58 protein-coding genes, 6 tRNA genes and 2 rRNA genes (1 of these 66 running past the window's edge) are annotated in these 57,671 nt (G+C 31.7%); 54 read left to right on the forward strand and 12 right to left on the reverse strand.

All coding sequences use genetic code 11. From position 1 onward, the window contains the following. The 17 genes from ACO6VN_RS12365 to ACO6VN_RS12445 form a co-directional block, all read left to right on the forward strand. Nucleotides 1–109 (forward strand): 23S ribosomal RNA (locus ACO6VN_RS12365); the annotation flags it as partial. Nucleotides 110–229: 120 nt separating this feature from the next. Next, nucleotides 230–344: ribosomal RNA gene (gene rrf, locus ACO6VN_RS12370) — 5S ribosomal RNA — on the forward strand. Between the two features lie 16 nt (nt 345–360). Continuing rightward, nucleotides 361–435, forward strand: a tRNA-Asn gene (locus ACO6VN_RS12375). 1 nt (nt 436) lies between these two features. Next, nucleotides 437–508: transfer RNA gene (locus ACO6VN_RS12380), tRNA-Glu, on the forward strand. Between the two features lie 9 nt (nt 509–517). Beyond that, a tRNA-Val gene (locus ACO6VN_RS12385) sits at nt 518–593 on the forward strand. Between the two features lie 21 nt (nt 594–614). After that, nucleotides 615–698 (forward strand) — tRNA-Tyr (locus tag ACO6VN_RS12390). A gap of 4 nt (nt 699–702) precedes the next feature. Then, nucleotides 703–777 (forward strand) — tRNA-Gln (locus tag ACO6VN_RS12395). 3 nt (nt 778–780) lie between these two features. After that, nucleotides 781–853 (forward strand) — tRNA-Lys (locus tag ACO6VN_RS12400). 223 nt (nt 854–1,076) lie between these two features. Next, nucleotides 1,077–1,982 carry an arginase gene (rocF, locus tag ACO6VN_RS12405; protein ID WP_194201432.1) on the forward strand — a complete coding sequence of 302 codons (906 nt, stop codon included), beginning with the start codon at nt 1,077–1,079 and terminating at the stop codon, nt 1,980–1,982. A 134-nt stretch (nt 1,983–2,116) separates the two neighbouring features. After that, nucleotides 2,117–2,923, forward strand: coding sequence for a diadenylate cyclase CdaA (gene cdaA / locus ACO6VN_RS12410; RefSeq protein ID WP_016998506.1), 807 nt, complete (start codon nt 2,117–2,119; stop codon nt 2,921–2,923). Then, nucleotides 2,924–3,859 (forward strand): CdaR family protein, encoded by a 936-nt coding sequence (locus ACO6VN_RS12415; RefSeq protein ID WP_016998505.1) that lies wholly within the window; start codon nt 2,924–2,926, stop codon nt 3,857–3,859. Nucleotides 3,860–3,882: 23 nt separating this feature from the next. Continuing rightward, the gene (gene glmM, locus ACO6VN_RS12420) at nt 3,883–5,235 is read left to right on the forward strand and encodes a phosphoglucosamine mutase (RefSeq protein ID WP_422404755.1); all 1,353 of its coding nucleotides are present in this window, start codon (nt 3,883–3,885) and stop codon (nt 5,233–5,235) included. Nucleotides 5,236–5,720: 485 nt separating this feature from the next. Beyond that, nucleotides 5,721–7,523 (forward strand): glutamine--fructose-6-phosphate transaminase (isomerizing), encoded by a 1,803-nt coding sequence (glmS, locus tag ACO6VN_RS12425; RefSeq protein ID WP_194201433.1) that lies wholly within the window; start codon nt 5,721–5,723, stop codon nt 7,521–7,523. A 198-nt stretch (nt 7,524–7,721) separates the two neighbouring features. Beyond that, the gene (locus tag ACO6VN_RS12430; RefSeq protein WP_194201434.1) at nt 7,722–8,024 is read left to right on the forward strand and encodes a metal-sensing transcriptional repressor; all 303 of its coding nucleotides are present in this window, start codon (nt 7,722–7,724) and stop codon (nt 8,022–8,024) included. A 15-nt stretch (nt 8,025–8,039) separates the two neighbouring features. Continuing rightward, nucleotides 8,040–10,424, forward strand: coding sequence for a heavy metal translocating P-type ATPase (locus ACO6VN_RS12435; protein ID WP_422404756.1), 2,385 nt, complete (start codon nt 8,040–8,042; stop codon nt 10,422–10,424). Nucleotides 10,425–10,444: 20 nt separating this feature from the next. Further along, complete coding sequence (gene copZ, locus ACO6VN_RS12440) at nt 10,445–10,651, forward strand: copper chaperone CopZ (RefSeq protein WP_194201436.1); 207 nt, start codon at nt 10,445–10,447, stop codon at nt 10,649–10,651. A 294-nt stretch (nt 10,652–10,945) separates the two neighbouring features. Further along, nucleotides 10,946–11,725, forward strand: a complete 780-nt coding sequence (locus tag ACO6VN_RS12445) for an SDR family NAD(P)-dependent oxidoreductase (protein WP_135022352.1) — start codon at nt 10,946–10,948, stop codon at nt 11,723–11,725. Nucleotides 11,726–11,734: 9 nt separating this feature from the next. Here ACO6VN_RS12445 and ACO6VN_RS12450 read toward each other — a convergent pair whose 3' ends face one another. Together ACO6VN_RS12450 and ACO6VN_RS12455 are read right to left on the reverse strand one after the other, a co-directional pair. Next, nucleotides 11,735–13,339 (reverse strand): amidohydrolase, encoded by a 1,605-nt coding sequence (locus tag ACO6VN_RS12450; protein ID WP_216683866.1) that lies wholly within the window; start codon nt 13,337–13,339, stop codon nt 11,735–11,737. Further along, on the reverse strand, nt 13,332–14,768 hold the full coding sequence (locus tag ACO6VN_RS12455; RefSeq protein WP_016998497.1) for a sodium:solute symporter family protein: 1,437 nt from the start codon (nt 14,766–14,768) through the stop codon (nt 13,332–13,334). Before ACO6VN_RS12455 ends, ACO6VN_RS12450 begins: the two co-directional genes overlap by 8 nt. 243 nt (nt 14,769–15,011) lie before the next feature. Between ACO6VN_RS12455 and ACO6VN_RS12460 the strand changes: the two genes are divergently transcribed. From ACO6VN_RS12460 to ACO6VN_RS12480, 5 genes are all read left to right on the forward strand, one after another. Further along, nucleotides 15,012–15,626, forward strand: a complete 615-nt coding sequence (locus tag ACO6VN_RS12460) for a DedA family protein (RefSeq protein WP_135022354.1) — start codon at nt 15,012–15,014, stop codon at nt 15,624–15,626. Between the two features lie 18 nt (nt 15,627–15,644). Beyond that, nucleotides 15,645–16,097, forward strand: a complete 453-nt coding sequence (locus tag ACO6VN_RS12465) for a GNAT family N-acetyltransferase (RefSeq protein ID WP_194201438.1) — start codon at nt 15,645–15,647, stop codon at nt 16,095–16,097. A gap of 146 nt (nt 16,098–16,243) precedes the next feature. After that, nucleotides 16,244–17,023: an ABC transporter ATP-binding protein gene (locus tag ACO6VN_RS12470; protein WP_147640843.1), complete on the forward strand. Its 780-nt coding sequence runs from the start codon at nt 16,244–16,246 to the stop codon at nt 17,021–17,023. Nucleotides 17,024–17,087: 64 nt separating this feature from the next. Further along, on the forward strand, nt 17,088–17,942 hold the full coding sequence (locus ACO6VN_RS12475) for an HAD family hydrolase (protein ID WP_194201440.1): 855 nt from the start codon (nt 17,088–17,090) through the stop codon (nt 17,940–17,942). A gap of 199 nt (nt 17,943–18,141) precedes the next feature. Further along, nucleotides 18,142–18,801 (forward strand): haloacid dehalogenase type II, encoded by a 660-nt coding sequence (locus tag ACO6VN_RS12480; protein WP_194201441.1) that lies wholly within the window; start codon nt 18,142–18,144, stop codon nt 18,799–18,801. A 59-nt stretch (nt 18,802–18,860) separates the two neighbouring features. On the opposite strand, the gene ACO6VN_RS12485 is transcribed toward ACO6VN_RS12480, so the two are convergent. Continuing rightward, the gene (locus ACO6VN_RS12485) at nt 18,861–19,808 is read right to left on the reverse strand and encodes a hypothetical protein (protein ID WP_422404757.1); all 948 of its coding nucleotides are present in this window, start codon (nt 19,806–19,808) and stop codon (nt 18,861–18,863) included. Between the two features lie 180 nt (nt 19,809–19,988). Between ACO6VN_RS12485 and ACO6VN_RS12490 the strand changes: the two genes are divergently transcribed. Genes ACO6VN_RS12490 through ACO6VN_RS12500 form a run of 3 tightly spaced genes read left to right on the forward strand, consistent with a single transcriptional unit; the run spans nt 19,989 to nt 21,935 of the window. Beyond that, a complete protein-coding gene (locus ACO6VN_RS12490; protein WP_194201442.1) occupies nt 19,989–20,522 on the forward strand; it encodes a CHAP domain-containing protein in 534 nt (177 codons plus the stop codon). Nucleotides 20,523–20,534: 12 nt separating this feature from the next. Next, nucleotides 20,535–21,176 (forward strand): SDR family oxidoreductase, encoded by a 642-nt coding sequence (locus ACO6VN_RS12495; protein WP_194201443.1) that lies wholly within the window; start codon nt 20,535–20,537, stop codon nt 21,174–21,176. A gap of 24 nt (nt 21,177–21,200) precedes the next feature. Further along, nucleotides 21,201–21,935, forward strand: a complete 735-nt coding sequence (locus ACO6VN_RS12500; RefSeq protein WP_216683868.1) for a metallophosphoesterase family protein — start codon at nt 21,201–21,203, stop codon at nt 21,933–21,935. Nucleotides 21,936–21,992: 57 nt separating this feature from the next. On the opposite strand, the gene ACO6VN_RS12505 is transcribed toward ACO6VN_RS12500, so the two are convergent. Continuing rightward, nucleotides 21,993–22,940: a cation diffusion facilitator family transporter gene (locus tag ACO6VN_RS12505; protein ID WP_064205086.1), complete on the reverse strand. Its 948-nt coding sequence runs from the start codon at nt 22,938–22,940 to the stop codon at nt 21,993–21,995. 21 nt (nt 22,941–22,961) lie between these two features. Next, on the reverse strand, nt 22,962–23,261 hold the full coding sequence (locus tag ACO6VN_RS12510; RefSeq protein WP_082892515.1) for an ArsR/SmtB family transcription factor: 300 nt from the start codon (nt 23,259–23,261) through the stop codon (nt 22,962–22,964). Between the two features lie 136 nt (nt 23,262–23,397). Here ACO6VN_RS12510 and ACO6VN_RS12515 point away from each other — a divergent pair, with 136 nt between their 5' ends. The 5 genes from ACO6VN_RS12515 (at nt 23,398) to ACO6VN_RS12535 (ending at nt 28,096) form a co-directional block, all read left to right on the forward strand. Beyond that, nucleotides 23,398–23,712, forward strand: a complete 315-nt coding sequence (locus tag ACO6VN_RS12515; protein ID WP_194201445.1) for a CHY zinc finger protein — start codon at nt 23,398–23,400, stop codon at nt 23,710–23,712. Between the two features lie 111 nt (nt 23,713–23,823). Beyond that, complete coding sequence (locus ACO6VN_RS12520) at nt 23,824–24,321, forward strand: hypothetical protein (RefSeq protein ID WP_016998483.1); 498 nt, start codon at nt 23,824–23,826, stop codon at nt 24,319–24,321. Between the two features lie 74 nt (nt 24,322–24,395). Continuing rightward, on the forward strand, nt 24,396–25,832 hold the full coding sequence (locus ACO6VN_RS12525; RefSeq protein WP_194201446.1) for an MDR family MFS transporter: 1,437 nt from the start codon (nt 24,396–24,398) through the stop codon (nt 25,830–25,832). A gap of 117 nt (nt 25,833–25,949) precedes the next feature. Then, a complete protein-coding gene (locus ACO6VN_RS12530; protein ID WP_194201447.1) occupies nt 25,950–27,014 on the forward strand; it encodes a hypothetical protein in 1,065 nt (354 codons plus the stop codon). A gap of 47 nt (nt 27,015–27,061) precedes the next feature. Continuing rightward, nucleotides 27,062–28,096: an alpha/beta hydrolase gene (locus ACO6VN_RS12535; RefSeq protein WP_194201448.1), complete on the forward strand. Its 1,035-nt coding sequence runs from the start codon at nt 27,062–27,064 to the stop codon at nt 28,094–28,096. Between the two features lie 61 nt (nt 28,097–28,157). Here ACO6VN_RS12535 and ACO6VN_RS12540 read toward each other — a convergent pair whose 3' ends face one another. Continuing rightward, nucleotides 28,158–28,661 carry a GNAT family N-acetyltransferase gene (locus tag ACO6VN_RS12540; RefSeq protein ID WP_194201449.1) on the reverse strand — a complete coding sequence of 168 codons (504 nt, stop codon included), beginning with the start codon at nt 28,659–28,661 and terminating at the stop codon, nt 28,158–28,160. Between the two features lie 120 nt (nt 28,662–28,781). Between ACO6VN_RS12540 and ACO6VN_RS12545 the strand changes: the two genes are divergently transcribed. From ACO6VN_RS12545 to ACO6VN_RS12575, 7 genes are all read left to right on the forward strand, one after another. Beyond that, complete coding sequence (locus ACO6VN_RS12545; RefSeq protein ID WP_016998478.1) at nt 28,782–29,705, forward strand: NAD-dependent epimerase/dehydratase family protein; 924 nt, start codon at nt 28,782–28,784, stop codon at nt 29,703–29,705. 9 nt (nt 29,706–29,714) lie between these two features. Beyond that, nucleotides 29,715–30,398 (forward strand): response regulator transcription factor, encoded by a 684-nt coding sequence (locus tag ACO6VN_RS12550; protein ID WP_016998477.1) that lies wholly within the window; start codon nt 29,715–29,717, stop codon nt 30,396–30,398. A 1-nt stretch (nt 30,399) separates the two neighbouring features. Continuing rightward, nucleotides 30,400–31,407, forward strand: coding sequence for a sensor histidine kinase (locus ACO6VN_RS12555; RefSeq protein WP_016998476.1), 1,008 nt, complete (start codon nt 30,400–30,402; stop codon nt 31,405–31,407). Nucleotides 31,408–31,511: 104 nt separating this feature from the next. Beyond that, entirely contained in the window at nt 31,512–32,273 is a 762-nt protein-coding gene (locus ACO6VN_RS12560; RefSeq protein WP_016998475.1) for an ABC transporter ATP-binding protein, read from the forward strand. Next, nucleotides 32,263–34,194: an ABC transporter permease gene (locus tag ACO6VN_RS12565; protein WP_135021012.1), complete on the forward strand. Its 1,932-nt coding sequence runs from the start codon at nt 32,263–32,265 to the stop codon at nt 34,192–34,194. The genes ACO6VN_RS12560 and ACO6VN_RS12565 overlap by 11 nt, the downstream gene beginning before the upstream one ends. 198 nt (nt 34,195–34,392) lie before the next feature. Further along, the gene (locus ACO6VN_RS12570; protein WP_016998473.1) at nt 34,393–35,010 is read left to right on the forward strand and encodes a DUF47 domain-containing protein; all 618 of its coding nucleotides are present in this window, start codon (nt 34,393–34,395) and stop codon (nt 35,008–35,010) included. 12 nt (nt 35,011–35,022) lie between these two features. Then, complete coding sequence (locus ACO6VN_RS12575) at nt 35,023–36,021, forward strand: inorganic phosphate transporter (protein WP_064205079.1); 999 nt, start codon at nt 35,023–35,025, stop codon at nt 36,019–36,021. Nucleotides 36,022–36,266: 245 nt separating this feature from the next. On the opposite strand, the gene ACO6VN_RS12580 is transcribed toward ACO6VN_RS12575, so the two are convergent. After that, nucleotides 36,267–37,073 (reverse strand): LysM peptidoglycan-binding domain-containing protein, encoded by an 807-nt coding sequence (locus ACO6VN_RS12580; protein WP_194201455.1) that lies wholly within the window; start codon nt 37,071–37,073, stop codon nt 36,267–36,269. 325 nt (nt 37,074–37,398) lie between these two features. Between ACO6VN_RS12580 and ACO6VN_RS12585 the strand changes: the two genes are divergently transcribed. The 3 genes from ACO6VN_RS12585 (at nt 37,399) to ACO6VN_RS12595 (ending at nt 39,453) form a co-directional block, all read left to right on the forward strand. Further along, a complete protein-coding gene (locus tag ACO6VN_RS12585; RefSeq protein ID WP_135031185.1) occupies nt 37,399–38,046 on the forward strand; it encodes a Bax inhibitor-1/YccA family protein in 648 nt (215 codons plus the stop codon). A 196-nt stretch (nt 38,047–38,242) separates the two neighbouring features. After that, nucleotides 38,243–38,956 carry a YebC/PmpR family DNA-binding transcriptional regulator gene (locus ACO6VN_RS12590; RefSeq protein ID WP_016998920.1) on the forward strand — a complete coding sequence of 238 codons (714 nt, stop codon included), beginning with the start codon at nt 38,243–38,245 and terminating at the stop codon, nt 38,954–38,956. A 14-nt stretch (nt 38,957–38,970) separates the two neighbouring features. Next, nucleotides 38,971–39,453, forward strand: a complete 483-nt coding sequence (locus ACO6VN_RS12595; protein WP_422404758.1) for a cupin domain-containing protein — start codon at nt 38,971–38,973, stop codon at nt 39,451–39,453. A gap of 121 nt (nt 39,454–39,574) precedes the next feature. Here ACO6VN_RS12595 and ACO6VN_RS12600 read toward each other — a convergent pair whose 3' ends face one another. Then, on the reverse strand, nt 39,575–40,684 hold the full coding sequence (locus ACO6VN_RS12600; RefSeq protein ID WP_422404759.1) for a 5-methyltetrahydropteroyltriglutamate--homocysteine S-methyltransferase: 1,110 nt from the start codon (nt 40,682–40,684) through the stop codon (nt 39,575–39,577). Between the two features lie 129 nt (nt 40,685–40,813). On the opposite strand from ACO6VN_RS12600, the gene ACO6VN_RS12605 reads away from it, so the two are divergent. Then, entirely contained in the window at nt 40,814–42,337 is a 1,524-nt protein-coding gene (locus tag ACO6VN_RS12605; protein WP_422404760.1) for a phospholipase D-like domain-containing protein, read from the forward strand. A 55-nt stretch (nt 42,338–42,392) separates the two neighbouring features. On the opposite strand, the gene ACO6VN_RS12610 is transcribed toward ACO6VN_RS12605, so the two are convergent. Next, nucleotides 42,393–42,944, reverse strand: coding sequence for a TetR/AcrR family transcriptional regulator (locus ACO6VN_RS12610; protein WP_194201459.1), 552 nt, complete (start codon nt 42,942–42,944; stop codon nt 42,393–42,395). A gap of 209 nt (nt 42,945–43,153) precedes the next feature. Here ACO6VN_RS12610 and ACO6VN_RS12615 point away from each other — a divergent pair, with 209 nt between their 5' ends. The 3 genes from ACO6VN_RS12615 (at nt 43,154) to ACO6VN_RS12625 (ending at nt 46,443) form a co-directional block, all read left to right on the forward strand. Next, complete coding sequence (locus ACO6VN_RS12615; RefSeq protein WP_016998925.1) at nt 43,154–43,801, forward strand: HlyD family efflux transporter periplasmic adaptor subunit; 648 nt, start codon at nt 43,154–43,156, stop codon at nt 43,799–43,801. A 12-nt stretch (nt 43,802–43,813) separates the two neighbouring features. After that, nucleotides 43,814–45,694 (forward strand): DHA2 family efflux MFS transporter permease subunit, encoded by a 1,881-nt coding sequence (locus ACO6VN_RS12620; protein WP_194201460.1) that lies wholly within the window; start codon nt 43,814–43,816, stop codon nt 45,692–45,694. A 194-nt stretch (nt 45,695–45,888) separates the two neighbouring features. Further along, a complete protein-coding gene (locus tag ACO6VN_RS12625) occupies nt 45,889–46,443 on the forward strand; it encodes a DUF402 domain-containing protein (protein ID WP_194201461.1) in 555 nt (184 codons plus the stop codon). An 84-nt stretch (nt 46,444–46,527) separates the two neighbouring features. Here the strand turns inward: ACO6VN_RS12625 and ACO6VN_RS12630 are convergent, their stop codons facing one another. After that, complete coding sequence (locus ACO6VN_RS12630) at nt 46,528–47,349, reverse strand: undecaprenyl-diphosphate phosphatase (RefSeq protein WP_194201462.1); 822 nt, start codon at nt 47,347–47,349, stop codon at nt 46,528–46,530. Between the two features lie 174 nt (nt 47,350–47,523). On the opposite strand from ACO6VN_RS12630, the gene ACO6VN_RS12635 reads away from it, so the two are divergent. After that, nucleotides 47,524–48,399 (forward strand): LysR family transcriptional regulator, encoded by an 876-nt coding sequence (locus ACO6VN_RS12635; RefSeq protein WP_016998929.1) that lies wholly within the window; start codon nt 47,524–47,526, stop codon nt 48,397–48,399. Between the two features lie 28 nt (nt 48,400–48,427). Here ACO6VN_RS12635 and ACO6VN_RS12640 read toward each other — a convergent pair whose 3' ends face one another. Beyond that, complete coding sequence (locus tag ACO6VN_RS12640; RefSeq protein WP_194201463.1) at nt 48,428–49,066, reverse strand: MOSC domain-containing protein; 639 nt, start codon at nt 49,064–49,066, stop codon at nt 48,428–48,430. 133 nt (nt 49,067–49,199) lie between these two features. On the opposite strand from ACO6VN_RS12640, the gene ACO6VN_RS12645 reads away from it, so the two are divergent. Then, entirely contained in the window at nt 49,200–50,411 is a 1,212-nt protein-coding gene (locus ACO6VN_RS12645) for a sugar efflux transporter (RefSeq protein ID WP_016998931.1), read from the forward strand. Between the two features lie 14 nt (nt 50,412–50,425). Continuing rightward, nucleotides 50,426–50,908: a DUF456 domain-containing protein gene (locus ACO6VN_RS12650; protein ID WP_194201464.1), complete on the forward strand. Its 483-nt coding sequence runs from the start codon at nt 50,426–50,428 to the stop codon at nt 50,906–50,908. Nucleotides 50,909–51,060: 152 nt separating this feature from the next. Here ACO6VN_RS12650 and ACO6VN_RS12655 read toward each other — a convergent pair whose 3' ends face one another. Further along, on the reverse strand, nt 51,061–52,362 hold the full coding sequence (locus ACO6VN_RS12655) for a PTS sugar transporter subunit IIC (RefSeq protein ID WP_194201465.1): 1,302 nt from the start codon (nt 52,360–52,362) through the stop codon (nt 51,061–51,063). Nucleotides 52,363–52,476: 114 nt separating this feature from the next. Here ACO6VN_RS12655 and ACO6VN_RS12660 point away from each other — a divergent pair, with 114 nt between their 5' ends. The 7 genes from ACO6VN_RS12660 to ACO6VN_RS12690 all read left to right on the forward strand — a co-directional run. After that, on the forward strand, nt 52,477–53,571 hold the full coding sequence (locus ACO6VN_RS12660; RefSeq protein WP_194201466.1) for a DUF871 domain-containing protein: 1,095 nt from the start codon (nt 52,477–52,479) through the stop codon (nt 53,569–53,571). Nucleotides 53,572–53,573: 2 nt separating this feature from the next. Beyond that, nucleotides 53,574–53,876 (forward strand): PTS sugar transporter subunit IIB, encoded by a 303-nt coding sequence (locus ACO6VN_RS12665; RefSeq protein ID WP_064211402.1) that lies wholly within the window; start codon nt 53,574–53,576, stop codon nt 53,874–53,876. A gap of 9 nt (nt 53,877–53,885) precedes the next feature. Further along, complete coding sequence (locus ACO6VN_RS12670; protein ID WP_016998770.1) at nt 53,886–54,200, forward strand: PTS lactose/cellobiose transporter subunit IIA; 315 nt, start codon at nt 53,886–53,888, stop codon at nt 54,198–54,200. Between the two features lie 183 nt (nt 54,201–54,383). Next, nucleotides 54,384–55,250, forward strand: coding sequence for an SDR family NAD(P)-dependent oxidoreductase (locus ACO6VN_RS12675; RefSeq protein WP_216683720.1), 867 nt, complete (start codon nt 54,384–54,386; stop codon nt 55,248–55,250). Nucleotides 55,251–55,365: 115 nt separating this feature from the next. Beyond that, nucleotides 55,366–56,208, forward strand: a complete 843-nt coding sequence (gene purU, locus ACO6VN_RS12680) for a formyltetrahydrofolate deformylase (RefSeq protein ID WP_216683721.1) — start codon at nt 55,366–55,368, stop codon at nt 56,206–56,208. Nucleotides 56,209–56,452: 244 nt separating this feature from the next. Then, nucleotides 56,453–57,397, forward strand: coding sequence for a magnesium/cobalt transporter CorA (gene corA, locus ACO6VN_RS12685; RefSeq protein ID WP_194201469.1), 945 nt, complete (start codon nt 56,453–56,455; stop codon nt 57,395–57,397). Nucleotides 57,398–57,438: 41 nt separating this feature from the next. Continuing rightward, nucleotides 57,439–57,671, forward strand: the 5' end (the start) of a protein-coding gene (locus ACO6VN_RS12690; protein WP_194201470.1) for an ROK family protein. 631 nt of this gene lie beyond the right edge of the window; the window shows 233 of its 864 coding nt (coding positions 1–233); the start codon lies at nt 57,439–57,441; its stop codon lies beyond the right edge, outside the window.

Here is a 57,671-nt window from a genome sequence, read left to right on the forward strand (position 1 = left end):
CCAACTTCGGTTATAAGATCCCTCAAAGATGATGAGGTTAATAGGTTCGGGGTGTAAGCGCAGTAATGTGTGTAGCTGACGAATACTAATCGATCGAAGACTTAATCAAATTTTTAAAATCGGTTTTTGAGCCGTAAAATCTGCTTACTATCTAGTTTTGAATGTGCAATACATTCTCATAACAATGAGAAGAGCAATTGTTTATCAATTGTCTCAAGCAAGTACTTTGTCTGGTGACGATAGCAAAGAGGTCACACCTGTTCCCATGCCGAACACAGAAGTTAAGCTCTTTAGCGCCGATGGTAGTTGGACTTACGTTCCGCGAGAGTAGGACGTTGCCGGGCAAATTATTAGTATTATTCCACAGTAGCTCAGTGGTAGAGCTATCGGCTGTTAACCGATCGGTCGTAGGTTCGAATCCTACCTGTGGAGCCATGGCCCCTTGGTCAAGCGGTTAAGACACCGCCCTTTCACGGCGGTAACACGGGTTCGAGTCCCGTAGGGGTCATTTTTATATGGAGAATTAGCTCAGCTGGGAGAGCATCTGCCTTACAAGCAGAGGGTCGGCGGTTCGAACCCGTCATTCTCCACCATTTCTAATAACTAAATAAGCTGGAGGGGTAGCGAAGTGGCTAAACGCGGCGGACTGTAAATCCGCTCCTTCGGGTTCGGCAGTTCGAATCTGCCCCCCTCCACCATTGTTGGGCTATAGCCAAGCGGTAAGGCAACGGACTTTGACTCCGTCACCCGCTGGTTCGAATCCAGCTAGCCCAGCCATTAGAGCCATTAGCTCAGTTGGTAGAGCATCTGACTTTTAATCAGAGGGTCAGAGGTTCGAATCCTCTATGGCTCATATTGAAGACATTAGTGATTTCACTAATGTCTTTTTTGTTTTTAAGCGTTTTTGCATATACATGTATATGTATTAGGATATTGTTACAAAGGCGTTTCTATATACATATATGAATAAATATTTGTAATATATTAATAATATCCATAAACCCTTATATACCTTGATGTAAGTGCTTACATATACTAGAATATAATAGTAATGACAATTAAGGGGGATTTAAAATATGAGTAAACGTATTGAAATTATTGGTGCACCCACTGCCTTTGGTCAACGTAAATTAGGAGTTAACTTTGGACCGGATGCATTAAGATATGCTGGTTTAATAGAGAGAATAGAAGATATTGGACATGAAGTAATTGATAAAGGTAATGTTCAATCACCAGTTCTAGACATGAAGAAATATAAAAGTGAACAAAAAGGTCTTCGTAATTTAGAGGAAGTAATTGCTTTTTCAAATAATTTATACGAATCTGTGAATGAAACCGTTGAAAAAGGTCACTTTCCACTCATACTAGGTGGAGATCATTCTTTATCAATAGGCTCTATAGCTGGTATTAGTAAACACTATGAAAATTTAGGCGTGATTTGGTACGATGCACACGGTGATTTAAATACGTTAGAGTCTTCTCCTAGCGGAAATATACACGGTATGCCATTAAGAGCATTGATAGGTGAAGGTGATGAAGCACTGACAAACATTGGTGGATATAAAAATAAAGTTAAACCTGAAAATGTCGTATTAATAGGTATGAGAGATTTAGATGAAGGCGAGAAAAAGTACATAAAAGAAGCAGGTATTTTAACATATACTATGGCTGATATTGATAGGTTAGGTATGGGACAAGTCATTTCAGAAACGATAGAATATCTAAAAGATAAAACGGATGGTATTCACTTATCGCTAGACGTTGATGCTTTAGATCCTGTTGAAACACCAGGAACAGGAACTATTGTACCTGGTGGAGTTACATATAGAGAAAGTCATCTTGCGATGGAAATGTTGCATGAATCTAAATTGATTGTTTCTGCTGACTTAGTAGAAGTAAACCCACTTATTGATGAATATAATAAAACAGCTAGATTAGCGATTGGATTAATGGGTTCATTTTTTGGTGAAAAACTATTATAATTGACAATTATGAATAAAATCATTATAAATAAAGAAGTCTCTAATTATAGAGACTTCTTTTTTATTTAAATTAACAATATAACTGAAAAATTGATATAATAAATAATAGGTTAACGAAATACGGAGGAGATACTATGCAGTTACCTGACATTTTTGGCGATTTAAGTGCCATAAAAGTTATAACAGGTATACTTGATTTGATTATTGTATGGTATGTATTGTACTTAATTATTACAGTAGTGAAAGGTACAAAAGCGATACAATTATTAAAAGGTATATTTTTCATCATAATTGGTAGAACAGTAAGTGATTTTTTAAATTTAACAACAACAACGCTATTATTTGACTTCGTATTACAATGGGGATTTTTAGCGATTATTGTTATATTCCAACCAGAGTTTAGAAGAGCTCTAGAACAGTTAGGTAGAGGTAGCTTGTTTAAACGCGTAAACGTAACGACCTCTGCTGAACAAGAACGTCTAACTGATAGTATCGATAAAGCTGTTCAATACATGGCTAAGAGACGTATAGGTGCACTCATAGTCTTTGAGAAAGAAACAGGTTTGCAGGATTACATAGAGACGGGCATTCCTATTAACGCTGATATTACTCAAGAGCTACTCACTAATATATTCATTCCTAATACACCATTACATGATGGGGCTATGATTATTAGAGAACAAAAGATTGCTACAGCTGCAAGTTACTTACCATTATCAGATAGTCAAAAAATATCTAAAAGTTTAGGTACAAGACATAGAGCGGCGGTAGGTATCTCTGAAGTTTCAGATGCATTTACAGTAGTTGTATCTGAAGAAACGGGGTCGATTTCTGTTTCATTTGATGGTAAATTAAGAAAAGAAATATCTAGTGATACTTTTAGGGAATTACTAGTTGAGCATTGGTTTGGTTCTGTTCAAAGCAGAAAGGATGTGAAGTAGATGCTAGAATCTAAATGGGGATTACGTTTTGTCGCATTAGTACTAGCTTTAGTCATGTTCTTATCTGTTAATAATGTATTTGGTAGTTTATTTAACGAAACAACGTTAAAAAATTCTGATCATGTTATAGAGGATGTTCCTGTTGAAACAGTTTACAATTCTAAAGAATTATACTTATCAGGTGCACCTAAGACAGTAGATGTTAAAGTTTCAGGACCACAATCTACAATCTTAAAAACAGAAAAATTACTTAATTTTAAGGTGGAACTTAATCTAAAGAATAAATCAGTAGGAGAATATAAAGAAAGCTTTAAAGTAAAAGGATTAAACAAAGATTTGAATTATCAAGTTATTCCGAAAACCACAACTGTTTCTTTACAAGAAAAAGTATCTAAGAAATTCCCAATCGAAGCTGAAATCAATCAAAATAGAATCGCTTCCGGTTATGAATTATTAGGTGAAACAGTTAATCCATCACAAATAACGATTACTGGTGGTCAAGAAGAATTAAATAAAATCGCATATGTAAAGGCAACATTAGATGAAAATAAACAGCTTACTGATGATACAACTGAGAAAGCAGGCATTAGCGTATTAGATAGTAACTTGAACAAATTAGATGTTCAAATTAGACCTGATACTGTTAATGTAAACATTAAAGTTGCGAGATCGAGTAAAACAGTAAGTTTAAATCCTGTCACAAAAGGATCTGCTTCAAAAAACACAAATATTGACGATATAAGTTTAGATAAATCAGAAGTTAAAATATACGGTTCACGTAATGTATTAGATGGTATTAGTTCAATAGATGTGCCAGTAGATGTATCGGATATCGATAATGATACAACGAAAAAGGTAGATTTAAATTTACCTGATGATATAGACGAAGCCGAATTCAACAAAGTCGAAGCAAAAATAAAAACTTCTAAAAACTAATGGAAATAAAAGGAGAATTACAAATGGGCAAATATTTTGGTACTGATGGTGTAAGGGGAGTAGCGAATTCTGAATTAACTCCTGAAATTGCTTTTAAATTAGGTAGATTTGGTGGATATGTTTTAGCCAAAAAGCATAATAGCGAAAACCCGAAAGTATTAGTAGGTAGAGATACACGAGTATCAGGAGAAATGTTAGAATCTGCTTTAATTGCTGGTCTATCATCAATAGGAGCAGAAGTTATGAGATTAGGTGTCATTTCAACACCAGGTGTAGCTTATTTAACTAAAGAAGTAGAAGCAGATTTAGGTGTTATGATTAGTGCTTCTCATAATCCAGTAGCTGATAATGGTATTAAATTCTTCGGACCAGATGGTTTCAAGCTGACTGATGATGAAGAATTAGAAATAGAAAAATTATTAGATTCAACTGAAGATAATTTACCAAGACCTACAGGTAAGGAATTAAATCATATATCTGATTATTTCGAAGGCGCTCAAAAATATATGAGCTATATTAAGTCAACAGTCGATGGAGACTTAGAAGGGCTTAAAATTGTATTAGATGGCGCGCACGGTGCTACATATTCTCTAGCTCCTTATTTATTCGGAGATTTAGAAGCCTCTAGTGAGACAATTGGTTGTAAACCGGATGGCTATAATATTAATTTAAATGTTGGATCTACACATCCTGAAGAACTATCTAATGCAGTTGTAGAGTACGAAGCAGATTTTGGTTTAGCATTTGATGGTGATGGAGACAGAATTATAGCGGTTGATGAAAAAGGTCAAATAGTAGACGGTGACCAAATTATGTTCATTTTAGCGCAAGATATGGCTGAACAAGGTGAATTAAAAGATAATATGGTTGTATCAACAGTAATGAGTAATTTAGGTTTTTATAAAGCTTTAGAAGAAGTAGGTATAAAATCCGACAAAACTAAAGTAGGCGACAGATATGTTGTAGAAGAAATGAGAAGAGGTTCTTATAGTCTTGGAGGCGAGCAATCTGGCCATATCGTATTAATGGACTATAATACAACAGGTGATGGTTTACTAACAGGTGTACATTTAGCAAGCATCGTTAAAAGAACTGGTAAATCATTAAGCGAATTAGCAAGTAAAATGAAAAAATATCCTCAGCGTTTAGTCAATGTAAAAGTTTCTGATAAGTATGGTGTTGAAGAAAATACTAAAGTTGCAGAAATTATTACAAAAGTTGAAGTTGAAATGAATGGAGAAGGCCGTATTTTAGTACGTCCATCTGGAACAGAACCGTTAGTTCGTGTAATGGTAGAAGCTAAAACTGAAGAAGATGCTGAAAGATATGTAAATAATATTGCAGAAATTGTTAAAAGAGAAATGGGAATTGAATAATTAAATGAATATAAAAGCGGTTGAGTCATATGTTTTATGGCTCAACCGTTTTTTATTATAAATTATTATCACAAGTTCATTGAATATAAATTTCTAAAATAAGTTGATATATATAGTGATATAATTGCACAATACTGAGATTCATTGTAGAATAAAGAAAGTTCACTAAAGGAGGATTGTGAGGTTTATCAAAATAAGGAAACTTATAGCGCCTGAACAAAAGGGAATTATGACTAAAGATGCGTGTATATTCAGATACATGTTGAATGAATAATTTCGCTTTTGTTGACGAGGAGGATGGTTATCGAATTATCGGCGGATGCTATCCCGGATGTGGCTCATTCGAAAGTTCAATGGTTAAAGCATATGGGTGACTGTATGTCCAAAGTCATTGAAACAGCCATGAAGTCAATAACGTACTGAAAGCGACTGGATACTTTTTGAAGTTGTCTAACCGCTTATTTAAAATTGGAGGAATTTAATTTATGTGTGGAATCGTCGGATATATTGGTACAGCCAATGCAAAAGAATTATTACTTAGAGGATTAGAAAAATTAGAATATAGAGGCTATGATTCAGCAGGTATTGCTGTTCGTAACGAAGAAGAAATAAAAGTATTTAAAGAAAAAGGTAGAATTGCTGAATTACGTAAAGTTGCAGATAATGATTTTGATGGAAATATTGGGATTGGACATACTCGTTGGGCAACACATGGTGTTCCTAACTACGAAAATGCGCACCCTCACCAATCAACATCAGGTCGTTTTACTTTAGTACACAATGGTGTAATCGAGAACTATGAACAATTAAGAAATGAATTTTTACAAAGTGTAACATTTAAATCAGATACTGATACTGAAGTAATTGTAGAATTAATTGAACATTTTTCAAATGAAGGTTTAACAACTGAAGAAGCTTTTAATAAAGTATTATCATTACTACATGGTTCTTATGCATTAGGCTTATTAGATGAACAAGATGCAGAAACTATTTATGTTGCTAAAAATAAATCACCATTATTAGTTGGTGTTGGAGATGGCTTCAATGTTATTGCTTCAGATGCAATTGCGATGCTAGCTGTCACAGATACTTATAAAGAGTTAGTAGATAATGAAATTGTAATAGTGAAAAAAGATAAAGTAATCATTAAAGATCAAGAAGGCAATGTTATCGATAGAGATAGCTATAAAGCAGAAATTGATGCATCAGATGTTGAAAAAGGTACTTACGATCATTACATGTTAAAAGAAATTCATGAACAACCTGCAGTTATGCGTAACATTATTCAAAATTATCAAGATGATGAAGGTAACTTAAAAATCGATAAAGAAATTATCGATGATGTTGCACAAGCAGATAGAATATACATTGTAGCTTGTGGTACAAGTTATCATGCTGGTTTAGTAGGTAAAGAATATATCGAAAAATGGGCTGAAGTACCTACGGAAGTACATGTAGCTTCAGAATTTGTTTACAATATGCCATTACTATCTAAGAAACCATTATTTATCTTTATTTCACAATCAGGTGAAACAGCAGATAGTCGTGCAGTATTAGTTGAAGCGAAACGTCTTGGTCATAAAGCACTGACGATTACAAATGTTCCTGGCTCTACTTTATCTCGTGAAGCGGATCATACATTAATCTTACATGCAGGTCCTGAAATTGCTGTTGCTTCTACAAAAGCATATACAGCTCAAATCGCAGTATTAGCGATTCTTTCACAAGTTGTAGCAAATGCTCACGGTAAAGAAACAGGCGTTGATATTTTACCAGAACTTGCAAAAGTAACGACAGCTATTACAGCTATCGTCGATGATGCTTCTAAAATGGAACAAATTGCTAAAGATTTCTTAGAAACAACTCGCAACGCATTCTTCATTGGTCGTACGATGGACTACTATGTTGGCTTAGAAGGTGCTTTAAAACTTAAAGAAATTTCGTATATTCAAGCAGAAGGATTTGCTGGAGGAGAGTTGAAACACGGAACAATTGCTTTAATTGAAGAAGGTACGCCAATTATTGCATTAGCTACTCAAGCAAAAGTTAACTTATCTATCCGTGGTAATGTAAAAGAAGTAGTAGCACGTGGAGCTAATCCTTGTATCATTTCTATGGAAGGGTTAGAACATGATGAGGATACTTATGTAATCCCACATGTACATGAATTATTATCACCACTTGTTTCAGTAGTAGTACTACAATTAGTTTCTTATTACGCAGCGCTTCACAGAGGCTGTGACGTAGATAAACCACGTAACTTAGCTAAATCAGTAACAGTTGAATAATATATTTTAGTTTTTAAAGAGTCTGGGACATAATCAATGTCTCCGACTCTTTTTTTATATTGCCAGTAATCATTGCCGGGGTTGGACTAATAGATCTTTTTTATAGAAAATTATGTATCATATTTAATTTTATAAACAAAAAACTTGAAAAATATACGCTAGGGGGGTATAGTATTAATTAAGAAAGGACGTGAGTATATGGGAGAGTTTTTACATGATCATCCTGTAACACCAAGAACTAAAGAAGAAAAAGAGAAAGTATTAAATAGATTAAAACGTATTGAAGGGCAAGTACGAGGTATTCAAAGTATGGTTGAAGAAGAGCGTTATTGTGTGGATATACTCGTTCAAATTAGTGCTATACAGTCTGCACTTAAGAATGTTGGGTTTGCAGTAACAGAACGTCATATTAAACATTGTGTTACAGATGCTATCCAAAAAGGCGAAGGCGAAGAAACAATAGATGAATTAATGAGTGTTCTTAAACAATTTTCTAAATAAGGAGGTGTGGTATAAGTGGCAAATCAGAAACAAACAACTGTTGGCGTCACTGGCATGACATGTGCAGCATGTTCAAGTCGAATTGAGAAAGTATTAAATAGAATGGACAGTGTAGATGCCAAAGTGAACTTAACAACAGAAAAAGCATCTGTTTCATTTGATCCTGAACAATCTTATTTAAAGGATATAACTAATAAAATTGAAAAACTTGGATATGGCGTGTTAACAGAAAAGGCAGAACTTGATGTATTTGGTATGACATGTGCAGCATGTTCAAGTCGTATCGAGAAAGTATTAAATAGACAAGAAGGCATTGAGCAAGCAACAGTTAATTTAACTACAGAACAGGCTAATATAGAATATAATCCTGAAATAGTGGATATTAAAGCAATCATAGATAAAATTAAAAAATTAGGATATGATGCACAAGCAAAAAGTGAAATGAAAAATAAAGAAACACACAAACAAAAAGAAATAAAACAAATGAAATTAAAATTAATTATTTCAGCAGTTTTATCCTTACCACTATTCATGACAATGCTTGTTCATTTATTTCATGTTCAATTACCTAGTATATTTATGAATCCATGGTTTCAATTTATTCTTGCTACACCTGTTCAATTCGTAATAGGATGGCAGTTCTATATTGGAGCATATAAAAATTTAAGAAACGGCGGCGCCAATATGGATGTGCTTGTTGTATTAGGTACTAGTGCGGCATATTTTTATAGTTTATACGAAGCGATTAAAACTATTGGTAATCCAGAATACATGCCACATTTATACTTTGAAACAAGCGCGGTTCTAATCACTCTTATTTTATTCGGTAAATATTTAGAGCAAAGAGCAAAAAGTCAAACAACAAATGCATTATCATCACTTCTTAATTTACAAGCGAAAGAAGCAAGAGTTATTCGAGAAGACAAAGAAATGATGATACCTGTAGAAGAAGTTGCAGTAGGTGATGTTTTAAGAATTAAACCTGGTGAAAAAATACCAGTAGACGGTAAAGTTATAAAAGGAAATACTTCTATTGATGAATCAATGATTACTGGTGAATCTATACCGGTAGAGAAATCAATAGATGAAGCGTTAATTGGTTCAACAATTAATAAAAATGGTTCAATTGAAATGAAAGCAACAAAAGTTGGTTCAGATACTGCTTTAGCATCAATCGTTAAAGTTGTAGAAGAAGCTCAAGGGTCTAAAGCTCCTATACAAAGACTTGCCGATGTTATATCAGGTTATTTCGTACCAATCGTGGTTGGAATAGCAATCTTAACATTTGTGATATGGATAACTTTAGTTAACCCAGGACAATTTGAAGGCGCACTTGTAGCTGCAATTGCAGTGCTCGTTATTGCTTGTCCATGTGCTTTAGGGTTAGCAACACCTACTTCTATCATGGTAGGTACTGGTAAAGCAGCTGAAAGTGGTATTTTATTTAAAGGTGGCGGTCACTTAGAGAGAACACACCAATTAAATGCTATTGTTCTAGATAAGACAGGAACAATAACAAAAGGAAAACCAGAAGTGACTGACTTTACAGGTGACGATGAAACTCTACAATTGCTTGCAAGCGCAGAAAGAGGTTCTGAACATCCACTAGCTGAAGCAATAGTTGCATATGCAACAGAAAAGGATTTAGCTTTAAAAGAAGTATCAAGCTTTGATGCAATACCTGGACACGGTATAAAAGCGATTATAGATAGAAATGAAATATTAGTAGGTAATAGAAAACTAATGACTGATGCTCAAATTTCAGTTAATCAAGTTGAAGAAACACTTACAAACTTTGAACATCAAGGCAAGACTGCAATGTTAATGGCAGTTAATGGTCAATATAAAGGCGTAGTAGCAGTTGCTGATACAATTAAAGAAACTGCACCTGAAGCGATTAAACTGATGCAAGATGAAGGATTAGAAGTAATTATGCTTACAGGTGATAATGAAAGGACTGCCCAAGCTATTGCTAAGCAAGTAGGTATTGATTCAGTTATAGCAGAAGTCTTACCAGAAGAAAAATCAAACGAAATAAAAGCTTTACAAAATAAAGGTAAGAAAGTAGCTATGGTCGGAGATGGTGTAAATGATGCACCTGCATTAGTAGTAGCAGATATCGGAATAGCTATAGGAACTGGAACTGAAGTAGCGATAGAAGCAGCTGACGTAACGATTTTAGGGGGAGAACTATTATTAATCCCTAAAGCAATCAAGATTAGTCACGCAACAATTAAAAATATTAAACAAAACTTATTCTGGGCATTTGGGTATAACACAGCTGGTATACCTATAGCTGCCCTCGGTTTATTAGCACCGTGGATAGCAGGGGCAGCAATGGCTCTAAGTTCAGTTAGTGTTGTCACTAATGCTCTAAGATTAAAAAGAGTTAAACTATAAATTATAAGGAGATGTATATAATGGAACAAACAATTAAAGTAGAAGGTATGACTTGTAATCATTGTAAATCATCAGTAGAAGGTGCTTTAAATCAATTAGATGGTGTAAATAATGCCACTGTAAACTTAGAAGAAAATAATGTACAAGTAGCATATGAAGAAGGCAAAGTAAACTTTGATCAGATGAAAGAAGCAATAGAAGATCAAGGATACGATGTTGAAGCATAACAAGAAAATATAATGAATTTTATATGAGTCCTGGACATAAATAATTGTCCAGGACTTTATTTTGTATTGGCATTAGCTGATTTGACTGAAAATAAGCTTATAAAAAGCTTTTTTCAATACTAGTCATCCTAAGCAGTGTGGGACTACGAATACTTTTTAAGAAAATGAGATTTCTGTCCACTCCCATTTTTATAAGGAAACTAAAGTTATCATGAAAACAAGGGGGAATTTTTGCAGTAAGGTATAGACTAACGTATATTGAGATATAAGTACAACTAAAGAAAGGGGTATTAGATGGATTTTAAATTAGAGAACAAAGTAGCATTAATTACTGGAGGCAGTAAAGGTATCGGTTTAGAATCAGCTTTATGTTTGGCGAAAGAGGGAGCAAAAGTAGCTATTTGTGCTAGAAATAAAGATAGATTAGAAGAAGCAAAAAGTTATATTCAAAAACACACAAAAGCTAATGTCCATATTATTGTTGCTGATGTAACAGATAAGTCAGAATGTATAAAAGCTGTAGAAGAAACAGTGGGTAAGTTTGGGACGATAGATATATTAGTGAACAATGCTGGTACATCTCAAGCTCATGCGTTTGAAGAAGTGGAAAATGAACTTTGGGAAGATGATCTTGATTTAAAATTATTTGGAGCCATAAATTGTTCAAAAGCAGCAATCCCTTATATGAAAGAAAATGAACAAGGTTCAATCATTAATGTCACAGCAGCGTTAGGCAAGACACCTCCTAAATCATCGTTGCCGACTTCTGTATCAAGAGCTGCTGGCATGGCACTTACAAAAGCGATGAGTAAAGATTTAGGTGAATATAATATAAGAGTCAATACAGTATGTATAGGACTTATAAGAAGTGAACAATTAGAAAAAAGATGGAAAAATGAAAATCCTGAGTTATCTTGGGAAGAATACTCAAAAATTGACCGTTCAATTCCTTTAGGAAGAATTGGGAACACAGAAGAAGCGGCCAATGTGATTACTTTCTTATCATCATCAGCTGCTTCATATGTGTCTGGAGCTTCAGTTAATATTGATGGTGGATTCATAGGCACTTTATAATTTAATGGGCTATGAGCGTTTATATACTACCTTTCCTCCAATAATCGTATATTGAATCATATCATCATTTAGATCGATTGATTCGTCTAATGGGTTATGATTCAATATTACAAAATCAGCGTTTTTATTAGGCTCAATTGTACCGTTTTGATTTTCGGTATGGTTGAGCTTTGCGCCGTTTATAGTCATTGCTTTTAATGATTCTAGACGTGTTAATTTCAATTCTTCACCTAAAGTACGTCCGCTTTTTGTTTTACGATTACAAGCAATCATTATATTATCTATTGGAGAGATGGGCGTTACAGGACAGTCTGAATGCAACGTATATAACACGCCTAAATCTTCAGCCCATCTTGCAGGATCTATTAGATTTGCCCGATTAGGACCTAAAAATTTTTCATAATGTTGATCACCAAAATAATATATATGATTAGTAAAAAATGAACCAGAAATTTGATTGTTTTTCATAGCCACAATGTCTTCATATTCGCCAGTTTGAATATGTTCAATTCGTGTTTCATGATTATAATTTGGTAAAGACTGTATTTTAGAATAAGCTTTTATAATGGATTTAATAGCAGCATCGCCATTCGCATGCGTTGTTAATGGAAATCCTTTTTCTGCGAACGATGTATATAAACTTTCTAATGTTTCTTGTTTTATAATAATCTCACTCTTTGTATTTTCATTTTTATAGGGTTGTGTGAGTGCTGCTGTATTTATTTGGATTGATCCATCTTGGAAAAATTTAGCGCTATCCAAAGTACATTTTTGGTTTGAAAGTCTTTGTACTTGTTCATTTAATTCTTGATATGTTTTATCTTTGATTCTTTCATCATTTAATAGCAGCTGGTAATCTATCATGATTCTTAAATTAATGTCATTTTCTAATTGTATATATTCATGATAAGCAGATATATCATCTTTACCATGCGCTAGACCAACTGACGCTTCTGAAGCTGTTGTAATACCTTTTTCAATATAATCTTGAGCAGCATTTTTCAGCGCATCAATCATCTCTTCTTTAGATGGTTTCGGTAAATAAGGTAACAGTTTTTCTACTGCTGGTAATTCATAAAGTAAACCGTTTAAGGTACCATCCGTTTTAGAAAAATAGCCACCTTCAGGATTTTCTGTTTCATCATTAATATTTGCTATTTCTAGAGCTTTACTGTTTGCAACCCCCATATGTGCAGAGCTATGACGTAAGTAAATAGGGTGTTCAGTTGAAACTTCATCGAGTTCTTGCTTCGTAATATGTCGTTCTTCATCAAGCTCTAGTTCGTTGTAACCTTGACCAACTATCCATTCCCCTGAATCCTTTTTAGGTAATTGTTGTTTCAATGCTTTTTTAATGTCTGAAATATTTTTAACTATTTCAGGCCTTACATCTACTAATTCTTTAAATAAGCCATAAAGTAATAAATGACTATGTGTATCAATAAAACCAGGTATAATAAATTGTTCTTTACCATCTAATGTTTCAACATTTTGATTACTGATAGATGTATTAATTTCTTTAATCTTTCCATCTTTAATTAATATATTACTTTTATAAGGTTTAGGATTAACCATGTCTATAATATTAACGTTTTTAATCATTAAGTTACTCATAATAATCCTCCAAATTCGGGTTGTCTAATTTTTCAAAATAAGCAGCTTGAATCGTTTCTAACTTATCGTGTTTAGTTAGTAAACTTGTGCCTACTAATAAAATAAATGAAATTATAAATCCAAATATTGCATGATCAATAGGTAAATTAAATAAAGGATATAATAAGACAAGTATTGCTGTTCCTATCATACTTACCATAACGCCAATTTTCGTTACACCTTTCCAGAACATTACTGCAATAAATGGTATGACAAGTATAGTAGATGTTAATCTTAAAGCCCATTGGTATGTAGTGGCGATATCACTTACAGTATAAGCAAATAAACAAGCCAATATTGTTATGATTGCAACTGAAATTCTCGAAAATACTAACATTTTTCTGCTGCTAGCATTTTTATTAATAAATGTTTGATAAAAATCAATTGTCAGGTTACTGCTACCTTGTAAAATAAATGATGTTGCTCCTGTCATTAAAGCAGCTAATAAACCTAAGAATACAAGTCCTCCTAGTGGGCTAGATAATAATAAATCTGTTACATATGAAAAGACTAAGTCAGGGTGCATATCAAGCGGAACAAATTGTCTTGCTGCTAAGCCAATAATAAAAGGTAAAATAGAAATGAAACCTGAAATTACAAACCCTAAGGCATTTGCTGAAACAGCTACATTTTCGCTTTTTGCAGCAAAGATTCTCTGCCAAATAGATTGCCATACTAAATAAAATGGCCCGACTGATAATGCATAAAGTAAGACTTCCCCATAACCATCTGGTCCTGAAATACTTAAAAGTTTAGAACTACTGTTTTCAAAAAGTGTTGAAAGTCCTCCAACATGAACTACCGTAACAACCGCAAGAATAACGACACCAATAATAATGATGATTGATTGAATAGCATCAGTTAACATAGTTGCTGGTAATCCTCCGATTACAGTGAATATTAAGATGACGACAAATGATATAAATATACCTAATGAAACATTCATATCAAAAGTAATATTAAAGACAGTAGACATACCGACCATTTGTAGAGCCGTTGTCGGTACTGAATATATAAACGCAGATAGTATGGAAGGCACTACTCCTGCTTTACCACCAAATCTTTTAGTAAATAAATCTGCTAAAGTAATGAGCTTTTGCCTTCTAAGTGGCCTGGCAAATCCTAAGATTAATATTAATGAAAATAAAATCGCTACAAAAGCGAATTTCCAATAACCTGATAACCCAACTGTAAAACCGAGTCCTACCCAACCGATGAATACTGCGGCTCCACAAAATGTACTTATAATTGTCCCCGTAATTTGCCAAAACCCAGTGTTCCAACCACCGATTAAGTAATCCTCATAAGTTTTGATTTTTTTGAAATAATAATATGCTATTGCAAGCATAAATATGAAATAAACTATAAAGTAAGTTGCATACCAACCCAAATTCATCACTCTCCTTTAAAATGTTATAATAAGAGTATAAAGTAAATTATTGAATATTTCTAATTAATCTGAAAATTTTAAATAACAATCGTTAATTAAATGTTCATACTAAAGTCCGACACTAACACACTTGTAATGTTATATAATGGAGTTTAAGTTTTATTTTTAATTTTTTGAATTTATGGTTTATGTTTTATGTAATACGGTAATAAATTATTGAAAACAACTTAAAGGAGTCTATTAATGGAGAGTTGGATAACAAGTGTAATGGAACAGTTTGGCTATTTCGGTATAGCCTTATTAATATTAGTTGAGAATGTATTTCCACCTATACCATCTGAAGTCATTTTAACCTTTGGAGGGTTTATGACGACTAAATCCGAATTATCTATATTTGGTGTGGTCGTAGCATCGACGATTGGTTCTGTAGGTGGAGCGGTCATATTATATTGGATTGGTCGTATTCTCAACGTTGAACGTCTTGAACGAATCATTGAAAAATGGGGAAAGTATCTAAGATTAACAAAAGAAGATGTTAGAAAAGCTGATGCTTGGTTTGATAAATATGGACCTTGGACAGTATTTTTCTGTAGGTTTATTCCACTTATTAGAAGTTTAATATCTATCCCAGCCGGTATGAGTGGTATGAATCAATGGCTGTTTTTAGTATTAACGACGTTAGGTACATTAATATGGAACTTAGTACTTGTTCTAGTCGGAGCAAAAGTAGGGAATAATTGGCACCAAATTGTAAATTATATGGATGTTTATTCAAATATTATGTACGCAGTTATTGCAGTAAGTGCGGTAATTTTTATAATTTGGTTTATAAAAAGGAAAAAAACTTCTACTAAATAAAAACTGTAGGTGAATGTGATGATCCAAACATGCAAATTGTTAACTGATAAGCATTATGAGTTGCTTTCATTAGCAGATGATAATCAAAAAGCAATAAATGATTATACTTCACGTGGAGAAGTATTTGCATTTGTTAAAGAAGGACAACCAGTAGGTATTATAGTTGGATTATTAACGAGGCCAAATACATTAGAACTTGTAAACTTAGCTGTGGATAAACATTATCAACATCAAGGTATAGGTAAACAGTTAATAAATTATATTATTGAAGTAGCTAAAAACTTAGATTGTCACACTGTTACTGTTGGTACTGGTAATTCAGGGATTGGGCAATTAAAGCTATATCAACAAGCAGGCTTTAGAATGAAGTCCATTGATATTGATTACTTTATAAAATATTATGATGAGCCCATTTATGAGAATGGCATACAGTGCAAAGATATGGTTCGGTTAGAATTAGAATTAGAATAGAAAATTATAATCAAGGAGTCTGAGACAGTTAGTTATGTTTTAGACTCCTTCTTTTATGAGAGTTTTGTTAAAATCCTGGTCTTTAACATCAAAGTAATTTCATGTACAATGAGTGAATATTATGAAAACTTTGAGGGGATGACAAAATGTTACTTGATTTAAAAAATATCAACTGGATACGTGAAGGTAATTACATATTAAAAGATATTTCTTGGGAAATAAACGATGGGGATCATTGGGTGTTGTATGGTTTAAATGGAGCAGGTAAATCTACTATATTAGATATTATAAATGCTTATACAGCGCCATCGTCTGGCGAATTTGAAATATTAGATATGAAACAAGGCAAACCAGGTTACTCAGCGGATAATATTCGAAAGCAAATCGGTTATGTCTCACAATCGTTATTTAAAAAAATGCGTCAAGAAGATAATGCTTTTACAACTGTTATTAGCGGAGCGTATGCTTCAATTGGTGTATACGAGGATCCTACAGATGAGATTAGAAATAAAGCTGAAGAAATTTGTGCGATGCTAGGTATTACACCATATATAAATAGAAGATTTAGTACATTATCTCAAGGTGAACAAACACGTGTGTTAATTGGTAGAGCTTTAATGTCAGAACCTAGGTTACTTATTTTAGACGAACCGACTAACGGCTTAGATTTTGTTGCAAGAGAGGATTTATTAGAAAGAATTGGAAATATCGGTCAAGATAAAAATGGTCCGACAATGATTTATGTAACGCATCATTTAGAAGAGGTATTGCCAGTGTTCAAACATATATTGTTGCTGAAAGAAGGACAAGTATTTGCTTCAGGGGGGATTGAATCAGTTGTTAATTCAGAAACTATGAGTGATTTATTCAATATAGAAGTAGATGTAACTTTTAAAAGTGGACGTCCAATTTTATCTAAAGTCTAAAAAATTGATTAAATAAATCTTCCGTGAAATAATAATAATGGAAATAAACTTTGGAGGATTATACATGACAACGCAAGTAGTTTTTTTAGACATGGACGGTACGATTTTAAATGAAGATAATAGAGTAACAAATTACACAACTCATATTATTAAAGAGGTACGTAATAAAGGTGTGAAAGTCTTTCTAGCAACCGGTCGCGCATATGACGAGATACACTATCTTGTGCCAGATGATTTTGAAGTAGATGGTATTTTATCTTCAAATGGAGCAGTTGGTTATATTGATGGTGAAGAAATATTTAAATATCAGTTAGAAATGGATACAGTACATAAATTAATTGATTTAGCTGAAGAACACCAAATATATTATGAGTTATTCCCTTATCATAAAGATAGAATAGCTTTAAATCGTGATAAAGCATTATTAGTTTTAGAACTTGAGCAGTCAGATGATGCAGATGTAGAAATTAATGAATGGAAATCGAGATTAGAAGCAATGAAAGATAAAATCACTTGGGTAGATGAAATACCAAATGATGCCTATTCTAAAATCTACTTCTTCAAAAAGTATCACACTGATATCGATAGATGGGAAAAAGTAGTTGAACCTTTAAAAGAAACTTTAAATATATCAATATCAAATTCAACACCTTGTAATTTAGAAACAATGCCTAAAGGCGTTAATAAAGCGACAGCTATTCAAAAAGTTTTAACGCATTTCGAAATAGAAGAAGATGCTATAACTTACGCTATTGGTGATAGTGACAATGACAGACAAATGTTAGAACATGTAGATAATCCTATCGTAATGAAAAATGCACCAGATCATATTAAGCTACTAGGTAAAGAAGTAACACAATTATCTAACCTCGAAAATGGTGCAGCAGAATTTTTAAAACTTAAATTTTTATCTGAATAAAACATAAGAATCTCATACAAAAGTAATTCTCCTAATCTGTTAGTTTAAAAATAACGGGTTAGGAGAATTACTTTGGTTAGAAGTCATATTTTAGCCGTGTAATTTACGTAGATGTAAGTAGTGCACAATTTATTTGGAGCGATTGAAATAATAATGTTCGGATATATTAATAATAGTACTCGTTTGAAGGAGTGATACTATGATTAAAGCGATAGTATTTGATATATATGGAACGTTATTTGATATCGATAGTGTTAAAAATAAGTGTGAGAAGTTATTTCCGGGCAACGGAGAAAAAATCGCAAAAGCTTGGCGACAAAAGTTAATTGAATATATTCACGTAAGACAATTAGTAAATCAATATAAACCTTTTAGTCTCGTAGTAAAAGACTCACTTGAGTATGTATTAGATAGAAATGAATATGATTACGATTCAGAAGATGTATCTGAATGTGTAAACGAATATAATAATCTAGAAGCTTTTCCTGAAACTGAACAAGTTTTAAATCAGTTAGAGAATATAGATAAGATTGTATTTAGCAATGGAAATGAAGAGATGGTATTAACTGTTTTAGAACATGCACATATAGAAGATAAATTTAAACATATTGTAGCTTTAGAAGAAATAGGACTTTATAAGCCAGATTCAAACAGTTATAAATATTTATATGAAAAATTAGATTTAAACAAAGAAGATATTTTATTTGTTTCTTCTAATAAATGGGATATTATTGGTGCCCAGAATTTTGGATATAAGACAGCATGGATTAATAGATATTTAACGGAGTTTGAACATATCGATGTTGAACCTGACTATGAATACCAGACTTTATACGGTTTAATTTCTTTAATAAAATAATGAAAAAAACTGAGAATCATCCAAATTAAAGGTTTGATTCTCAGTTTTTTATTAATCATTTATTCATCAGGTTGATCATTTTGTGGGTATAGTGCATTTTTATTTTTATGATAGAAGTTCATTGCACTTCCGTACATGATATAACTCATAGCTATTAAATAAACAAATGCGAAAATATAAGCGAAAATGCCAAGTAATATTTTTAGTACGTCAGGAAGTAATGATATTATAAGCGCGGTAATAACTGCGATTATAGCGAGTATGATATAAGCAACAATGAAATATAATACATTACTAAATAGTAATTTCCACGCACTTTTAGGACCTTTACTTGTGCTGTTCCAACCTATAGATAATTTATTTAGTGTTGGCAGTGATTGTTGGTCAATATGTACAAGAACCGTATTAACTAAGAAAATGACAACATAATAAATTGGTATGTAAAGCGCAAAGATGATTAACATCATAAGTAACATAATAATTAAGAATGATACTGACATAGCACCAAAGTTATTTTCGTTTATAAACGCAGCTGAAGTGCCAAATATCGCGATAAATATCAATTCTACAATAAACACAACGATATATAATACAATTGCTAATGCCACAGAAATGACAAACATAATTGCAGTTAGTTTAAGTGTCTTTACGTATTTACCTTTCTTGAAGAATAATAACAAATCAGAAAATCTTGGCGCACGTCCTAAGTCTGTATCTTTATAATATTTTAAGAACCCATAAGTCATAGGTATTAAGACAAAAACATATAATAATAAACTAACGATAAAACCTATTACCATAGATATTAAAAAAGCTACGATACCTCCGCCTGAAGGCTCGCCAGAGAAATCTTGAGAAGATATCATGCTAATGGCGCCTATTAAAAATATAACACCTGGCACTAACATGATGATACCAAGAACAATTGACGTTAATATTGAAAGTAGAACTGTCTTTAAATGAAGCCCTCGACCATTTCGCCAATAATCTAAATGAAATTCAAACATATTGATCACTCCGTATTCTATTTTATATCAATAGCGTAACATAAAAAGTTTTATAAATGTCATAATATTGTCAAAAATATGGGGGAGATAAAGTTAATATAATTATCATAATAAGCAGTTTGTTTGATATCATATTAAATTACTCATATATTGAGGGTAGATTAAATTTAGGAGTGAGCTATGAAGAAGTTATTTCGTTTCACGATGTTTATTGTTACTTGGGTTATAATCATTACGATGCTTATCTTATTCAAGCAACAAGGTGGCTTCAACTTTGTAACCCAATATGTTGATAATATTCAAAAAGAAATGCGACAAAAAGAAATAGCATCACGAACAGAACAAATTAAACAAAAAGATAAAACTGATGACCGTTCACTAGGTAATTTCTATCAAGAAGGTCAATGTACTTTTTATGTATTTGAAGAGCGTTTAAAAATAGATAAAAGGATTCCAACTTCGTGGGGAGATGCTAAACACTGGGCGGAAAGGGCTAAAAAAGATGGCTTTAAAGTGAATGGTAAGCCAGCAAAAGATTCTATACTGCAAACAGATTATGGTGATTTAGGTCATGTAGCAATCGTAAAAGAAGTACACTCAAATGGTAATATAGTTGTATCAGATATGAACTATGAGAAACCATATGAAGTAACAAAAAGAGTTATTACATCGGATAGATTGCATAATTATCAATTTATCCATGAAAAAATATAAGGAGTGTTTTATATGAATATATTCGTTATAGGTGCAAATGGACAAATCGGTAGATTACTTGTAAAAGATTTAGTAGAAGAAGGTAATCAAGTAACAGCAGGAATAAGAAAAACGAGCCAAGCTAGCTATTTTGAAGAAATAGGTGCTAAAACAGCTTCTCTTGATTTAGAGTATGACGATATTGATGATATTGCTGAAAAAATTAAAGATGCAGATAAAGTTGTCTTCACTGCTGGTTCTGGTGGACACACTGGTGCTGATCAAACAATTATTATTGATTTAGATGGTGCTGTGAAATCAATAGAAGCAAGTAAACGAGCTAGTATTGAACACTTCGTTCTCGTTTCATCATTTGATACAAGACGTTCAGCATTCGAAGGTGATTTAAAACCTTATACAATCGCAAAACATTATGCAGATGATCATTTAAGAAGATCTGAACTACCTTATACAATTGTACATCCTGGCTTATTAACTAATAATGAGGGCACTGGAAAAGTTGAAATAGCAGGAGAAGTTGAACGTGGAGAAGTCCCTCGCCAAGACGTTGCTTCAGTTATACAAGCTGTTTTAAATAACGATGGTACAATTGGAAAAGAATTCCAAGTTGTTACTGGAAATATAGATATAACAGGAGCAGTGAATCAACAATAATAGTGTGATTTAAGGAGATGTATTATGGTTAAATTTGCTATTTTAACAGATATACATGGTAATTATGATGCTTTAGAAGCGGTAATAAAGGATATAGATAGTCGTTCTGATATAGAACACATTTATAATTTAGGTGATAATATCGGAGTTGGTCATAAGACGAATGAAGTATTGGACTTTGTTACAAATCGCAAGGATATGACCAATATTGCTGGAAATCATGATGAAGCAATTATGGCAGTAGCTCATAATGAAACGTATCCTGAAAGTCTTAAAAATAAATTTTACGAACACCATCAATGGATAGTAGAACATCTTGATTCTAAATATTATACTTTTTTAGATCAATTAGACCGAGAAATCACAAAAGAAATAGATGGGCTGAATTTTTACTTTACCCATTATCGTATATTAGAAGAAGATATGGATAAGCATATAAGTGAAGATCCGTTTCAACCAATCGTTGAACCATCTTTAGAACATGTTCATGGCTTATTTAATGGTATAGATGCAGACTTTGTTACATTTGGACACAATCATGTGTTACACCATTTTGATGATATTGAGACGATTTATTTTAACCCTGGTTCAGTAGGTCTTAACAACGGTGCTTATGCCGTGTATGGTATCGTTGAAGTTAAAGATGGTGCAATAAATGTTGAACGTATTAAAGTACCATATGATAACCAAGCATTTTTAGATGGCTTCGAAGAAAAGAACGTTCCAGGAAAAGAATTGATATTTGAATCATTTATTTAAATAAAAAGCCTTCCTTTTAAAGTAGATACTTAAAGGGAAGGCTTTATAATATTTAATTTAATGCACATGTTCAGTTGTTTCCATACAACATAATAATGAATCGTCATGTTGATGATTTGGTGTTTCTAACTGTATTGTCGCATGATGAATAGATTTATGACTTAATTTGTGATTGATTTCTTCTATTATATTGTCACATTCTGAGACAGTTTTTTGACTATCTACAACAGCATGACAACTTAGAGCTGTTAAGTCACTTGTTATTGACCAGATGTGTAAATCATGTATATCTATAATGTCAGGATGTGATTTAATAGTTTCGGTTATTTCGTTAACATCGATGTTTGGCGGCGTACCTTCCATTAAAACGTTGAGTGCTGATTTTGTAACCCCATAGCCACTCTTAATAATAAGAAGTGCCACAATAACACTTGCGATTGGATCGGCTAATCTCCAACCAAATATAATCATAATTAAAGCTGCTGCAATTGCACCGACAGACCCTAATAAATCACCGAGTACATGTATAAAAGCGCCTCTCATATTTAAATTATCTTTCGTGTCAGAACCTTTAAACATTAACCAAGCTATGAATAAGTTCACGATTAAACCTATTGTACTGATTATAAGCATCCCAGTTGATGCCACTTCAGGAGGATTGAAAAACCTTTCAAAAGCTTCGTAAAAAATATATAAACTAATGGCGATTAAAAGTACACCATTAATTAAAGCAGCTAGTATTTCAAACCTGCGATACCCGTAAGTTTTCTTATGATTTGCAACGCGTTCGCCAAATTTAAACGCCATAAGTGCTATAAATAGTGAAATAGCATCACTTAACATATGACCAGCATCTGATAATAGAGCTAAACTATTTGTAATATAACCACCAATTACCTCTACTATCATAAATAAACCAATAATAATAAACGAAATGAGCAATATTTTTTTGTTATTAGTATGCACATGGTTATGTGCATGATCGTGGTGATGATCGTGTGACATAAATTTTACCCCCAAATATATTTAATGTTTAGCATGCTCTATAGCTTGCTTTAGCAGTAAAATCACATGGTCATCATCTATAGAATAATAAATACTTTTTCCTTCGCGATCGAATTTAACCAGTCTTAAATTTTTTAAAAATCTAAGTTGGTGAGAAACAGAAGATTGACTTAAAGAAAGTGTTTCTGCTATACAGCCTACAGAATGACGACCAGTACATAGTAAATGCAATATTTTTACGCGAGTTGGATCGCTTAATGCTTTGAATGTTTGAGAAACTAATAATAATGTTTCTTCATCTAATAAATTAGATTGTGTCATAGTGTACTCCTTTTCATATGAATATGTGTTCATATATAAATATATAACATAAAACATTAAAAGTCAAAGCGTATAAAATTGACAAAGTATACTTTATTATGAGAAGTTTTAAATATTATAAATTGAGGAGGTACACATGGTTAACATACACGGTTTAACTGTTGACGATGAGTCGAGGTGTACACATTACCATACGCCACTTGATATCATAGCAATAAAATTTAAATGCTGTAATAAGTTTTATTCATGTTATAAATGTCATAATGAAAATGAAAATCATGAAATAATAAGATGGGAAAAAGATGAATTTGATGAACATGCAATTTTGTGTGGTGTCTGTAATCAAACATTGTCCATTAATGATTATATGTTAAGTGAGGTATGTCCGCACTGTTCTGCAAGATTTAATCATAGATGCAAATATCACCATCATATTTATTTTAAAATTTAAAATATACCAGTTTTTGAAAGTATTTATAATAAAAACGTGTTATAATATTTTTAACCATAAAATTGAGAGTTAACTTCGATAGATGTTGCATAGAGAGAAGGAGGACATTGAATGAAAGATTTGATTAAAGGTCATATATTAAGTGGCGAATTTGATACTGCATATAGATTGATGTCCGAAGTGGATTTCTTAGAATTTGAAGAACACTTTATTTCAGCAGCTCATGAAGATGAAAGTACAATGTTTTATACTTTTATACTCGATTGCATAAAAAGAGAAGAAACGAATGAATTACACGATTTAGCATTTCTTCTACATGTATATCCATATAGTGATCATGAAGGTGCTTTCCATACAGCTTATTATCATGCAGAGCGTTCTATGATTCTTACAGAACATAAGGAAGTGAAGAGTTTGTTACAGATGCTTTTATTACATGCTATTCCTGAACCTTTGCTGACTGATAAACAAGCTTTTGACTTAAGTAAACAAATTTTAAAATTAGATCCAGAAAATAAAGTAGCAAGAAACATAATGAAAGAAACTGCTAAGCGTATGGATCAAGTTGTAGTTGATTTTTCTCAACTGTCTAAATTCAATAACGCTTAAACCTAGTCAATTGACTAGGTTTATTTTTTATGGCATCATAGGAAAGTTAAAAAAATAAAAATTAGGAGAAAGACATGGATAATAAATTTAAGAGAAGAATCATAATGATAGTGTTCCTAGTGGGAACATTTTTTATGATTTTAAATGAAACACTTTTGAATATAGCATTAAAAGAGCTAATGTCTGTATTTAATGTAGATGCACCAACTGTGCAATGGATGGCAACTGGTTTCATGTTGGTAATGGGTGTGTTAACGCCGTTATCAGCAATCGTTAACCAGTGGTTCCCCACAAGAAAACTATTTTTAGGGTTAGTTGTTATATTCTCAATTGGAACATTAATTGCGGGATTGGCATTGAATTTTCCAATGTTATTAGTCGGAAGAATGGTTCAAGCTGCAGGTACGGGACTTATGATACCTACTGTTATGAACGCCATGCTGATGCTTTATAAAGAAAGTGAACGCGGGAAGATTATGGGTCAATTTGGTTTAGTTATAATGTTTGCTCCAGCATTAGGCCCAACGTTATCGGGAGTTATCGTTGATTACCTAGGTTGGAGATGGTTATTTTTAATTGTTCTTCCATTTATGTTATTTACATTTATATTTGCTTATAAATATTTACAAAATGTAGGAGAGGTTACAAAACCAAAAGTCGATATTGCATCAATTGTAATGTCTACAGTAGGTATTGCTGGTATCATATACAGCGTTTCATCAGTTAGTTCAATTGAAGGTGGTTTTACGAATCCAGCCATCTACATTACGTTGATCGTGGGCGCAATTTCAATCGTTTTATTTGTTTTAAGACAATTTAAACTTGAAGAGCCAGTATTGGATTTAAGAGTATTTAAATATCATAATTATACTAAAGGCGTTATCATATTCGTTGCTGTTATTATGACGATGTTTGCTTCGGAAATTGTAATGCCTATGTATCTACAAGGTCCGATGGGCTTTAGTGCAAAAGTAGCTGGTCTCATTCTATTACCTGGTGCATTGTTAAATGGTTTCCTTTCACCGTTTATGGGAGCTATTTTTGATAAAGTTGGGCCAAGAAAACTAGTTGTACCAGGATTACTTTTATTATTAGGTGTGTCTATTTTTTACGCAAACATTCATCCAGGTATATCGGTATGGGTATTTGTACTTGTTTATATTATATTGATGGTCAGTATATCAGCTGTACTTATGCCTGCTAATACTAATGCTTTAAATGCGTTACCTAAAGAAATGTATCCACACGGAACAGCTGTATCTAATATGCTTCAACCAATAGGTGGAGCATTAGGTATTGCAGTATTTGTGAGTATTATGAACGGTGGGCAAACTGCAGCTTTAGAAGGCATTAAAAACCCTACAACAGAAGATGTAAACCAAGCGATGACTATTGGATTACATCAGTCTTATTGGTTCGCTATTGTATTATTAGCATTAGTTGTAATTGTTGGTTTCACAGTTACAAGAGCTAACTATAGCAAAAGTTTAGAAAGTAAAAGTGAACAATAAATGTAAAAATATAAAACCTCTTACATAAGTAAGAGGTTTTCTTAATCTTAATGAATATTTTAAAAAACAGTGGGTATAAGATTATATGTTGATTCAATTAAATGAGGAGGAACATTTGTGTCAAATGTAAAAGAAGCAACTAAAATTGGTTTTGCCTATGTCGGAGTCGTGGTAGGTGCAGGATTTTCTACTGGTCAAGAAGTCATGAAATTCTTCACTCATTATGGCTTATATGGATACATAGGCGTTATTATTTCAGGGATTATGTTGGCCTTCTTTGGTAGACAAGTCGCGAAAATTGGTACGGCGTTAGATGCTGATGACCATAGCTCAACTATTAATTACTTATTCGGAAAATTCGGTGTCGTGATTGATTATGTATTAATCTTTTTCTTATTTGGTATATCTGTCACGATGATTGCTGGCGCAGGCTCTGCATTTGAAGAAAGTTTCAGCGTCCCAACATGGTTAGGGGCATTAATAATGTGTATTGTTATATATATAACATTATTATTAGATTTTGATAAAATAGTTAAAGCTTTGGGTGTCGTAACACCATTCTTAATCATTGTCATTCTAATTATTGCAGGCTATTTCTTTGTGAATGGCCATGTAAGCATTAGTGATATAAATTCAACTGTAAAACAACCAAGTTTATTATGGGGGATTTTACAAGGATTTATTTACGGTGGTTTAGCATTTTCAGTAGGATTTAGTACTTTAGTCGCTATAGGTGGCGATGCTGATAAACGACAAATTTCAGGTTTAGGTGGAATTATCGGCGGTGTTATTTATTTAGTATTATTAGGTTTAATCAATTCAGGTTTACTATCAGAATACCCAAACATTATTGGAGTAGAAATACCAACTTTAGCCTTAGCTAGAACCATTTCTCCAATAGTTGGTTTAGCATTATCGATTATCATGTTAATGGTAATGTATAACACAATATTAGGGTTAATGTATTCATTTACTGCTAGATTTACAGTGCCTTTTTCTAAACAATATATTGTATTACTTACTATCGCAATGGTAGCAGCTTATGGACTTAGTTTTGTTGGGTTCTCATCACTTATCGATAAATTATATCCAGCTATGGGTGTTATAGGTTTAGTTATCTGTGCGGCTATATTATTTAAGTATATTTTACGAAAAAAAGACAACAAAAAACATATCGCATAAAATTATTGTATATGTTAAACTATCTTCTTACATGAGGAAGTGAACATATGAAAAGAAAGAAACGACGATTGTTTATTTTAATAGTGGCGATCATCGTTGTTATAAGCGGTTTCTATATCTATAACAAATATCAAGAACATAAACAACGTGAAATGCAGTTGCAAGCTCAAAAGGCAAACCAGTTGCTACTTAATAACAAAAAAGTTCAACTTTCACGCGATGTGGCATATGGGCACGAAGCTCCAAATAGCCAAATGGATATAATAACACCATCCAATATTAAAAAAGGTGAAAAATTACCTGTTATTTTTTGGACGCATGGGGGCGGATTTATAGCTGGCGATAAAAGGCATAAAAATCCTTACTTAGCGCAAATTGCAGAGCAGGGATATATTATTGTGAATGTTAATTACGCGTTAGCACCAGCTTCTAGATACCCAACGCCTATACAACAATTAGATCAAGCTACAAAATATACACTCAAAAATAGAAACAAATTTAACATTGATCATAGCCAAATCGTATATGGTGGAGACTCAGCCGGTGCACAGATTGCGAGTCAATATGTTGCACTACAAACAAATCCAAAATTACGACAACAAATGGAAATGAAACCAACAGTTAAACGTAAATACCTTAAAGGCGTTATATTATTCGGTGGTTTATATAATATGCAAACTGTTAGAAGTACGGAATTTCCTAGAATTGATTTATTTATGACAAGTTACACAGGCTCTGAAGAATGGGAAAGAAACTTTTCTCAAATTAATCAATTATCTACAGTTGAACAGATTACAGATAATTATCCTCCTACATTTTTAACAGTAGGGGATGCAGATCCATTTGACCCACAAAATAGAGAATTTAACGATGTACTAAAAAAATATAATGTTCAAACAACAACAACATTCTTTGATGGTACACACGGATTACGTCACCAATATCAATTTCATATGAACTTAAAAGAAGCTAAGAAAAATTATAATAATGTAATGATGTTCTTAGGTGCGAACACTAATAAGTCACCATATGAAAATAATACAAAGCGTGAATCTGAAACTGTTGTAAAAAAAGATAAATAAAAACTAACAGGCTAAGACAAATAATTGTCTTAGCCTGTTAGTTTTATATAGGTGGATGAATTTATAAAAGCTTAGCCATTACAAATTCATCATAATATTTTTCATTAAAATACAAAGTATCTTTTTTTCTACCTTCGTTTTTAAAACCAAACTTCTCATATAAGCGGTAGGCGGGTTCATTTTCTGTAACAACTGTTAGCTCTAATCGATGGAGTTGTCTTTCCATCGCCCAAGACTCAGATTTTTGTAGTAATTTATAGCCGATTCCTTTATTTCTAAATGTTGGTAATAGACCCATTGCTAATTTTGCAGAATGTTGGTTTCTATGTGTACGACCGCCTTGAATAGTAACATAACCGATTAAGACATCATTTAGTTCAGCAACGATTATAGTAGAATTACTTGTAGTAATCATCTCTTCTAAAAATAATGTTTGGTTTTGTATAGAAATTTGATGTTCACCAGGATTGAACAAAAGATATTCTGACTGGTTAATAACGCTATCTAATAATTGGTTGAAATTTTCAACGTCATTTATTCTAATTTCTCGAATGATTTCCTCCATAAAATATCTCCTATTTCTATTTATTATTTATAATCAGTGTTATATTTAGGGTAATTAAAGTTTAAAGTTATAATCAGTATAACATATGTGTAAAGACCGTTAATAAAGGAGTGTTTCAACATGAAACCGAATGTATTAATCTCTGGTGGTTCAGGATATATAGGTAAACATTTAATTCATACTTTAAAAGATATAGGCAATTTATATGCTATTACAAAATATGAAGAAGATATGACTGAAGAAGATGTGTTATGGAGAAAATGCGATATTTTTGTTTTGAAAGATATGATAGAAGCATTAAAAGATATAGATATTGCAATATATTATTTAGATCCAAATAAAAAATCTGCAAAATTAACTCAAAGTAATGCAAGAAATTTAAACATTATAGCTAGCGATAATATGGCAAGAGCATGTAAAGCAAATAATGTTAAACAAATCATATATATTACAGGCTCTCCTTTTGATCAAGAAACAATTCAAACTTTAAAATCATACGGTACAGAAGTTATCGAAACAGAACAATCTATTAAACGACCTGCTGTTTCTATTGAATTGCAAAGGTCGAAATATGATGATGTTAGAAGTGTACATCGTATGCCATTACCGTATTCATGGAATTTAGAACAAGGTATGGAATACTATTTTGAATGGTTAGAAGAAACAAGTGGCACGCTTGTAAGGATTAAACATTACAAAGATACTTATTATATTTATTTTAAGCATAGTAATAAACCATTATTACAATTACAAAGAGAACGTCATGATATTGGTGATGATATAATACAATTTAAAGTAGTAGGCGGCACACTAGCTGTAAATATGTACGAAGATAATGGCATTTTAGAATTTAGACGTTTTAAAGAAACGAATGAATTTATGGTTCATTTATTTAATTATATACCTAGAATTCCTTGGGGGATTTATTATTTATCTCAAGCACCTATTCATAATGTTACATTAAAAGGATTTGAGATTGATTGTAGAATTAAAGATTTTCAATTACGTTCAGAGGCAGGAGAATCAAAAAAATATACTAAGTAGAGGGATAGAATGGAATTATTAATTATAGAAGATGATGAAACACTATTTAAAGCGATGCAAACTCAACTTGAGAAATGGGGTTGGTCTGTTCATGGTATTAATGATTTCAGTTTAGTATTTGAAGAGTATCAAAAAATAGAACCAGAAATGGTTATTATTGATATTCAATTACCTAAATATGATGGATTTTACTGGTGTCGGATGATTAGGCAACAATCTAATGTGCCGATAATATTTTTATCTTCTAGAGACCATCCTATGGACCAAGTCATGAGTATGGAACTAGGTGCAGATGATTTTATACAAAAGCCATTCCACACAGAAGTACTCGTTGCGAAATTACAGGCAATATATAGAAGGGTCTATCAGTATAATAAAGAAGAACCTCGTGTGAAATTATGGAATAAAGCTCGTGTAGATTATGGTAAGCATGTTATAGAAAAAAATGATATTGAAATATCACTTACTAAAAATGAAATGTTTATATTAGAAATTTTACTTAATCATAAAAATGAAATCGTAACAAGAGATACAATTATTACCGCATTGTGGGATGATGAGCAATTTGTTAGTGATAATACTTTAACAGTAAATGTTAATAGACTAAGAAAAAAATTAACGGACATTGGTTTAAATGATTTAATTGAAACAAAAGTAGGCAAGGGTTATATTGCCCACGAGCCGGAGGGATAGGATGCTTAGACAGTTTTTAAAAGAAAGATGGCCGTGGATAATATTTTTTATAGCTATGCAAATTGTGATTCTCATCACTTCTTGGCTTGATGTAGCGATATCTGTAAAAAGTGCTCAATATTTAATATGCGTTAATCTTATTTTATTTGTTATCTTTTTGTTATTAATCTATTCAAGAGAAACAAGGTTTTATCATGCTTTAAAGTCGAATATGTCTCTAAAAGAAATGGAACATAAAGACTTACAACATTCTGCTTATGAAAAAATTATATTTAACTATATTGAAGATTATGAAGAAACGAGTCGTTCAACTATTCATAAACAGAATAAAGAACTTAAGCAAACTAAAAATGATTTATTAGAATGGATTCATGAAGTGAAGACACCTATCACTGCTATGAAATTATTGTTAGATCAAATAGAAGACACAAAGTTAAAGCAAGATTTATTGTATGAGTGGAGTCGTATCGATTACTTACTCGATCAACAATTATACATTAGAAGATTAACTTCTAAATCTAATGACTTTTACTTTGGACACTTTAATCTGAAAAATATGGTCATAAAAGAAATTCAGCATGGTAGAAATATAAGCATTGCCAAAGGTGTCGGTTACGATATAAAAATAGATAATACAGAAGTCTATACTGACGAAAAATGGTGCCGTACCATCTTGAGACAAATTATAAGTAATGCTTTAAAATACACTGAAAATAGTGATATATTGATTAAATCTGGAGAACAACACGGTCAAACTTATTTAGTAATAGAAGATAAAGGTAGAGGTATAAAAGCAAGAGATTTACCAAGAATTTTTGAAAGAGGTTTTACTTCTACAACGAATCAAAGGGAATCAACTGCGACGGGCATGGGATTATATCTTGTGAAAGAAATAGCTGAAGGACTAAGTATAAAAGTGAATGTCAAATCAACATACGGCGAAGGTACAAAAGTCCTTCTCATTTTCCCTAATCCGAATATGTTTACAACAATTGAACTTGCAAAGTGACAATAATGTCACTTTGTAAGTTCAAATTGTATCATGAATCGAAGGATTTAGAAGCGGTAAACGATTAATATTAAACCATAAACAAATTTAAAGGAGTTTTGAAAATGAGCATATTAAAAACCGAACAACTAGTAAAAGTTTATGGTTCTAAAAATAATCAACAAGAAGTTTTAAAACAAATAGATATGTCAGTAGAAAAAGGCGAATTTATTAGCATAATGGGACCTTCTGGTTCTGGTAAAACAACGTTACTTAACGTATTAAGTTCTATCGATTACGCAACTAGTGGACAAATTGAAATCAATGGTAATCAACTACAAAATATGAATAACAGACAGATGTCGAACTTTAGAAAAAAAGAATTAGGTTTTATTTTCCAAGAGTACAATTTATTAAATACGTTAACTGTTCAAGAAAATATTATGTTGCCATTAACAATTCAAAAAATCTCTAAAAAAGAAGCATATAAAAGATACGAAGAAGTTAGTAAAGTATTAGGTATTTTAGATATCCAAAACAAATATCCTAATGAAATCTCAGGTGGTCAAAAGCAAAGAACTTCTGCAGCAAGAGCTTTTATAGCACAACCATCTATAATATTTGCTGATGAACCGACAGGTGCATTAGATTCTAAATCAGCTTCAGATTTACTTAATAAGTTGGATCAACTTAATCAAACAACTGGTGCAACAATCGTAATGGTTACACATGATTCGGTAGCTGCAAGTTATTCTAATCGTGTTATTTTCTTAAAAGATGGTAAAGTTTATTCTGAACTTTATAAAGGAGACGATGATAGAGAAACATTCTATAAAGAAATCATCAAAACACAAAGTGTGTTAGGTGGTGTCGTAAATGAGCTTTAATCAAATCGTCATTAAAAACTTACGACGTAGTATCCAGCATTATAGTATGTATGTTTTTTCAATTACGATGAGCGTCATGTTATTCTTTGGATTTGTAACTTTAAAGTATTCAGATGATTTAAAAGGCCTACAATCTGGCGTTAAGCCAGACGCAGGTATTAAAATTGGAATAACATTATTAACTGTTATTATTGTGATTTTCTTATTATATGCAAACCAATTATTTATAAAAAGAAGATCAAGAGAAATGGGATTATATCAATTAATAGGTATGACTAAACGTGAAGTATTTAAAATATTCGCTTTAGAAAATCTAGTGTTATTTGCACTTACAGTTATTTCAGGTACTATTTTAGGATTTTTCTCATCAAAAATTTTACTTATGATACTTTATAAAATAATTGGAGTAAATCAAGAAGCACATTTAGATTTTAGTATACAAGCACTTTTACAAACTGTAATATTAATGATTGTTATTTACATTATTATATCTATACAAAACTATATTTTCATTAAACGAAAAACAATTTTAACTTTAATGAATGAACATCATGCAACGGATACTAAAATTAAAAAAATAAAATTATACGAGCTTATATTCGGTGCAATAGGTATCATTATGATTATTAGTGGTTATTATTTATCAAGTGTATTATTTGATAATTCTAAGGGTATGATCGATTTATATACAAGAATGTTAACTATACTTTTCTTAACAATAGTAGGTGCTTACTTACTATTTAGATGTTCTATATCTTTAATATTCAATACGATACGTAAGTATAAAAGAGGAATGTTAACTGTTACAGATGTTGTATCAACTTCATCTATTATGCATAAAATGAAAACAAATGCTTTATCTCTTACAATTATCGCAATTGTTTCAGCTTTAGCAGTAGGGCTCTTATCTTTAAGTTACATTTCATATTATAATGCAGCAGAAACTGCTCGTGATACATCACCAGATGACTATATCTTCATTAAAGAAGACAAAGCGAAACAATTTAAAGAAGAACTTAAAAACGAAGGTATTCCATATAAAGTTCATGATTTCCATGTGACGTTCTATAAGTTAGATGATTCAAAAGTATTTAAAGCTAGAAATGATATGGAAGGTCAACAATCTAATTCTCCGACTGTTGTTGCAAAAGCTTCAGATTTTAAAGATATAAATTTAAAAAATGATGAAGTTGCAATAGTTGGTTATAGTGATATGTTAGATAAAGTTGTAACAGTAGATGATAAAGAGCCAATTGTTTATAAGGTAAATAATGAAACGAAAAAATTAAAAGTTAAATCAATTAATAATGATAAATATTTAGCAAGTATAGTTTCATTTAATAGTCCTGTTAATGTTGTTTCAGATGATACATTCAATGAAATGAAAAAGAATGAAGCTAAAAATGATAGTTATAATGATCAATATGGTATTAATTTAAAAAATAAACAAGATATTAAAAAAGCTGAAAGTATATTCGCTAAGGTAGCAAAAGATGAAAATGGCGGTGCTTTATCTTACAATGAAATATATGAAAATTCTAAAAGCACATTAGGTTTAATGTTATTCGTGCTAGGATTCTTAGGAATAGCTTTCTTACTATCAACGGGTTGTATCATATATATTAAACAAATTGATGAAACTGAAGATGAAACTTCAAATTACAAGATTTTAAGAAAGCTTGGTTATACTTCAAGAGATATGTCACGTGGTATAGCATTGAAAATTAGTTTTAACTTTGCATTACCACTTATTATCGGTTTGTGTCATGGTTATTTTGCTGCTAAATCAGGTTGGTTCTTTATGGGAGAATCATTCTACACACCAGTATTAATTGTTATGTCACTATACTCTTTAATATATGTTCTCTTTGGAGTACTTGCTTATATACATTCTAAACGTGTTATACAACGCGCGTTATAAAGGTTTTCAAGACTAATGCTTGCCATTAGTCTTTTTTTATGTTATAAAAAATCAATGTAAACATTGTATTTTCAGAAAGTTTACAAAGAACTTAAAAATTTAAAAATACATTAATAAATAGTGGTTTAATTCAATTTGAAAGAGTACAATGGAAGAGTAATTACGTAAATTATGATGTATATTTTGGGAGGATTATTAATGTTTAATAAGAAAAAGGATAAGTTTGGTATACAGCTAGAAGCTATAGCTGAGAATTTAAGCCGCGCATCTGTTGAATTTGGAGAAATGGATTTTGACTCTGACTTCGATTTGAAAGCTTATTCAGATAAGATAAAAGCCTATGAATCAAATGGTGATGATTTAATGCACCAAATGATTACAGATTTAAATCAAACTTTCATCACACCAATTGAAAGAGAAGATATTCTTGAACTTTGTGATGCATTGGATGATGTTTTAGATGAAATGGAAGAAACATCAGCAATGTTTGAAATGTACTCTATCAGTTATTCTGATGACTACATGGCAGAATTCGTTAAGAACATTCAAGCAGCAGTAAAAGAAATTGCAATTGCTGTGTCACTTGTAGCAGAGAAGAAATTCTCACATATTCGCGTTCACTCAATCAACATTAAAGAATATGAAACTAACTGTGATGGTATTTTAAGACAATCTATTAAATACATTTTCAACAGTGAAACAGACCCTGTAACATTAATAAAAATAAAAGATATTTACGAATCATTAGAAGATGTAGCAGATAAATGTCAATTAGTAGCAAACAAACTTGAACAAATCATTATGAAAAATAGCTAAGGAGTTTAAAAAATGGATAGTTTACTCATTCTTACCGTAGCTATTGTTGTATGTGCGTTACTTTTTGACTTTATTAATGGTTTCCATGATACAGCCAATGCTATCGCAACAGCAGTATCTACAAAGGCACTTAAACCAAGACATGCCATATTATTAGCAGCAGTAATGAATTTTATCGGAGCTTTAATGGCGACAGGTGTTGCCCAAACAATTGCAAAAGATATCGTTGACCCATTCAAATTAGAAAATGGTTCGATTGTTATTTTAGCAGCATTGCTTTCAGCAATAGCATGGAATCTGATAACTTGGTACTTTGGTATTCCAAGTTCGTCTTCACATGCTCTAATTGGATCTATCGCTGGAGCTGCAATCGGTTCGGCAGGGTTCGGCGTATTACATTACCAAGGATTTTCTAAAATTATATTAGCATTAATTGCTTCTCCAATTCTTGCTTTTATTGTCGGGTTTACGATGTATTCCATTTTTAAAGTTGTATTTAAAAATAATAACTTAACAAGAACAAATAGAAACTTTAGATTTATTCAAATTGGTACAGCAGCTTTACAAGCTTTCTCACACGGTACAAACGATGCTCAAAAAGCAATGGGTATTATTACTATGGCGCTTATTTCAGCTAATCTACAATCTACAACTGATATAGAATTGTGGGTTAAAGTAAGTTGTGCTACCGCAATGGGACTTGGAACAGCAGTAGGTGGTTGGAAAATCATTAAAACTGTTGGTGGTAACATTATGAAAATTCGTCCGGCAAATGGTGTTGCAGCAGACTTATCATCAGCATTTGTCATTTTTGGTGCGACGTTTATTCATTTACCAGTATCAACAACACATGTTGTATCTTCATCAATTTTAGGTGTAGGTTCTTCTCAACGCGTTAAAGGTGTTAAATGGACTACAGCTCAGAGAATGATTATTACATGGATTATTACATTACCAGTATCAATAATACTATCGTTTATTATTTATCATATTTGCGTACTATTTGTATAAAAATAGGAAAGCACACTTTCAATTGTAACTTGAAAGTGTGCTTTTTAATTTAAATTAAAAAAGGGATGGGACAGAAATCTCATTTTAATAAATAGATTTCGTAGTCCCACCCCGGCAAGGATGACTAGGGTTGGAAAAAGCTTGATATAAGCGCATTTTCAATCCAGTCAGCTACTGCCATTATAATAAAAGAGGCTGAGACATGTATTTATGCCTCAGCCTTTTTCAATGACTCGTTCAATATATTAATGAATATAAGAATAGTTGTAAACTTCAGATGCAGGGATTGTTCTGTAGTCTGTTACACCCGGTGGTGTATTGTAATTTGTTTCAGACACAAGTAGACTACCATCTGCATTAATAGATTCTACATATGAAACATGACCGTATTGACCAGCACTTGATTGCATAATTGAACCAACAGCTGGTGTATTATCTACACGGAAACCGTCTGCTTGTGCAGCGCCAGCCCAATATTTTGCGTCTCCCCAGTATGTGCTAATTGCACTACCAGCTTGACCTCTGCGGTCAAAGACATAATATGTGCATTGTCCCCAGTCGTATAAGTTTTGGTCATTAAATGTTTGATTACCGCCTGTTTGAGAAGGTGGTGTATTGTCAGAAGGTGCAGTTGTATCACTACCACTACCACCTGCAATTTTTAAAGTTTGACCAGGATAGATAATATAACCTTGTAAATTATTTGATTTCATAAGTTGGTCAACTGAAACACCATGTTTTTGGGCGATTACTTCTAAAGAATCACCATTTTTAACTGTGTATGTAGAACCTGAAGTTGCTGTTTCTTGTGAACCACTTCCTCCAGCTGAACTACTTCCGTTTACAGTAATGACTTGTCCAGGAAAAATCATATTCCCTGAAATGTTGTTACTTGATTTCAGTTGATCTATTGACACACCATATTGATCTGCAATAGCCCACAATGACTCACCATTTTTGACAGTGTGTTGAGTAGAAGCTTCAGCATCGTTATGAGCGGCGATTGCTGCAACACCTGAAACTGCTGTTACCGCGAATGCAAATTTTTTCAAAGGCTTATCCTCCTTGTTATCTCGATATTATGTTATAAAGCATAAAGCTAATAGCTAATATATAAATCCCTCGATAGATAAATAGTAACAAAAATAAAAACCTGTGTACTGTATGTAATCATCTTGTAATAAAAACACAATAATATTAAATATTGTTTTGAAAAATATTTATATGCATAGTAACTGTGATGGTGGGGTATATATGTAATATGGTAATATATGGTTGTTGATTGAATATTACAAATTTGAATCAATCAACTCGTTTGATATGTTAAGGTCTAACATGTAAAATATGAATAATACTTTATAAAAGGAATGATAAAAATTGAGTTATGAACATAACTACGGTACATATCAAGAAATAGAATCACGAGGTTCATCAATTCGAAAAACTTGGTTGTATTTTTTATACTATTGGGTAATTTTTGGAATTGGTACATATTTAGGTCAGTTTGTGCCACCAGCATTATATCTACCTATAACAATAGGTTTATTCGCTATGATAATGATTTCTTTATTTACAAAATCATCTAGAAAATTTGGCGGATTAATATCAAATCTATTCGCATTTTTAATTGGTATATTATCTTATACATCGTTTATGTATTACCTAGGAACATTAGGTACTCAAGCATTTTATGGTAATATCGCGTTAGCTATAGGAGCCTTTGCTGCTTTTGGTGTGTTAGGTTACTTCATGATTGATAATGCAGCGGGATTGGGAAAATATTTATTTGTTACATTAGTAGCTTTAGTTATTGCTAGTTTTATTGGTATATTTTTAAATAATCCTATATTCCATACAATTATTTCAGTTATTGGAATTGGTTTATTCCTATTATATACAGTGTACGATTTCAATCGAATGAAAAGAGGTCAATTTTCACCGAGAGAAATGGGATTTAACTTATTTATAAACTTACTTAACATCATCATGCATATACTTAGATTAGCGAGTATTTTGAGAGATTAAATAATTAGACTGAGACAAAATTACATGTCTCAGTCTATTTTATTATAATGGTAGTATATGGCAAAATTAAAAGTTTACTTTTATCAAGATTTTTCAATCTCACTTTTTTTACATAAAACGGTAAACTTTGCGAGATGAGCGCAATATTGTATAATAAGAATGTTAAAATAACTCACTTTGAAAGAGAGATGGAATTATGGGACGTAAATGGAATAATATTAAGGAAAAAAAAGCCCAAAAAGATAAAAATACGAGTAGAATATACGCGAAATTCGGCCGTGAAATATACATGGCAGCTAGATCAGGTGAGCCAGACCCAGAGGCTAATCAAAATTTAAAATTCGTATTGGAAAAAGCTAAAACGTATTCTGTTCCTAAACATATAGTAGATAGAGCTATTGAAAAAGCAAAAGGCGGTTCAGAAGAAAATTATGATGAATTAAGATACGAAGGCTTTGGTCCAAGTGGTTCAATGCTTATTGTAGATGCATTAACAAACAACGTTAACCGTACAGTAAGTGACGTTAGAGCTGCATTCGGTAAAAATGGTGGAAATATGGGTGTTTCTGGATCAGTAGCATACATGTTTAATAACACAGCAGTATTTGCATTTAAAGGTAAATCTACTGATGAAGTTTTTGAATTATTATTGGAAGAAGATTTAGACGTTAGAGATGTTATTGAAGAAGAAGATTTAACAATTGTTTATGCTGAACCTGATCAATTTGCTCAAGTCCAAACTGTACTAAAAAATAATGGTGTAGAGGACTTCGAAGTTGCTGAATTATCTTGGTTAGCACAATCTGAAGTAACATTATCTGAAGAAGATTTAGAAACGTTTGAAAAATTAGTCGATGCTATTGAAGACTTAGAAGATGTTCAACAAGTTTATCATAACGTTGAATTATAAATGGAGAGATAAAAATGAATCAAGAACAATGGATTGATATGCTAAATTTAGAGCCTCATCCTGAAGGTGGCTATTATAAAGAAATTATTAAATCTAGTCATACTTTGGATGACCAAAATGCGATGTATACGAGTATATATTTTTTATTAGAAAAAGATAACATATCTCATTTTCATCGTATTCAATCAGATGAAGTGTGGTACTATCATGCAGGACAAACATTAACTGTGCACATGATTCATTCCAATGGCGTTTATGAACAAGTAAAAGTAGGGCCTAATATTCAAGATGGTGATGTGTTACAAGCACTTGTACCTAAAAATACAATATTTGCATCAACTGTTGAAGGCGATAATGATTTTGCATTAGTAGGCTGTATGTGTTCACCAGGTTTTCAATTTGAAAAATTCGAATTGTTTACTCAAGAAGAATTGTTAGAAGATTACCCCCAATACGAAGAAGCAATTAAAAAGTATGCATTTGAATCCATTGAATAAAATAGCAAAAAAGCGAAATATAAATCTCATACTCAAAATAAATGCTCCTAATCCTTTAATTAAAATAAAGGGTTAGGAGCATTATTTAAATGAAATAGTTAAACATTTTTAATTGTTGTTATTATAGTTCGCCATATACTTCTTTTGCTGTTTCAACAATATAAGCTAACTTTTTCCATTGTGCTTCTTCTGTTAAGATATTACCTTCTTCAGTTGAAGCAAAGCCACATTGTGGGCTTAAACATAGTTGGTCTTTCGATACATATTCAGTCGCTTCATCAAGACGATTTAGTATATTCTCTTTATCTTCTAATTCACCAGTTTTAGAAGTGAATAATCCTAGAACGATATAAGCATCGTCTCTATCAAAATATCTTAAAGGTTCAAAGTCTCCTGAACGATTATCATCGTATTCTAGGAAGAAACCTTGTAATTTTTCTGTGAATAGCTCTTTTGCAATTGGCTCATATCCACCACTAATTGCCCATGAAGATTGATAATTCCCTCTACAAATATGAGTAGTAATTAATAGGTCATTTGGTAGATCTCTCAATGAATCATTCACTACTTTAGCGGCTAATTTAATCGCTTCTGCTTTTTCATCTTCTGTACGCTCTCTATTCTTGATAAGTTGTTTTGTTGCTGCTAATCCAGCCCAATAAACATCATCAATTTGTAAGTAACGACAACCTAGTTCATAAAATTTTAAAATAGTTTGACGATAAGCTTCTGATACATCTTTAGCAAAATCATGAATATCAGGATAAATATCGTGGTTTAAAATATTTGGGTGAAATAATTGATTTGGACTTGGAATAGACACTTTACTTACAGCTCTACCATCAACTTGCTTATGTAAATATTCAAAATGTTCAAAGTGTGGATGATTAGGATTAAATTCAACTTTTTGAACAACTCTTACGTCGTGCTTTTTAGTTTCTACACCGTTAAAAGTCAGTCCAATTTCAGGCTCATAATCTTCAATACCTGTTAAATTTTCTAAGAAGTCAAAGTGCCAATAAGCACGTCTGAATTCTCCATCAGTGATACTTTTTAAACCGACTTCTAATTGTTTTTCGACTATTTTATTTATTTCTTCATCTTCGACTTTTTTTAATTCATCTTTAGATAGATTACCTTCAAAATATTTCTCTCTAGCTTCTTTTAAAGGTTCTGTGCGTAATAAACTGCCAACATGGTCGGCACGGAAAGGTCTTAATGCTTCTGTCAATTTACTTCACTCCTATGTATTTTCTCTAAAAATTCTGAAAAATTCAATATTAATAAAAATACCAAAGTAATCCATCGCTGTCAATTATATTTTGATATAATAAAAATAAAAGGAGAGGGGGTTATAAATTTGGCAAATAAAAAGAAAAAAAATGTGAAGAGTAAAAATAATTTAAAGCAAAGAAAAAAATCTACAAAAAATAAAAAGAAAAGAAGTAAATTTAAGAAACATTATATTTTATGGAGTTTATATATAATAATATTCACGATTATAGCAGTCAGTATTTATAACGTATTTAAGCCCTTACCTCATGGAGTATCAAAATTAAGTTCAGAGACTAAAACAGATGATGTAGAACTATTAACTGATTTATCATATAAGTCCGGAAATGAAATGCATTACGATCACGAAATATTTGATAAAGTCAATGAAACCATTCAAGAAGCAAATGATTTTATTATAATGGATATGTTTTTATTCAATGGTTATCAAACTGGATACAAAAAGTATCCACCAATATCAAAACGGATTACAGATTCTTTAATTCAGAAAAAACAAGAGAATCCAAATGTTAGAATCATAATATTAACAGACCCTATCAATACATTTTATGGCTCATACACGCCTGATAATATAAAAGCTTTAAAGAATCATAATATAGATGTACGTTACACAAATTTAAGTAAGTTAAGAGATTCTAATCCCATTTATTCAGGTGCATATCGCACATTATTTCAATGGTTTGGTAATAGTGAGAAAGGTAAGTTGCCTAACCCTCTCAGTGGAGAAGCACCAAATGTTACTGTTAGAAGTTATTTAAAGTTATTAAATATGAAAGCCAATCACAGAAAAACACTTGTTACTGAAAATCATGGGATGATACTTTCTAGCAACCCCCACGATTCAAGTGGTTATCATCAAAATATCGGTGTAAGAGTGTCTGGACCGATTCAAAAGGCACTCATAAAATCTGAGATTGCTGCTATAAATATGAGCGGTGCTCAATATGACGAATCAGATTTTAAAATCAATCATAATAGTTGGAAAGATAATGCACGTTATACTGTACAATTGGCTACAGAAGGTAAAATTAAAGAAAAGGTCATTAGTAACATTAAGAAAGTACAATCCAAAGACCGTATTTCAATAGGTATGTTCTATTTATCTGACCATGATGTTGTTAAAGAACTGATAAAAGCATCTAAAAGAAATGTAGATATTAAAATTATTTTAGATATTAATAAGGAAGCTTTTGGTAAAGAAAAACCAGGCGTGCCTAATAAACCGGTAGCTAGTGAATTAATTAATCGAACAAATAATAATATTAAAGTGAAATGGGCTTTAAGCAATGGGGAACAATTTCATTCTAAATATTTATTGTTTGAACAACATGAAAATAAAGATGCAACGATGATATTAGGTTCATCCAATTTAACTAGAAGAAATATTAATGATTACAATTTGGAAACTGATATTATAATTCAAGGTAAACAGGATGATCCTGCGTTTCAAAAATTATCTACAACATTTAATGATGCATGGATTAATAATGAACATTCATACACTGCACAGTATGATGAATATAAAGATGAATCCCTGTGGAAGAAACTATTATATAGAATACAAGAAGAGACTGGTTTATCTAGCTTCTAATATAAATGCTCCTATTTCCTTAATTAAAATTCAAACGAAATAGGAGCATTAATTTTTATCTGTTTATTCTTAAGATGTTTCTATACATAATATCTGCCATTTTTTCAGGTGAGTCTTTGCATCCGTCACGTAACCAACTATATATAGATGCGATTTGTCCACCAATTGTATATTCAAGAAAGAAGTTGGCATCTTGTAATGTACCGATTTTAGAAATGAGTTTTTCAATTCTGTCTTTTATAAGCTTGATAAAGTTAATGATAAAATCTCGTTCAGGATGTAAAACTAAGACACTGTAGAAAAATTTTTGGTATTTCAAAATATAATAAAAAACATTTGTAAAATACCGTTTTACATATTTCCTTCTATTGGCTGGTTCTTCAATAATAGATAGTTCAATATTATCCATTAAATTTTCGTAATTACTCATGTGATATTTTTGGATTTCATCATATGTATCATATTTATCTTTGAAATGGGCATAAAAAGTTGAACGGTTAATACCACTTTCTGCGCACAACATTTTTATTGTAATTTCGTCAAAGTGATAATCTTCCAATAAATAAACCATATTACTAATAATTAATTGTCTCGCATGTTTTTTCATAATTCACCTCGTTAACTTACATGTCCTATATTTTAACAAATAAAGTATAGAATATATATTAATATACTTTAAAAACTTTAATTTAATATGTTGATTTATCTGATTTTTTAGTTAATTTAACCCGACAAATTTTTAATTTTTGTTGGTTTAATTAGTAAAAGAGTAGCCGTATAATAAGTAAATCATTGAAATATGGAGGATATAAAGTAATGAAAAAAATCGTGCTTGTAAATGTTATCACGATAGTGGTTTTAGTGGCTATTGGCCTAGTAGGATTCCATTATTATAGTGAAGCAACAGATTATGTAAAAACAGAAAATGCAAAAGTGGATGGAGAGCAAATTAAAATTGCTAGTCCAGTATCAGGTAATTTAACTAGTTTTGACGCTAAAGAAGGTAAAACTTATGACAAAGGCGATAAAATTGGTGAAGTAGAAGGTAAAGGTGAAGATGGTCAATCTCAAAAAATGAAGATTGAAGCACCATCAAAAAGTACAATCGTAAAAACTTCTGAAACAGAGAACAATTTAGTACAAGCTGGCTCACCGATTGCTTATGCATATAATTTTGATGATTTATATGTAACTGCAAACATTGATGATACAGATGTAGAGGATGTAGAAGAAGGACAAGCAGTTGACATTGATATCGATGGTCAAAAAGCTAGTGTTAAAGGTAAAGTGTCTCAAGTTGGATTAGCAACTGCATCAAGTTTCTCGTTGATGCCTTCATCAAATAGTAATGGAAACTATACAAAGGTGACACAAGTTGTTCCAGTGAAAATCACATTTGATTCTAAGCCATCAACAAATGTTGTTCCAGGAATGAATGTTGAAGTTCGAATCCACAAGAATTAAGGAGGGTGTATTATGACATCAACCTTTACGGTGGCTTATATAATAATTGCAATCTTACTTTGGATTGGAATTAATGCATTTGTATTAAAACGTAAAAAAAGAAAACAAGTTTCTAATGAATCTTTTGAAAAAGAGCATAAAGAAGAATACAGTCAACTTAAATCTAAAGATGATGATAGCTTAACAGTTAACCGTCATCAAAAAGAATCTAAAGAAGAGCAAGTTGAACAAATGAACCAAGATGAAAATGATCAACCATCATTTAAAGAAAACGTATCTGACGATAATAATTCAGAAGATGAAGACTCTGTATTATCTGAACGTGGTATGGAAATACATGAAGACGAACCAATCAACGAACAAATTAAAAAGAATCATGTTAATTTTGTTTATGGTAAAGGTATTACAAGAAATAAAATATTAATTGCAATGATGTTCGGTATGTTCATAGCAATTTTAAACCAAACATTATTAAATGTAGCATTGCCTGTTATTAATAATGAATTTAGTATTTCAGCTTCAACTGGTCAATGGCTAATGACAGGATTTATGCTTGTAAATGGTATATTAATCCCAATCAGCGCCTTTTTAATCAGTAAGTATTCTTATAGAAAATTATTCATTATAGCAATGATTCTGTTTACAATCGGATCATTCATTTGCGCGTTGTCAGTAAACTTTCCAATGATGATGACAGGACGTGTCATACAAGCTGTTGGAGCAGGTGTGCTAATGCCATTAGGTTCTAATGTGTTTATGACAATCTTCCCACCAGAAAAGCGTGGTGCAGCAATGGGTACATTAGGTATTGCATTTATCTTAGCACCAGCTATAGGACCAACGTTATCAGGTTGGGTTGTACAAAATTACCATTGGAATATCATGTTCTACGGAATGTTTGCTATTGGTTTAATTTCTATCATAATCAGTTATTTCTGGTTTAGAATTTATCAGCAAACGTCTAACCCTAAACCAGACGTTCAAGGTATTATATTTAGTACGTTAGGTTTTGGACTATTATTATACGGTTTCAGTGAAGCGGGTAATAATGGATGGACATCTACAACAGTTTCATTATCATTAATTATTGGCGTTATCTTTACAACAATGTTTGTTATTCGTGAAATAAGAATGAAAAATCCAATGCTTGATATGTCAGCATTAAAATATTCTGGGTTCACATTAACGACAGTTATTAACGTTATCGTAACAATGAGTTTATTTGGTGGTATGATATTATTACCAATTTACTTACAAAATCTTCGTGGGTTCTCTCCATTAGATTCTGGTTTATTATTGTTACCAGGTTCATTAATAATGGGCTTTATGGGACCAATTGCTGGTAAAATGCTAGATTCATTTGGTATTAAGCCATTAGCTTTAATTGGTTTAACAATTATGACTTTTGCAACATGGGAGTTAACACAGTTAAATATGGATACACCATATTCAACAATATTAATTATTTATATCGTACGTTCATTTGGTATGAGTTTTATCATGATGCCTATTATGACGGCTGGGATGAATTCATTACCTCAACGATTGATACCGCATGGTAATGCAATCAGTAATACAGTGAGACAATTGGCAGGGTCAATCGGTACTGCAATACTTGTAACAGTTATGACACAAAATACGACTACGCATTTAGCTAACATGTCAGATAATTTAGATTCAACTGATCCAATTATTCAAGAACAAGTTAAAGCACTTTCAGATTCTGTTGGTGGAAAAGAAAGTGGCATGTCAGCACTTGTTGAGTTTCTAAATAAACTTGCAACTGTACAAGGTATAAATGACGCTTTCTGGATTGCAACTCTGTTTAGTGTTATTGCATTAATCTTAAGTTTATTCTTAAAAGGTAAGTCACATTATATTTCACATGAATAATGTAAAATTTTAGAATTAAAAAAACATATGTTTTAAAGTTTAAATTTTATATATAAATAATCATTTCAAAGCCACAAGAATTTCAAACTTCTTGTGGTTTCTTTGTGGGAAATAATAAAAATAATAAAAGATTACTCGAATGCTTTATATCAGCTCCCGTTTTTTATATAATGAATAAAAGGAGTTGGTAACTTGTGAAAGTTAAGTATATTGACAAACGTCATTGGCGACGTCTCCTTAATCGCGAATATAAAGAAGTTGCGCTGGATACTAATCACTTTAAAGGTCTTGTAGGACTTGTAACGATGCTTGAAGTAAAAGAACCGTTAATAGTAAATGTTGTAGGTAAAGAAATTACAGTAGCTGACAAGGGCTATAAATGGATGCAAATATTACCGGAGAAAAAGCCATATAGTATTACTGTGATGTATAATAAACAAAATCAACCAGTGCAGTATTATTTTGATGTGAATTTGAGGAATATTACCCAGCTTGGAAATGCACGAACTTTAGATTTATGCTTAGATGTGTTGGTGATACCAAAGACAGGGGAATATGAACTAGTTGATGAAGATGATTTAGAAAGAATGCTTAAAGAAAACAAAATTTCTAAAGCGCAATTTCATAAGGCATATGTTACTGCTCATGAGATTATGTTCAAGTTAGAAACAGATTTTAAAGGAATAGAAAAAAAGATAAGATATTGTTTTCATGAAATAATGAATGCAAATAAGAATAATAATAAATAAATAAATAAATATTCCTAAACTATGATTTACATAAAAAACGAGCATACACAGTATTAACTGTGTATGCTCGTTTTTTAAAAGTTTTTATAAGAATATCAGTGCAAGTATAATTGCTAATGGGCCTACAACGAAACAGTATTTACTAAATATACCTAATTGTCCGCGTTCCATTATGCCTTTTAGCCATTTTAAAGAGAAATAGCTGGCCACAAGTGAAGCTACAAATGCGAACATATAAGAAATCATTAATGAAGAATCTGGTGGTGTTTGAATGATATCTTTAATACCAAGTAATGCAGTACCTAAACTTACTGGTATATAAAGTAAGAATGAGAACTTAAATGCTGTTTTTTGATTCATACCAACACCTAAAGCACCAACTATCGTTGCACCACTACGACTAAGTCCTGGAATTAATGCAATAGCTTGAAATAGCCCTACTATAATCGCATCTTTTAACGTTAAATCTTTATCTAACTTTTGACCGTGTTTATTTTTAATAAACCATAGTGCAATACCAGTTACAATTAACATGAAACCGACTAGCATAACACTTTTTGTGTCGCCAATTATATCGTTAAAGATTAACCCAAGAACACCAGCAGGTATCGTGGCAACTACAAGATACATAGCAAATCTAAAGTTTCGAATTATTTCTTCAGTGCGATCTCCTTTAATAAATTTTAAAGTATCAACAATGAGTTCGATAATATCTTTTCTAAACAAAATCAGTACAGCAACTAATGAAGCCGTATTTACAAAAATTTCAAATGTTAAACCTTCTGTATGTAAGCCTAAAAATTCTTGAGCCATTACAAGGTGACCACTAGATGATACAGGTATGGGTTCAGTTACACCTTGCAATAAACCTAGAAAAATATACTTTATTATCTCAATAAGTAACATAGTAAGATCCTTCCTATTTAATTTACATGCTTAACTATAACTAATTTTAAAAAAGTATTCAATTTAGATAGTAAGATTTTTTATAATTCGGTCTTAAGTAGTAGTTGCTTAAAGACATGCTTGTAATAATTAAAGCATGTTATAATGAAATAAATGTGAGGAGGGTGTCTTTTTATGAAAGTAGATGATTACAAACTATTAGTGACTTTAGAAGATGTAAAGACATTGAGGAAAGCTGCTGACATTCTCTATATTTCGCAGCCTGCCGTCAGTCAACGTCTCAAATCTATCGAAAACTTTTTTGGTATAGATATTTTTATAAGGACTAAGAAGCAATTAATAACAACTAATGAAGGTTCGCTCGTTATTGATCACGCAAGAAAAATGCTTAAAGAAGAGCGTTTATTACTGGATAGAATAAGTTCGAAAGTCGGGGAAGTTAATGGGAGTATCTCAATTGGCGTATCCTCGTTAATTGGACAAACAATTTTGCCTCAAGTTCTAGGGCAATATACTAAACTTTACCCTAACGTCGATATACAATTACAAATTGGCTCAAGTGAACATATTAAATCATATCAGAATGAATTTCATGTAACAGTAATTAGAGGTAATGAAGTAATGAATGTACAGAACGACTTATTATTAAATGAACAACATTACTTTATTTATCCTAAAAATAGAAAGCATGATTTGCATTTATTACCGATGATTGAATTTCAAGCTGAACCAATATATTTAAAGCAAATAGAAGAATGGTATTCAGATTATTTCAAACAAGAATACCATGCTCTTATAAAAGTAGATCAAATCGCAACTTGTAAAGCATTGTTATTAAATGGAGTAGGCGTTACAGTTTTACCTGAGCTAGTTATAGGTGATATAGATACAGACCTTTTTGAAATTAAAAAATTAAATATCATGAAAAAGCCTTTAAAACGGTCAACATATATTTGTTATGAACATAGTGTATTGCAATTACCACAAGTAAAATCATTTATTGAAGTGATTAAAAATTACATAAACCAAATTGATGTTAAAAAGAAGTAACCGATAGAGATTTGTACGATGTTATCAACTATTTTAATAATTTACTAAATATATTTCTTGTTTCTTCATTTATACCATCATGATTTAATACTGATTGTATGCGTTGTTTGTTTTTATTATCTTTAAAACGTGTTTCATTCAATTCAAGTATAGAAAGGGAAGGCTTTTTTTGTTCAATCAATACTAAATCGTCTCCTTGTGATACATAGCCTTCTTTGATTACGCGAAAATAACATCCTGTTTTACAACTGTCTGCCATTCTTTTAACTAAGTCTTTTATACCATACCTTTGCGCGATTGTAGCGCAAGGTTGTCTTGGACAAGATACTTGTATAGTGGCTTCACCTAACTGATATGTATCACCGATATTTAAATCCGCTTCAGTTAAACCAGAGACTGTTAAGTTTTCTCCAAAAATTGCATATTCAGGCAACAGGTGAATGATATCGTTCCAATATTGATAGTTATCTTTACTATAGAAACATATAGCTTTTTCAGGACCGCCGTGCCCTTTATATTGTTGTTCATCTTCAACAAACCCTGTTTTTGATAAAAACATACTATTTGAAATAGGGGTTTTATAAATGGCGGTCTTTTTTGTTTTTTGATTATCGAACGTAACGTTAGAAACTTTACCAGTAGAAATATAATCAATTTTAAATACCATGGCTTTTCTCCTTCTTAAATCATGTAAATTTATTTTATAACTTTAGAAAAATTATATCAATTTTAGCATTGACGTAACAGGGGTTTAGCTATAAAGTACAAGCATATAATAAAATAAAGAAAGATGTGAATTCATGTTTTTGAAACTGTTTCAAATCAAAAATTATAAGCTCTTTACAGTGAATATGGGATTACTCGGTATGGCAATCGCAATCACTACCCCGTTCTTAGTGTTATATGCGACACAACACTTAGGAATGACTAGTGGCCAATATGGTCTATTAATGGCTCTTGCTGCTGGAGCATCCTTCACTGTGAATTCTATAGTAGCTAGGTTTTCAGATAATGGTAAAATCAACCGTAAATATCTTATCGCAACAGCCCTTATAATGGGTGCTTTATGTTTCTCCATTTATTTCTATGTACATACTATTTGGATCTTCATTGTATTATACGGAATGTTCCAAGGCCTGGCAGCACCTGCAATGCCTCAAATGTATGCTTCTGCTCGTGAATCTATTAATGAATCAGAATATAAAGATAGAAGTATCTTTGCCAATACTGTTTTAAGATCAACTTTCTCATTAGGTTTCTTATTTGGTCCATTGATAGGTACTGTATTACTTTCACTATTGGGTTATGACGGTCTATTTGGTGGTACGGTTACTATATTCTTAACTGTACTCGTATTACTATTATTATTTTATAAGGAACCAAAGAAAATCTTAAATAATATAGTAGGGAATTTTCCAGAGAAAAAAGCTCCGAACTTAATTAAAGAACCGACTTTACTTATACCATTTTTAGCTTTCATTCTATTGCATATTGGGCAATGGATGTATACTTTAAACATGCCTTTATATGTAACTGAATATTTGAAAGATGACGAGTCTCATGTTGGTTATTTAGCAAGTTTATGTGCAGGCTTAGAAGTACCGCTTATGATTATTCTAGGAGCTATCGCAAGTAAATTCAGAACGAAAACTTTACTCATGGTAGGTTCAATATTTGGCTTTGGTTATTATTTCAGTATCGGGGTGTTTGATAGTTTTACTGCAATGTTAATTGGACAATTAGCTTTAGCATTTTTCTTAGCTATTTTGTTAGGGCTTGGTATCAGTTATTTCCAAGATATTTTACCAGACTTTCCAGGTTACGCTTCGACTTTATTTGCGAACGCTATGGTTATTGGACAACTAGGTGGAAATTTACTTGGTGGTGTCATGAGTGATATAGTAGGATTAGGAAATGTGTTCTTTGTTTCAAGTTTTTCGATAGCACTTGCGTTTGTTCTTTTAATTTTCACTATAGAACATAAGGAACAAAACAATACACAAATTAGTTAGGAGTTCTAAATTACATGACAACAATTAGTTGGTTACTTATCATTATAATGTTTGTAATTGCATTTATCGGTTTAATCAAACCAATTATCCCATCCGTTTTATTTCTTTGGATAGGGTACTTTATATATCATTTTGCAATAGATTCATCAAAATTATCATGGGTATTTTGGACGGTTATGATACTCTTTACAGTATTTATGATTTTGTCGGACATCATCATGAACAGTTACTTTGTGAAAAAATTTGGTGGTTCTAAATTAGGAGAGACAATGGCAGCAGTTGGTGTTATTATTGGTTGCTTTGTATTTCCACCTTTCGGTATTATCATCGTACCGTTTATCTTAGTATTCGTTTCAGAAATTATACAAAAGAGTGATATTAGTGCTGCACTTAATGCAAGTATAGGTTCACTATTAGGATTTTTAACAAGTACAATAGCAAAAGCACTTATCATGGTCGTTATGGTCATTTGGTTCTTTATTGATATTATTTTTTAATATTTAAGAGCTTGAAACATAAATTCTAACTCAAAATAAATAAGCATATCACTTAACGGATTGTTTCAGTTTGAAAGTGATATGCTTATTTTTTATAAAAATTTATAGTTTTCTTCGTACATCTTTCATCCCTATTTATATCTTCTACATTATTATTTGTTTTCTTCTTCCATATCTTTTTCAATTTCTTCTTTAGATTCGCCACTTTCCTCTAAAATCATTTTACGATCATACATTTTAAAGAATGGGAAATAAATACCGACAGAAATTGCAATATTGATTAATACGAGTATGATAGCCCGCCAATCACCACCAGTGGCTAAGTATGCACCAATTGGAGCAGGTAAAGTCCATGGAGGCATTACACTGGTCGCATTGACTAATCCTAGGGCAGTTGCGATATAAGTGATAATCGTTAAAACGATAGGTATTAAAATAAATGGGATGACCATAATTGGGTTTAATACAATTGGTAAACCAAATATAACTGGTTCATTGATGTTAAATAAAGAAGGGATGGCAACTGCTTTACCCATTTTTTTAAGGAATTGTGATTTTGCAAATATTAATATACAAATTACAAGACCTAAGGTTGCTCCCGCGCCACCAATCCATACAAACCATTGGAAAAATGTTTCGGGTGCAATATGAGGTAGTGCTTCTCCTGCTGCATGTGCTTCACCGTTTTTAGCTAAATAAACTTCCCATAATGGTCGTTCTATCGTACCGACAATAGACATTCCATGAATACCAAATGACCAGAAGAATGTTGTTAAAAATACTGGCACTAAAACACCTGGTAGTGTGTCGCCTGCAAACACAAGCGGTCCGACAATTTTATCTACGAGTGAATGTAAGTCTAGTTGGAATAGTACTGTAATGATACTCATAAACCCTAGAACAAAAACGACAGGTATAAGAGATTCGAATGAGCGACTGACGGAAGGTGGAACTTGTGGTGGCATTTTAATCGTGATGTTTTTAATTTTACAGAAACGATATATTTCTACAGAAAGAATAGCAACAATCATTGCGACAAATAAACCGTGCCCACCTAAATTTGTCATAGGTAAAACAAAACCTAATTTATCGTCCATATTAGGTGCGATAGTTAATAGAAAAGCTGCGGTAGAAAGTTGTGCGGCAGATAATGGATCAAGGTCGTAGGATTTTGCAAGATTATATCCTATACCAAAAACAATATACAAACTCATTATAAACATAGTCATTCTATAAGGTATTAAAATTTCTTCGGCATGTGCTGTTGCCCACTTAGTAATTGCCCAAGATTCTGGCAATGGTGGTGTTGCAAATATTAAGAAAAATGAACCAAATATAATGAATGGTAACGCTGAAATAACCCCATCACGAATAGCAAGTAGATGTCTTTGGTTTGAAAGCTTAGTCATTGGTCCCGAAAGCTTATTTTCTATCCAAGTTGCAAAATTATTCAATGTTAATCCCCCTTTGTTTGTAAGCGCTTTAATTTTGTTATAGTATAAACTAAATAGTAAAATTATTCAAAATTATAAAAAAGAAATTAATTGAAAGAATTGTGAGGTTATATCATGAGAAAATTGGGGGTATCTCTATATCCGGGGAAATCTAAGGAAGCTGATGACTTAAAGTATATAGAGAAAGCACATGAGTACGGTTTTTCTAGAATATTTACGAACTTATTACAAATTACTGAAGAAAACAAATCTGAAATACTTCCATCTATCAAAAAAATTATTCAATTCGCAAAGTCTTTAAATTTTGAAATATTTGTTGATGTAGCACCTAGAACATTTAAAGCATTAAATATTGAAACTAACGATTTATCATTCTTTTATGAAATGGGTGTAGATGGTATCAGACTCGACGAAGGGGTAGGAGCAAAAGAAACGAGTGATATGACTTATAATCCATATGGAATCAAAATAGAGCTGAATATGAGCGTAATGAATCATTATATAGACAATGTATTAGACTTTGAACCTAATCGAAATCGGCTCGTAGGTTGTCATAACTTTTATCCCCATCGTTATGCAGGTATATCTGAAGCCTTTTTTATAGAAGGCAGTAAGAAATTTAAACATTACGGCTTGAGAACAGCTGCATTTGTATCTAGTAAAGAAGCGGATTTTGGACCTTGGCCTATTACAGAAGGGCTTCCTACATTAGAACAACATCGCGGTTTGCCGATTACTTCTCAAGCAAAATATTTATGGGCAACTGGCTTAATAGATGATGTTATTATCAGTAATTGTTATCCATCTGAAAAAGAATTAAAGGAATTGAGTGATTTAATCCATGAACCGATAACTTTTGATATTAAATTAGTGGGAAGCTATACAGATTTAGAAAAGAAAATTATTTTTGAAGAACCACATTTTTATAGAGGTGATGTAAGCGACTATATGATTCGATCTACTCAAAGTCGAGTGAAATATAAACAAGAATCATTTCCACCTCATCATACAGTTGCTATAAAAAGAGGCGATGTATTAATCGATAATGATGAATATGGTCAATATAAAGGGGAGTTACAAATTGCTTTAAAACCGATGCTCAACACAGGAAAAGTGAATGTTGTAGGAAAAATAGAAAATCATGACTTGCAACTATTAGATTACTTAAAACCTTGGGCATTCTTTAAATTTAAATTATGGGAGAGATAAAAATGAAAAAAATATTATTAGTTTGTTCAGCGGGAATGTCTACTAGTATGTTGGTTAAAAAAATGCAAGAAACTGCCGATAAAGAAAATAAAGATTATGAAATTGAAGCATTAGCTTTATCTGAAGCTGAATCGAAAATAGATGAAGTTGATGTCATTTTATTAGGACCTCAAGTGAGATTTCAAAAAGCTCAAGTAGAAAAAATAGCTGACGGAAAAGTTCCAATCGACGTTATAGGCATGCAACAATATGGCATGATGGATGGAGAAGGGGTACTTAAACAAGCAGAAAGTCTAATGGAATAAGGTGATTAAATGGAAAAGTACGAACAGATAGCTTTTCAGATTATAACGAATGTAGGCATGGCTAAAAGTACCTATATGCAAGCAATTCAAGAAGCAAAATCAAATAATTTTAATGATTCTTATGATTTAGTTGAAGAAGGCAACAAATATTTAACTGAAGGACATAAAGTTCATAAAGACCTCATCCAATCCGAATCTGCAGGAGAAGAGATTAAACTTAATCTGTTATTGGTACACGCAGAAGATCAACTTATTTCAACTGAAATTATAAAAGAGATGGCGAAAGAATTAATTTATGTTCATGAAAATTATATAAAAAAGTAATTTTAGAAACGAATCAGGCTGGGACATAAATAAATGACTCAGCCTGATTCGTTATGTTGGCAGTAGACATGACAAAGCGATAAAAAATCTTATGAATAGAAAGAGCGATTTTTCATTCTCATTTATGTTAATTATACATTTTTTCGGGTAAATATAACTTAATAAATAAAAGGAGTAATTATAATGTCGAATAAAATTCTAGCTATTACCGGGCCTACGTCTGGTATAGGCAAAAGCACTGTAATTGAATTAGCGTCAGAATATGATATTTTAATATTACTTTGTAGAAACGTTGATAAAGGAGAATCAGTTAAGCAGCTCATACAGGCACGACACCCTTATAAGCGTGTTGATATCATCAAATGTGATTTATCTGATCTAGCGAGTGTAATGCAAGCAGCAACTAATATTTTAAATCGTTATACACATGTAGATTGCCTGATTAATAATGCGGGTGTCGTTTCTTTAACAAGGCAAAAAACTGTAGATGGTTATGAGCTCATGTTTGGAACAAATTATTTAGGTCATTTTTTATTAACACATACTTTATTCGAAAAAATAATGGAAAGTGAAGATAAACAAATTATTATTGTATCATCAGGTGCATACAAATATACAGCTATGGGGAATCATAATTTTGCTTATCCACTAAAATTTAACCCAGTTAAATCATATAGTAAATCTAAGTTAGCAGTACTTTACTTTATGCAGGAATTGGATGAACGTTTTAGTAAACATGGATTAAATGTATCGGCTGTACATCCGGGAGCTGTGTCTACTAATTTAGGCAAAACCAAATATAATAAAAAAATTGGTGACTTCATCTACAAAGTATTTGATTCATTTTTTATTTCGCCAGAAGAAGGGGCGCTCTCAACTATTAAAGTGACAAAAAATCGCACTTTATTTAATGGTAAGTATGTTTACGAAGGTAAAGTTGTTCCAGTTGAAAAATATGGATTAAATTATTTCCAAAGAAAAAAATTAATAAGAGATACATTGGAAGAATTGCAATTGGATCAATTTATGTATTTAAATAATAATTATTAACTGAATTCGCTTACATTGGAATAAGTAGGCAAGTTTGATTGTGTTATCTCATATAAAATTTTATAATAGCTATTATCGTAAGAATTTTTACACAATTTATAAAAGGATGAGAAACATGAATAATCATTATATTTTACTTGCAGATTGTAAAGATGAAATAGGGATCACATCTTTAATCTCTACAACTATTAAAAATACAAACTCTAATATATTTCATTTGGATCACTATACAGATGTTCAAGAAAATGAAAATCATTTATATTTAAGAATAGTCTTCGATCAAAATGATGAAGTTAAAGGACTATTAGAAAAAGAACTAAATAGCAGAAATATACATTTCAAAATTTATGACGCTAACACGAAAGTGAAAACTGCGCTACTCGTTTCTAAAGAAGATCACGCTTTAAGTGAGATTATGTTACGAGCAAACAGACAAGAATTTCCTATCGAAATTAGTTGCGTTATAAGCAACCATGAAAATAATAGAAAATTTGTAGAAGACATGGGTATTCCATTTCATCATGTAGAAGTTACAAAAGATACAAAGCGACAAAGTGAAGAGGAAATAACAGAAATTTGTGAAGGATATGGCGTTGATTTATTAGTATTAGCTAAATATATGCAAATATTATCTCCTGAATTTGTTGATAGACACCACTTGAAAATAATCAATATACACCATTCATTTTTACCTTCATTTATCGGAGCTAATCCATATAAACAAGCGTATACAAGAGGGGTTAAACTAATAGGTGCTACAAGCCATTATGTAACAGAAGACTTAGATGCTGGTCCGATTATCGAGCAAGATGTTGTAAGAGTGAACCATCGCTATACAGCACAAGATATGAAAAATACAGGTCGTCATGTAGAATCAGAAGTACTAGCCAGAGCGGTACGATGGCATTGTGAACATAAAGTGATTGTTAATGGAAACAAGACTATCGTATTTTCTTAATTAAGTATAAAAGGAGCAAGACTAATTGTTCTGAAGTTATAATAGTATCAAATATAAACTGTAACGATTTTGCAAAGTGCTGATGTTGAAGCTTGCACTTTCAAAATCGTATACATACATAAATTCTCCTAATCTGTTAATTAAAACTCCAACGAATTAGGAGAATTATTTTAAACAATCAATTTATGTTCTAAACTTTAAAATAATATATAATGAATTTAAATCAATTCTAAGCGGTGAAAATATGATTAAAACTTATTACATAAATTTAAATAATGAGATAAAAGAAACTACTTATCCTAGTGAAGTTCAAGAAAAGTATAAATGGATATGGGTTGATATGAACGAGTCAACTGAAGAAGAAACAAATGTACTCGCACAATATTTTGATTTTCACCCTTTATCTATTGAAGATGCTACTTTGGTACAACAGAGACCAAAATTCAAACAGTATGATGGTTATCAATTTTTAGTATTTCATGCTTTAGATTTAAAAACGCTAGAATCAGAAGAAATCGATATATTCATAGGCGATGATTATATTGTTACTTTCCATAAAGAACGATTTGAGGAAATTGATACAATTAAAAGAAAACTTTTTAATCATACGGTACAATATGAAGAACCAAAAGATATATTATTAAATATTTTAGATGATATAACAGATAATTTCTTTCCGTTTATATATGATATTGAAGATAAAGTCTTTAACTTTGAAGATCGGCATAATGTAGATAGTTCTACAAAGACTTTGATTGATGATACTTTTAATTTAAGACAAGAATTGTTATTAATTAAGAGAACTGTTCAACCAATGAAAGATTTAGTTTATCGGATGCGTGAAGGAAAAGTATTAAATTTGAATGAACAACAATTGTTATATATCATGCATATTAATGATCATCTTATTAAACAGATGGAAATGGTTGATGCTTCACGGGAAATGACAAGTGATATAAGGGATAATTATATTTCATTGAATTCATTTAAAATGAATAACATTATGAAAATTTTAACGATTTATTCTGTCGTATTCATGCCATTAACACTTATAGCCGGTATTTATGGAATGAACTTTGAAAATATGCCTGAATTAAATTGGCACAACGGTTATTACATTGTATTATTCATTATGGTAGCAATAGCAGCAATCATGCTAGTTGTATTTAAAAAGAAAAAATGGTTTTAAAATTACAAAAATATTAGATAATGAGAAAGCGAGTGTCAATCATGCAATATTATGGAGCAATTGAAGCGGGAGGAACAAAATTTGTATGTGCAATAGGTGATGAAGCATTAAATGTTATTGAACGTGTTTCTATACCAACTACATATCCTGAAGAAACAATGACTGAAGTTATTAATTTTTTCAAAAATTATGAATTGAAAAGTATTGGAATAGGTTCATTTGGACCTATCGATATAAATAAAGAGTCAAAAACATATGGATATATTACATCTAC

The organism is Mammaliicoccus sp. JADD-157 (assembly GCF_049310805.1).
Lineage (GTDB): Bacteria > Bacillota > Bacilli > Staphylococcales > Staphylococcaceae > Mammaliicoccus > Mammaliicoccus lentus.

Excerpts from the sequence above, each read along its gene's own strand:
- rocF (WP_194201432.1), top strand. The coding sequence starts at position 1,077 with ATGAGTAAACGTATTGAAATTATTGGTGCACCCACTGCCTTTGGTCAA.
- cdaA (WP_016998506.1), top strand. The coding sequence starts at position 2,117 with ATGCAGTTACCTGACATTTTTGGCGATTTAAGTGCCATAAAAGTTATA.
- ACO6VN_RS12415 (WP_016998505.1), top strand. The coding sequence starts at position 2,924 with ATGCTAGAATCTAAATGGGGATTACGTTTTGTCGCATTAGTACTAGCT.
- glmM (WP_422404755.1), top strand. The coding sequence starts at position 3,883 with ATGGGCAAATATTTTGGTACTGATGGTGTAAGGGGAGTAGCGAATTCT.
- glmS (WP_194201433.1), top strand. The coding sequence starts at position 5,721 with ATGTGTGGAATCGTCGGATATATTGGTACAGCCAATGCAAAAGAATTA.
- ACO6VN_RS12430 (WP_194201434.1), top strand. The coding sequence starts at position 7,722 with ATGGGAGAGTTTTTACATGATCATCCTGTAACACCAAGAACTAAAGAA.
- copZ (WP_194201436.1), top strand. The coding sequence starts at position 10,445 with ATGGAACAAACAATTAAAGTAGAAGGTATGACTTGTAATCATTGTAAA.
- ACO6VN_RS12445 (WP_135022352.1), top strand. The coding sequence starts at position 10,946 with ATGGATTTTAAATTAGAGAACAAAGTAGCATTAATTACTGGAGGCAGT.
- ACO6VN_RS12450 (WP_216683866.1), bottom strand. The coding sequence starts at position 13,339 with ATGAGTAACTTAATGATTAAAAACGTTAATATTATAGACATGGTTAAT.
- ACO6VN_RS12460 (WP_135022354.1), top strand. The coding sequence starts at position 15,012 with ATGGAGAGTTGGATAACAAGTGTAATGGAACAGTTTGGCTATTTCGGT.
- ACO6VN_RS12465 (WP_194201438.1), top strand. The coding sequence starts at position 15,645 with ATGATCCAAACATGCAAATTGTTAACTGATAAGCATTATGAGTTGCTT.
- ACO6VN_RS12470 (WP_147640843.1), top strand. The coding sequence starts at position 16,244 with ATGTTACTTGATTTAAAAAATATCAACTGGATACGTGAAGGTAATTAC.
- ACO6VN_RS12475 (WP_194201440.1), top strand. The coding sequence starts at position 17,088 with ATGACAACGCAAGTAGTTTTTTTAGACATGGACGGTACGATTTTAAAT.
- ACO6VN_RS12480 (WP_194201441.1), top strand. The coding sequence starts at position 18,142 with ATGATTAAAGCGATAGTATTTGATATATATGGAACGTTATTTGATATC.
- ACO6VN_RS12485 (WP_422404757.1), bottom strand. The coding sequence starts at position 19,808 with ATGTTTGAATTTCATTTAGATTATTGGCGAAATGGTCGAGGGCTTCAT.
- ACO6VN_RS12490 (WP_194201442.1), top strand. The coding sequence starts at position 19,989 with ATGAAGAAGTTATTTCGTTTCACGATGTTTATTGTTACTTGGGTTATA.
- ACO6VN_RS12495 (WP_194201443.1), top strand. The coding sequence starts at position 20,535 with ATGAATATATTCGTTATAGGTGCAAATGGACAAATCGGTAGATTACTT.
- ACO6VN_RS12500 (WP_216683868.1), top strand. The coding sequence starts at position 21,201 with ATGGTTAAATTTGCTATTTTAACAGATATACATGGTAATTATGATGCT.
- ACO6VN_RS12505 (WP_064205086.1), bottom strand. The coding sequence starts at position 22,940 with ATGTCACACGATCATCACCACGATCATGCACATAACCATGTGCATACT.
- ACO6VN_RS12510 (WP_082892515.1), bottom strand. The coding sequence starts at position 23,261 with ATGACACAATCTAATTTATTAGATGAAGAAACATTATTATTAGTTTCT.
- ACO6VN_RS12515 (WP_194201445.1), top strand. The coding sequence starts at position 23,398 with ATGGTTAACATACACGGTTTAACTGTTGACGATGAGTCGAGGTGTACA.
- ACO6VN_RS12520 (WP_016998483.1), top strand. The coding sequence starts at position 23,824 with ATGAAAGATTTGATTAAAGGTCATATATTAAGTGGCGAATTTGATACT.
- ACO6VN_RS12525 (WP_194201446.1), top strand. The coding sequence starts at position 24,396 with ATGGATAATAAATTTAAGAGAAGAATCATAATGATAGTGTTCCTAGTG.
- ACO6VN_RS12535 (WP_194201448.1), top strand. The coding sequence starts at position 27,062 with ATGAAAAGAAAGAAACGACGATTGTTTATTTTAATAGTGGCGATCATC.
- ACO6VN_RS12540 (WP_194201449.1), bottom strand. The coding sequence starts at position 28,661 with ATGGAGGAAATCATTCGAGAAATTAGAATAAATGACGTTGAAAATTTC.
- ACO6VN_RS12545 (WP_016998478.1), top strand. The coding sequence starts at position 28,782 with ATGAAACCGAATGTATTAATCTCTGGTGGTTCAGGATATATAGGTAAA.
- ACO6VN_RS12550 (WP_016998477.1), top strand. The coding sequence starts at position 29,715 with ATGGAATTATTAATTATAGAAGATGATGAAACACTATTTAAAGCGATG.
- ACO6VN_RS12555 (WP_016998476.1), top strand. The coding sequence starts at position 30,400 with ATGCTTAGACAGTTTTTAAAAGAAAGATGGCCGTGGATAATATTTTTT.
- ACO6VN_RS12560 (WP_016998475.1), top strand. The coding sequence starts at position 31,512 with ATGAGCATATTAAAAACCGAACAACTAGTAAAAGTTTATGGTTCTAAA.
- ACO6VN_RS12565 (WP_135021012.1), top strand. The coding sequence starts at position 32,263 with ATGAGCTTTAATCAAATCGTCATTAAAAACTTACGACGTAGTATCCAG.
- ACO6VN_RS12570 (WP_016998473.1), top strand. The coding sequence starts at position 34,393 with ATGTTTAATAAGAAAAAGGATAAGTTTGGTATACAGCTAGAAGCTATA.
- ACO6VN_RS12575 (WP_064205079.1), top strand. The coding sequence starts at position 35,023 with ATGGATAGTTTACTCATTCTTACCGTAGCTATTGTTGTATGTGCGTTA.
- ACO6VN_RS12590 (WP_016998920.1), top strand. The coding sequence starts at position 38,243 with ATGGGACGTAAATGGAATAATATTAAGGAAAAAAAAGCCCAAAAAGAT.
- ACO6VN_RS12595 (WP_422404758.1), top strand. The coding sequence starts at position 38,971 with ATGAATCAAGAACAATGGATTGATATGCTAAATTTAGAGCCTCATCCT.
- ACO6VN_RS12610 (WP_194201459.1), bottom strand. The coding sequence starts at position 42,944 with ATGAAAAAACATGCGAGACAATTAATTATTAGTAATATGGTTTATTTA.
- ACO6VN_RS12615 (WP_016998925.1), top strand. The coding sequence starts at position 43,154 with ATGAAAAAAATCGTGCTTGTAAATGTTATCACGATAGTGGTTTTAGTG.
- ACO6VN_RS12620 (WP_194201460.1), top strand. The coding sequence starts at position 43,814 with ATGACATCAACCTTTACGGTGGCTTATATAATAATTGCAATCTTACTT.
- ACO6VN_RS12630 (WP_194201462.1), bottom strand. The coding sequence starts at position 47,349 with ATGTTACTTATTGAGATAATAAAGTATATTTTTCTAGGTTTATTGCAA.
- ACO6VN_RS12635 (WP_016998929.1), top strand. The coding sequence starts at position 47,524 with ATGAAAGTAGATGATTACAAACTATTAGTGACTTTAGAAGATGTAAAG.
- ACO6VN_RS12640 (WP_194201463.1), bottom strand. The coding sequence starts at position 49,066 with ATGGTATTTAAAATTGATTATATTTCTACTGGTAAAGTTTCTAACGTT.
- ACO6VN_RS12645 (WP_016998931.1), top strand. The coding sequence starts at position 49,200 with ATGTTTTTGAAACTGTTTCAAATCAAAAATTATAAGCTCTTTACAGTG.
- ACO6VN_RS12650 (WP_194201464.1), top strand. The coding sequence starts at position 50,426 with ATGACAACAATTAGTTGGTTACTTATCATTATAATGTTTGTAATTGCA.
- ACO6VN_RS12660 (WP_194201466.1), top strand. The coding sequence starts at position 52,477 with ATGAGAAAATTGGGGGTATCTCTATATCCGGGGAAATCTAAGGAAGCT.
- ACO6VN_RS12665 (WP_064211402.1), top strand. The coding sequence starts at position 53,574 with ATGAAAAAAATATTATTAGTTTGTTCAGCGGGAATGTCTACTAGTATG.
- ACO6VN_RS12670 (WP_016998770.1), top strand. The coding sequence starts at position 53,886 with ATGGAAAAGTACGAACAGATAGCTTTTCAGATTATAACGAATGTAGGC.
- ACO6VN_RS12675 (WP_216683720.1), top strand. The coding sequence starts at position 54,384 with ATGTCGAATAAAATTCTAGCTATTACCGGGCCTACGTCTGGTATAGGC.
- purU (WP_216683721.1), top strand. The coding sequence starts at position 55,366 with ATGAATAATCATTATATTTTACTTGCAGATTGTAAAGATGAAATAGGG.
- corA (WP_194201469.1), top strand. The coding sequence starts at position 56,453 with ATGATTAAAACTTATTACATAAATTTAAATAATGAGATAAAAGAAACT.